This is a genomic window from Anaerovibrio sp. RM50, assembly GCF_000622005.1.
GTDB lineage: Bacteria > Bacillota > Negativicutes > Selenomonadales > Selenomonadaceae > Anaerovibrio.
In genome coordinates this window covers 115344-156731 of the sequence record NZ_JHWV01000007.1, presented here as the reverse complement: position 1 = coordinate 156731, position 41388 = coordinate 115344, and the positions used below count along the sequence as shown (strand labels likewise).

Annotated in this window: 38 protein-coding genes (1 of these 38 cut by a window edge); 36 read left to right on the top strand and 2 right to left on the bottom strand. The window is 45.5% G+C overall.

Translation table 11 applies throughout. From position 1 onward, the window contains the following. The 5 genes from T525_RS15860 to T525_RS0106010 form a co-directional block, all read left to right on the top strand. A partial coding sequence (locus tag T525_RS15860) for an IS3 family transposase (RefSeq protein WP_156945617.1) occupies nucleotides 1–233 on the top strand: 233 nt, incomplete at its 5' end. 599 nt (nucleotides 234–832) lie between these two features. Next, the gene (locus T525_RS14405) at nucleotides 833–1729 is read left to right on the top strand and encodes a DUF1848 domain-containing protein (protein ID WP_037325300.1); all 897 of its coding nucleotides are present in this window, start codon (nucleotides 833–835) and stop codon (nucleotides 1727–1729) included. 65 nt (nucleotides 1730–1794) lie between these two features. Then, nucleotides 1795–1971: a hypothetical protein gene (locus T525_RS16275; protein ID WP_156945615.1), complete on the top strand. Its 177-nt coding sequence runs from the start codon at nucleotides 1795–1797 to the stop codon at nucleotides 1969–1971. Beyond that, nucleotides 1958–2338 carry a PH domain-containing protein gene (locus T525_RS0106015; RefSeq protein ID WP_027406469.1) on the top strand — a complete coding sequence of 127 codons (381 nt, stop codon included), beginning with the start codon at nucleotides 1958–1960 and terminating at the stop codon, nucleotides 2336–2338. The genes T525_RS16275 and T525_RS0106015 overlap by 14 nt, the downstream gene beginning before the upstream one ends. Nucleotides 2339–2349: 11 nt before the next feature. Next, the gene (locus T525_RS0106010) at nucleotides 2350–3582 is read left to right on the top strand and encodes a diaminopropionate ammonia-lyase (protein WP_027406468.1); all 1233 of its coding nucleotides are present in this window, start codon (nucleotides 2350–2352) and stop codon (nucleotides 3580–3582) included. Between the two features lie 105 nt (nucleotides 3583–3687). Here the strand turns inward: T525_RS0106010 and T525_RS0106005 are convergent, their stop codons facing one another. Continuing rightward, nucleotides 3688–5055: an ATP-binding protein gene (locus T525_RS0106005; RefSeq protein WP_027406467.1), complete on the bottom strand. Its 1368-nt coding sequence runs from the start codon at nucleotides 5053–5055 to the stop codon at nucleotides 3688–3690. Nucleotides 5056–5747: 692 nt separating this feature from the next. On the opposite strand from T525_RS0106005, the gene ylqF reads away from it, so the two are divergent. The 26 genes from ylqF to T525_RS0105865 all read left to right on the top strand — a co-directional run bounded on the left by ylqF (nucleotide 5748) and on the right by T525_RS0105865 (nucleotide 36306). Next, nucleotides 5748–6713, top strand: a complete 966-nt coding sequence (ylqF, locus tag T525_RS0105995) for a ribosome biogenesis GTPase YlqF (RefSeq protein ID WP_051533444.1) — start codon at nucleotides 5748–5750, stop codon at nucleotides 6711–6713. Beyond that, complete coding sequence (locus T525_RS0105990; protein ID WP_027406465.1) at nucleotides 6713–7510, top strand: ribonuclease HII; 798 nt, start codon at nucleotides 6713–6715, stop codon at nucleotides 7508–7510. The genes ylqF and T525_RS0105990 overlap by 1 nt, the downstream gene beginning before the upstream one ends. 196 nt (nucleotides 7511–7706) lie before the next feature. Then, nucleotides 7707–9890 (top strand): hypothetical protein, encoded by a 2184-nt coding sequence (locus T525_RS0105985; protein ID WP_156945604.1) that lies wholly within the window; start codon nucleotides 7707–7709, stop codon nucleotides 9888–9890. Then, complete coding sequence (locus tag T525_RS0105980) at nucleotides 9880–10224, top strand: EscU/YscU/HrcU family type III secretion system export apparatus switch protein (protein WP_027406463.1); 345 nt, start codon at nucleotides 9880–9882, stop codon at nucleotides 10222–10224. Before T525_RS0105985 ends, T525_RS0105980 begins: the two co-directional genes overlap by 11 nt. Further along, nucleotides 10224–10586, top strand: a complete 363-nt coding sequence (locus tag T525_RS0105975; protein WP_027406462.1) for a YraN family protein — start codon at nucleotides 10224–10226, stop codon at nucleotides 10584–10586. The genes T525_RS0105980 and T525_RS0105975 overlap by 1 nt, the downstream gene beginning before the upstream one ends. 22 nt (nucleotides 10587–10608) lie before the next feature. Continuing rightward, nucleotides 10609–11169, top strand: a complete 561-nt coding sequence (locus T525_RS0105970; RefSeq protein ID WP_027406461.1) for a UbiX family flavin prenyltransferase — start codon at nucleotides 10609–10611, stop codon at nucleotides 11167–11169. A 120-nt stretch (nucleotides 11170–11289) separates the two neighbouring features. Beyond that, nucleotides 11290–11526, top strand: a complete 237-nt coding sequence (locus T525_RS0105965) for a YdbC family protein (protein ID WP_027406460.1) — start codon at nucleotides 11290–11292, stop codon at nucleotides 11524–11526. 318 nt (nucleotides 11527–11844) lie between these two features. After that, entirely contained in the window at nucleotides 11845–12099 is a 255-nt protein-coding gene (locus tag T525_RS14400; RefSeq protein ID WP_051533443.1) for a PleD family two-component system response regulator, read from the top strand. Next, nucleotides 12096–13220: a diguanylate cyclase domain-containing protein gene (locus T525_RS0105955; protein WP_027406459.1), complete on the top strand. Its 1125-nt coding sequence runs from the start codon at nucleotides 12096–12098 to the stop codon at nucleotides 13218–13220. The genes T525_RS14400 and T525_RS0105955 overlap by 4 nt, the downstream gene beginning before the upstream one ends. A gap of 61 nt (nucleotides 13221–13281) precedes the next feature. Continuing rightward, nucleotides 13282–14085, top strand: a complete 804-nt coding sequence (locus T525_RS15555; protein ID WP_051533442.1) for a response regulator — start codon at nucleotides 13282–13284, stop codon at nucleotides 14083–14085. Nucleotides 14086–14103: 18 nt separating this feature from the next. After that, on the top strand, nucleotides 14104–16638 hold the full coding sequence (locus tag T525_RS14390) for an ATP-binding protein (RefSeq protein ID WP_051533441.1): 2535 nt from the start codon (nucleotides 14104–14106) through the stop codon (nucleotides 16636–16638). 12 nt (nucleotides 16639–16650) lie between these two features. After that, nucleotides 16651–17742 carry a BMP family ABC transporter substrate-binding protein gene (locus T525_RS0105940; RefSeq protein ID WP_027406458.1) on the top strand — a complete coding sequence of 364 codons (1092 nt, stop codon included), beginning with the start codon at nucleotides 16651–16653 and terminating at the stop codon, nucleotides 17740–17742. After that, nucleotides 17735–18832, top strand: a complete 1098-nt coding sequence (locus T525_RS14385; RefSeq protein ID WP_051533440.1) for a BMP family ABC transporter substrate-binding protein — start codon at nucleotides 17735–17737, stop codon at nucleotides 18830–18832. The genes T525_RS0105940 and T525_RS14385 overlap by 8 nt, the downstream gene beginning before the upstream one ends. Continuing rightward, nucleotides 18825–21620, top strand: a complete 2796-nt coding sequence (locus tag T525_RS14380) for an ATP-binding protein (RefSeq protein WP_051533439.1) — start codon at nucleotides 18825–18827, stop codon at nucleotides 21618–21620. The genes T525_RS14385 and T525_RS14380 overlap by 8 nt, the downstream gene beginning before the upstream one ends. Nucleotides 21621–21799: 179 nt before the next feature. Then, nucleotides 21800–22783, top strand: coding sequence for a macro domain-containing protein (locus tag T525_RS0105920; RefSeq protein WP_027406457.1), 984 nt, complete (start codon nucleotides 21800–21802; stop codon nucleotides 22781–22783). A 112-nt stretch (nucleotides 22784–22895) separates the two neighbouring features. Continuing rightward, the gene (locus T525_RS15855; RefSeq protein ID WP_072031629.1) at nucleotides 22896–24227 is read left to right on the top strand and encodes an ADP-ribosylglycohydrolase family protein; all 1332 of its coding nucleotides are present in this window, start codon (nucleotides 22896–22898) and stop codon (nucleotides 24225–24227) included. 260 nt (nucleotides 24228–24487) lie between these two features. Continuing rightward, nucleotides 24488–24682: a type II toxin-antitoxin system MqsR family toxin gene (locus tag T525_RS0105910; RefSeq protein WP_027406456.1), complete on the top strand. Its 195-nt coding sequence runs from the start codon at nucleotides 24488–24490 to the stop codon at nucleotides 24680–24682. An 80-nt stretch (nucleotides 24683–24762) separates the two neighbouring features. Beyond that, on the top strand, nucleotides 24763–24930 hold the full coding sequence (locus T525_RS16790; RefSeq protein WP_084276920.1) for a type II toxin-antitoxin system MqsR family toxin: 168 nt from the start codon (nucleotides 24763–24765) through the stop codon (nucleotides 24928–24930). Between the two features lie 9 nt (nucleotides 24931–24939). Then, on the top strand, nucleotides 24940–25362 hold the full coding sequence (locus tag T525_RS0105905) for a type II toxin-antitoxin system MqsA family antitoxin (RefSeq protein ID WP_027406455.1): 423 nt from the start codon (nucleotides 24940–24942) through the stop codon (nucleotides 25360–25362). 192 nt (nucleotides 25363–25554) lie between these two features. After that, a complete protein-coding gene (locus T525_RS16270; protein WP_156945602.1) occupies nucleotides 25555–25725 on the top strand; it encodes a hypothetical protein in 171 nt (56 codons plus the stop codon). 6 nt (nucleotides 25726–25731) lie between these two features. Further along, on the top strand, nucleotides 25732–26751 hold the full coding sequence (locus tag T525_RS0105895) for a restriction endonuclease subunit S (RefSeq protein WP_027406454.1): 1020 nt from the start codon (nucleotides 25732–25734) through the stop codon (nucleotides 26749–26751). Nucleotides 26752–26934: 183 nt separating this feature from the next. Beyond that, nucleotides 26935–29550 (top strand): alanine--tRNA ligase, encoded by a 2616-nt coding sequence (alaS, locus tag T525_RS0105890; protein WP_198022633.1) that lies wholly within the window; start codon nucleotides 26935–26937, stop codon nucleotides 29548–29550. A 191-nt stretch (nucleotides 29551–29741) separates the two neighbouring features. Further along, nucleotides 29742–31697 (top strand): methyl-accepting chemotaxis protein, encoded by a 1956-nt coding sequence (locus T525_RS0105885; protein ID WP_027406452.1) that lies wholly within the window; start codon nucleotides 29742–29744, stop codon nucleotides 31695–31697. Between the two features lie 143 nt (nucleotides 31698–31840). Then, nucleotides 31841–33205 carry an MFS transporter gene (locus T525_RS0105880; RefSeq protein WP_051533438.1) on the top strand — a complete coding sequence of 455 codons (1365 nt, stop codon included), beginning with the start codon at nucleotides 31841–31843 and terminating at the stop codon, nucleotides 33203–33205. Then, nucleotides 33202–34827, top strand: a complete 1626-nt coding sequence (locus T525_RS0105875; protein WP_027406450.1) for a GGDEF domain-containing phosphodiesterase — start codon at nucleotides 33202–33204, stop codon at nucleotides 34825–34827. Before T525_RS0105880 ends, T525_RS0105875 begins: the two co-directional genes overlap by 4 nt. Before the next feature lie 657 nt (nucleotides 34828–35484). Beyond that, complete coding sequence (locus T525_RS0105865) at nucleotides 35485–36306, top strand: PD-(D/E)XK nuclease family transposase (RefSeq protein ID WP_037325238.1); 822 nt, start codon at nucleotides 35485–35487, stop codon at nucleotides 36304–36306. A 125-nt stretch (nucleotides 36307–36431) separates the two neighbouring features. Here T525_RS0105865 and T525_RS0105860 read toward each other — a convergent pair whose 3' ends face one another. After that, nucleotides 36432–37226, bottom strand: a complete 795-nt coding sequence (locus T525_RS0105860; RefSeq protein WP_027406447.1) for a tRNA 2-thiocytidine biosynthesis TtcA family protein — start codon at nucleotides 37224–37226, stop codon at nucleotides 36432–36434. A gap of 201 nt (nucleotides 37227–37427) precedes the next feature. Here T525_RS0105860 and dapB point away from each other — a divergent pair, with 201 nt between their 5' ends. The 5 genes from dapB to dut all read left to right on the top strand — a co-directional run. After that, nucleotides 37428–38219: a 4-hydroxy-tetrahydrodipicolinate reductase gene (gene dapB / locus T525_RS0105855; protein WP_027406446.1), complete on the top strand. Its 792-nt coding sequence runs from the start codon at nucleotides 37428–37430 to the stop codon at nucleotides 38217–38219. Between the two features lie 94 nt (nucleotides 38220–38313). Beyond that, a complete protein-coding gene (locus T525_RS0105850) occupies nucleotides 38314–39351 on the top strand; it encodes an aspartate-semialdehyde dehydrogenase (RefSeq protein ID WP_027406445.1) in 1038 nt (345 codons plus the stop codon). Between the two features lie 520 nt (nucleotides 39352–39871). Then, nucleotides 39872–40801 (top strand): tRNA (adenosine(37)-N6)-dimethylallyltransferase MiaA, encoded by a 930-nt coding sequence (gene miaA / locus T525_RS0105840; protein WP_027406444.1) that lies wholly within the window; start codon nucleotides 39872–39874, stop codon nucleotides 40799–40801. A 15-nt stretch (nucleotides 40802–40816) separates the two neighbouring features. Further along, nucleotides 40817–41074: an RNA chaperone Hfq gene (gene hfq / locus T525_RS0105835; RefSeq protein ID WP_027406443.1), complete on the top strand. Its 258-nt coding sequence runs from the start codon at nucleotides 40817–40819 to the stop codon at nucleotides 41072–41074. 11 nt (nucleotides 41075–41085) lie between these two features. Next, on the top strand, nucleotides 41086–41388 hold the 5' portion of the coding sequence (gene dut / locus T525_RS0105830) for a dUTP diphosphatase (protein ID WP_027406442.1). 156 nt of this gene lie beyond the right edge of the window; only the first 303 of its 459 coding nucleotides appear in the window; it begins with the start codon at nucleotides 41086–41088; its stop codon lies beyond the right edge, outside the window.

Here is a 41388-nt window from a genome sequence, read left to right as displayed (position 1 = left end):
ATGGCATGATTCAAAGCATGTCTCGTGTCGCCCATTGCATTGATAATGGGCCTATGGAAGGTTTTTGGGGCATATTGAAAAGAGAATGTTATTATGGCAAACGCTTTACAGATAGACTCAGTCTAATACATACAATTAAATCCTATATTGCTTACTACAACAATAAACGTGTTCAGCGCAGCCTTGGCATTTTGACACCAATAGAAAAACACAATATGTATATGGCCGCATAAAAAAGGCCGACAGAACAATGGCTGTCGACCAAAGAAAATTTATATTTTTTTACTGTCCTCTTGACGGGTAGCAGTTCATAATCCAGACTGCTGTTTTTATTAGGATATGAGGTAGACAGATATTTTTTACCAAGCTATAAAGGGTATCGCATATTGCGACACCCTAATTCTACAAAAGCAAAGGAAAGTAGGTATTTCCTTCATAAGGAGGAATATAAAAAAGCAATTGACTAATATAAGGTGTGAGGTAAACCGATATTTTCGGATTAGCTACTTATAAATCAACCATACTACCAGATGAATTAAAATGAAAAAACATTGACAGCATTCTGTTTACATTCGAGGTGGGTCGATATTTTCGACTTGGCTAGTTATAAAGGGTACCGCCTATTGTGATACCCTTTATACGGAATTACGTAATAAAAATTTGAAAGCAGATATTCAAGACAATTTTCTTTAATAAAAATTAAGGTATAAAATTGGTATAAAATGGCAGTATCAAATTTTGCGGACCCCAATATTTATAAGATTAGCGCACTTATCAACATACCTTGTGTGCTATAATAGTAATCAAAGTGGGTATTAAGTGAGGGTGGACTATGATAATTAGTGCCAGCAGGCGGACTGATATACCGGCGTTTTACTTTGACTGGTTTTGTCAGAGATTAAAGGCGGGGTATGTGGATGTGGCAAATCCATTTAATCGAAAGCAGGTTAGCCGTATATCACTAAAGCCGGATTATGTGGAGTGCATTGTGTTTTGGACAAAGGACCCGGCCCCCATGTTAATGGGATTGGACGAGCTTAGGGATTATAAATATTATGTACAGGTGTCCATAACTCCTTACGGCCGCGATGTGGAAGAAAAACTTCGTGATAAAGAAGATATTATCAGCACTGTGCAGGAGCTGTCCAAAAGGCTGGGGCGGCAGAGGATAGTGTGGCGGTATGACCCTATTTTATTGAATGAAAACTATACAATAGAGGGTCATCTGGAGTGGTTCAAAAATACCCTTGGAGCCCTGTCATCCTGTGTGGAGCGGTGTGTTATCAGCTTCATCGATTTATATGCCAAGGCGAAGAAGAACACTCAGGGGCTTAATCTCCATGAGCTTTCTGAGGAGGAAATGAATGAACTTGCGGCGGGGCTTTCAGATATTGCCAAGGGCAGTGGTGTAACCCTTCAGACCTGCTCTGAGGCCATTGAACTGAAAAAGTACGGAATAGGCCATGGGGCCTGTATTGACGGGGACCTGGTGGAGCGCATAGCAGGCAAAACTCTTGATGTTGGCAGGGCCAAAACCCAGCGCCCCCTGTGCAACTGTGTGGAAAGCTTCGATATTGGTCAGTATGATACATGTATCCACGGCTGCCGCTATTGCTACGCCAATGCCAGTCTTAATCGGGCCAGACAGGGATTTGATAATCATAATTCCAACTCCTCGGTAATAACGGGAAATTTGCTGGGGGATGAACATATTACCATGCATGAATAGCGTAAAATACAGAGCAAGATGTATAATATTAGTCAGATAGAATACTGTAAAACTAGGTGATATTGATGAGAGATTTATTCAATGATTTGCAGCAGGGCCTTCAAGAAGCTGTTGATTACGAAAAAGGTACTGGTTCAGCCAAAGAAAAACTATGTGAAATTGATCAGCCAATGTCCCAAAAATTAAAGAAACAAGATAGTATTCACGGTGAAATAGGAGGCGAGAGCTATGGGGATAATTAGCGGCTTGATGGGAAATGCTTCCCAGACCAACATTGAAGATGTAAAAAAGGATTATGCCAAGCTCCTTGGGCAAAATGAAAAGGTGATACAGGCCTATCAGTGGATCAGGGATTTGATGATTTTTACTGATTATCGGCTTATATTGGTGGATATTCAGGGGGCAACGGGCAAGAAGGTGAATTATCACTCCATTCCATACAAGAATATCCGTCATTTTGAGGTGGAATCAGCAGGGCATTTTGATCTTGATGCAGAGCTGAAAATCTGGGTGGCAGACATGGGAACTACGCCACTTGTAAAGACCTTCAGCAAGGATGCTGATGTGTACCGGGTACAGGCTCTTTTAGCGGAGTGTATCGGACGGTAAGGGGAATTACAATGAAAGAATACAGAACAGGCTGTATATCCGTGATACAGAACAACGCCAGAACTGAGGGGAAAGGACCGATGTTTCTTTCCGAGGCGGCTGTTGCCAAAGTTCAAAGGATTCATCGTGGATACCCTGATTATCATGAGACTCCGCTCCGTAGGCTGGATGCTATGGCGGAAAATCTGGGATTAAAGGCGTTCTTTGTAAAAGATGAGTCACAGCGATTTGGACTGAATGCCTTCAAGGGGCTGGGTGGTCTCTACGCCCTTACCATGGTTATTTGTCGGGAGCTTGGCCTTGACGTGGAGAAAATTCGCTTTTCTGATTTGAAGGGGGCGGAGTATAGGGAGACTGTTCAAAAGATGGTGTTTGTAACCGCCACGGACGGAAATCATGGAAAGGGAGTCGCCTGGGCGGCAGGACAGCTTGGCTGCGAGGCCCATGTTTATATGCCCATAGGCTCCAGCGAGCTTCGGGCTCAGGCCATTCGGGATATCAATCCCAAGGCGGAGGTCATTATCACGAAGACCGGGTACGATGATACTGTACGCTATGCTGCGGAGGTAGCGGAAAAACGTGGCTGGATACTGATTCAGGATACCAGCTGGGAGGGATATGAGGATATTCCAGCTTGGATTGTCCAGGGATATACAACCATGGCGGAGGAAGCATGCAGACAGATGGAGGAACAGGGGCTTGTGCCTACCCATGTGTTTTTGCAGGCCGGTGTAGGGGCCATGGCTGGAGGAGTAACGGGATATCTGGCCAATCGCTACGAGGGCGGGAGACCGGCCATCGGCGTGGTGGAACCGGAAAATATGGCCTGTATTTATCAGTCTGCTCTGATGGGGGACGGAGAACCCCACGAAGCAGTGAATCAGGCACCAACTATCATGGCGGGGCTTAACTGCGGTGAACCATGCAAAATCACATGGCCGATTCTCAGAGACTTTGCGGATTGGTATTTCAAATGTCCGGATTATATCTCAGCCTATGGCATGCGTCTGCTGGCGGCACCCCAGGGGGCAGATCCCAAGGTGGTATCCGGAGAAAGCGGCGCCGTGACCACTGGCCTTGTAAATCTTATTGCTGGGAAAGAAGAATATGAGGATATAAAAAAGCTTTTGAAGCTTGGCCCGGATTCCGTGGTCCTATGTATCAGCACGGAGGGAGATACGGATCCAGTGCATTATCGGAAGATTGTATATGAAGGAAAGAATCCAATGCCGCAGCAAGCATAATTATAGGATTATGTGCTGATGTGTGCTGCAGGCCATCCGGGCGGAGTGTGTAAGGTAGTAAGCAATAAAAGGACTAATGCATAAATTTGCATCAGTCCTTTTTGTTTACTCGTATAATTTGTCAGCGCTCAATAATATATACCTATCATCAGAATACTCATATCCTGATAAAGTCACGAATCCTATATTTTTAATCTCTATATTTTCAGGTATAACTTTTAGCTGTTGAAGCTCCTTTGCCATGTCATTCTTGCCTAGTGGATTATCATGGTACTTTACTTCATAAAATGAATACCCTTTCTTATGTTTTATAACGCAGTCGAATTCACCACTTTTATGTTCCTTGGGCATGTTATACCAGAATGTACCAATATCCATAACATCGTCCATAAAACCTTTACGGGTTTGACGCATAAAGTATTCCCGGCAAACCTCCTCGAATCTGTGGGCGATAAAAGTCTTTATTGAAGTAGCGATATATGAGCTATAGAAACTATCTGCACCAATTCTGGAGATTACATCTGCATTTCCATAAACGAAGCTATAATAAAATCTAATAAGATTATCTGATATTTCGTAAAAAGTTTTTTTCTTGTCTCCAGCTTTGTTAATAGGGTAAACCTTTCTGATTATTTCCATTTCAAGGAGGTTTTTAAGCTGTTTGTCTAATGTGCCATTGGTTTTGGCACCGATGGCTCCCTCTATTTCGCTATAACGCTTCTTGCCATTTGCCAATGCCGACAAAATCATATTGGCATTGGCTACCTTAGAGAATTCTGCCAATAACACATTTTCGATATAGATACGTATTGGGCTGCTTGAGGACAAAATCAGTGAACAAATATTGTTTGCCAAATTCTTTTCCACATCTAGCAAGGCATTTGAAAAGGGCATACCTCCAAATACACTATATAACTCTATTTTTTCCCGCACACTCCGCTTAGGGTAAAAAGCAGCACTATCATAATAATCAAAAGGCTTGACGTGCATAATAAGTGAGAAGCGTCCGAACAAAGGATTTTCTTTTTCAAGAAGCTCCTTCATCATTCCAACATAGGAACCCAGCAGTACAAGCTTTATATTTCCCCGCATTTGGTCAATAATATTCTGAAACATTGAATCAACATATCTGCCATCACTTACCTGTTTCAAATATTGGTATTCATCTATGATAACAATAATATCTTCATCTAAAGAACCAAGATATTCAAAAGCCGCCTCGAAGTCAGCAAAGTGCAGGAATTTATTGTTAAATAACTCCTGTATTTTTTGCTCAAAGCGCTTGACATTGCGTTCAAGGGAGGTTAATAAACACTCAATGTAAAGTACCTTACTGGTTGAATCCTTAACAGATTCCAAAATCAGGGTACTTTTGCCAACCCTTCGTGTACCGTAGAGCATTACAGCCTGCTTGCCGTTTTTTATGAATTGCTCTTTCAGTTGATTAAGCTCTTTATTACGACCAATAAACATATTCTCACCACCTATATTATACTGAAAATGATTTCACTGAATTCGTTTTCAGTATAATATAATATCCTCAATACTATTGTCAAGTAAAGAATAGTACCATGTAAAATATTTGGTATGTGCCAAAATGGCTGGGCGTTTTGCTGGCTGTGTAATCCCCGCGCGAGCGGGGGTAATCCTTGATGTATTTGTAATATTGGTGTATGAAGGAAGCAATTTTGTTAATGTGTTTCTAGATGTTAATACGACATCTGGGAAATTTTTTTATGTGAATTGGGAAAGCAATAGTGAAAAAATAATAGAACGAGGATAATGTTTGAAGATATATAAAAAGATTGATTATTTTACATAAAAATATTAAAATGTTACATATAAAAACAAAAAAGAAATAAAGAGATAGCGTTAAAGCTATATACATTATAGAGAATGCAGAAATGTTATGTGGAAAAATAAGAAGAAATGGGGTATTATTTTGGGTAAGAAAGATTCCATTACAAAAGACTACACGGGAAATCCGGACAGATTTGCAGATATGTCCGGATTTTCTATTTCCCCGAAAAGTTGATTTGCCAATAAATACCTTGGGCCGTATAATTAATATGTTATTTTATGCAATTTTGAATAGTCTGTTACAATTTTGAATAGGCTGTCGCATTTTTGAGACAGCTGTTACTATTTTAGATAGGAGTTTACGTATGAACGATTATATAAAAGAACGGGAAGAGAGTGCCAGGAAGCTGGCGGCGGAGCAGGTGCTGCCAAATGTACAGTGGTTCCCGGGCCACATGACCAAGGCCAGAAAGATTATCACCGAAAATCTTAAGCTGGTGGATGTGGTAATTGAGCTGCTGGACGCACGCATTCCATACAGCAGTGCCAATCCAATGCTTCAGGAGATTATTGCGGGGAAGCCAAAGGTGGTGGCCCTTAACAAGTCAGATCTGGCAGATCCTGCCATTACCAAAAAATGGGTTGCATATTTCCGCAGTCAGGGTGTTCAGGCGGTGGCAGTGGATGCCACTCAGGGAAAGGGCACCAAGCAGCTGGTGAAGATGACTGAGGAGCTGGCCCGTTCCAAGACGGAAAAGCTGGTATCCAAGGGAGCCAAGGCACGCTCAGCCAGAGTGATGATTCTTGGTATTCCAAATGTGGGAAAATCCTCTCTTATCAATCGTCTCGCCGGCTCCAATAAGGCCAAGACCGCGGACAAGCCGGGTGTAACCCGTGCCAAGCAGTGGATTCGCCTTGCTGACAGTTTGGAGCTGTTGGATACCCCTGGTATCCTTTGGCCGAAGTTTGAGGATATGAATGCGGGCCTTAAGCTGGCCTTTACAGGTGCTATCAATGATGAGGCGGTGGACCGTGAGCTTATCACCGGGGTGTTCCTTGATACCATGATCAAGCTGTATCCGGAGCGTATTAAAGAACGCTACAAGATTACAGATGAATTGCCGGAAACCTCTGGCGAGCTCTTGGAGATTATCGGCAAGAAGCGTGGCTGCCTTGTAAAGGGCGGTCTGGTGGACCTTGAAAAGGCACAGCGTATTGTTCTTACTGATTTTAGAAGCGGCAAGCTGGGCACCATCAGCCTTGATGTACCACCTGCTATTGATGCACCATCTGCTGCAGATGCAGCGGAGAATTCTCAGGAGAAGGATTAATGAATATTGCAGACTTGTCGATAAAACAAATAGAGGGTTTGTTTGCGTCCGGGGATGTCACAGAGGAGCTTTTGGAGGCTCTTAAGGCGGATCAGCGGGCAGCAGCAGGCAAAATCCTCAAACGCTATGAAAGACAGCAGAAGGAAATATCCCGGGTCAAGGCCATGTATCGCTACGAGGATGAGGCCAGAAATCAGGGGCTCAATGTTATTGCGGGGGTTGATGAGGCAGGCCGTGGTCCTTTGGCGGGACCAGTATCAGTGGCGGCAGTCATTCTTCCGGAGGGGCTTATTATCCCCAAAATCAATGATTCCAAGAAGCTGTCCGAAAAGGTCCGCGATGAGCTTTATGATGAAATAATGGCCAAGGCTGTGTGCGTAAAACAGGTCTTTGTGGATGAACGCACCATAGACAGGGTAAATATTTTACAGGCCACCATGAATGGCATGTACGAAGCTATATTTGCCCTTGAGCCACAGCCGGACAAGGTGCTTTTGGACGCAGTGAAGCTGGAAAATCTTCCCATGGCTTCCCTTTCACTTATCAAGGGTGATGCCAAGTCTGCATCTATTGCGGCTGCTTCTATTATTGCCAAGGTTTCCCGTGACCGTCTCATGGATGAATACGACAAAAAATATCCTGAATATGGCTTCGCGGGGCATAAGGGATATGGCACGGGAAGTCACATTGAGGCCATACGCAAATATGGGCCATGCCCAATTCACAGGCTGTCCTTCGAGCCTATAAAATCCATGGTGGAGGAAGCTGAGGAAGTGGGCAGCTTATTTGATAACTGATAAGCAATAATTTTAATAACGAGCTTTAAGATGTCCCCTTCCTCTTTAGGTGGGGGAAAACAAACTACAACAGCTGGTGAGAATATCTCCCAGCTCGTTGAAACGCTAATTGGAAGATTTTTCTTCTAAAGAAGAAAAATTTGAACAATGGCGTTATAATCAGTAAATAAATTGGTATCCAGGAGGTGGAAAGGCCTTGCCAACTAATGTTACAGGAATGACGCCCTCAGTACAACCTGCGGAGCGAACACAAGAGACTAAAGGTGACAAGCTATCGGTCAAAAGAGACGGAGGCGGCAGTGCCGGTTCTGCCTTTTCACCCCGTACAGATGTCAATATAAAAAATTCCATAGATAATATGGCGGGAGTCCTGTCAAAGATTTCCACCCATCATGCTGAAGCGGAGAATGCCATTCCAAGTGAGCTGAAAAATATTATTCAGAACATTATGCGCAATGCCTTTACTTTGGAGGGCACTGTGGGAGAAGGCGTGGGCAGTTCATTGGCCAGCCAGCGTTTTTCCGTGGAGCAGCTTAATACCCTGGGCAGAATTATGTCACAGCTGGGGCAGATGGCTGATCAGGGGAAGCTGGGAGATTTTTCCGAGGGTCTGCAGACAGTTTTTGATAACTTAAAGGCAGTTCTTGGCAATGACAGCTCCATGGAGCCTGTTAATATCAACAAATTGGCCTTTCAGCTCATGCAGCTTCCGGAGGGTGAGGAAATGCCAAAGCAGCTGGAACAGCTTCTTGCCCAGCTGGCATCTGTAACCAATCCTCAGCCATCGCAGGGGGCCCAGCAGCCTACAGAGGGCCTTAGTATCTTAAATAAATTGGTGGATGCATTTTTCCCTAAGAGTGCATTTACTGGTGATGTAGCCCAGTCACAGCCTCAGCAGGGGAGTGCCCAGGGGACTATGACGGGTAACTCTGCTCAAATGGCTTCCCCAAAAGGACAAATGGCCTTTCAGACTGGCCAAATGGCCCAGCCGGGGACTGCTGGTACTACAGCCAATAATATGCCGGGGGGAAATACCATGGCCGGCAATAATGTTATGGCTGGAAATAATATAATGTCAGAAGGGGAAGCTATGCCTCAGGGGGCTCAGACTGCCCAGAACGTAGCTGGGGGACCACAAGCCGGGCAAGGGGCCAATGCCATGCCACAGGGTGGCCAGAATATTACAAATGGCCAGACTGCACAAAATGGACAAAATATTCAAGGCCAGCCCCAGACGGGCCAAGCCACCGCCAATGCCAATACTGCCACAGCCGCCAATACAATGGCTGAAAATACTGTTATGCCTCAGGGAAATCAGGCCAATACCGCGGCCATGTCCCAGGGGCCACAGGGGACAGCCCAGCCACAGGGGAGTCAGACTGCCCAGCCAAATACAGCTATGCCTAATCAGTCAGCCATGGCTGCAGAGGAGGGCAGTGCCCAGTCTCAGACCAATTTCACCATTCCGGGCCGTGAGACTATTAACGTGCGCCTCAATAATGTAGGAATGGCTTATGAGGGTACCTCTGCAAGAATGAGCGGTCCCGTTGAGCAGAATCCGCTTTTCAGAAGTATTTTCAATCGTTTTGGGCCTCAGCAGCCTATTGAAAATAACAATGCCCCTGCCAACACCACCCAGTATCAGCTGCCACAGATGGACAGCCAACAGGTGGCTTTGGCCTTAAAGGATGCAGGGCAGCTTATTATGAAAAATATGGAGCTGACTCCAAAGGAGGGTCAGCTTCTTAACAATTTTATCAATGAAAATCAGGGGGCACTGTCCGAGCAGGACGCCAAGCAGCTGAATACGTTGCTTCGCACCATTGAGGGCAATATGCCGGCTTCAGTACAGCAGGCGGCACAGAAAATGGGCTTTGACGGACTGCCAAAGCTGTGGGCATTTATGCAGCTGGCGGATATCAGTACCCTGAAGAAAATGAAGGGCTATCAGTACAGAAGTGCCAGTAAGGAGATTGTTAATTTTACCAATGCCATAAAGGGCTCCATGGACAGCGACGGCGCCTTCAAGGCCGACGGCCAGAAGTCAATTTCCTACATGATGCCTTTGTATGTGGGTGATGGCACACTCAGCTATCCTGCGTACCTTCATATTTACGATGAGCCGCCCCATGAGGACGAGTACGGCGTTACCCGCAAGGATACGTGGTTCCGCGTTTGTGTGCTCACTGATGAAATAGGTGCCGTGGACGTGGTCTGCCGTCTTTATGATGGCAATAATCTGAATCTTCGGGTAGTGTTCTCGGACAATGAAGCGGTGGACGAATTCAAGGATTATCTCCCGGATATCCGCAAGGCACTTTACAATACACCGATTAACCTAACTGACTTAAAGATAGGAACTGTAAGCAATGATGAATAGAGGACGAAAACCTCACGAGGAGCCGGAATGGGATCCCCTTGCTGAGAAAAAAGCCGTAGCGCTTAAATACGACCCGGAAAAGAATATGGCGCCAAAGGTTGTGGCCAAGGGCAAAGGACACGTTGCCGAGAATATTCTTGAGGCCGCCAAAAAGGGCAAGGTACCTGTTTATCAGAATAAATCTCTGGTAAATATGCTGATGGCTCTGGAGCTGGACAAGGAAATTCCTACGGAGCTCTATACAACTGTGGCTGAAATTTTGGCTTATGTGTACAGGATTGACCAGCGGCGCAAGGATATGAAAAATCAGATGCCGCCAGTGAAAGGCTTATAATGAACAACAAGATTTTGGGAGCCAAGGGCGAACAGGCGGCGGCACTGTATTTGGAGAATCACGGTTACTTTATCCGTGAGAGAAATTATAGGGCCAAAACCGGGGAAATTGATATTATTGCCAGCAAGGGAGATACCATATCCTTTGTGGAGGTAAAGACCAGGGGCTCCATGAATTACGGCACCCCTGCTGAGGCAGTGAATTATTACAAACAGCAAAAAATAGTCCGCACCGCCCAGGCTTATATCAGATATAAGGGACTTCATGATTACTGTTACCGCTTTGATGTGCTGGAGGTTCTGGCCCCCAAAAGCGGCGCCATGAGCTTCAGGCTTATTGAAAATGCTTTTGAGGCGGGCTGATGAAGGATTTTTTGGAGGAAGTATGAAAATTATAGTTGGAATAACCGGGGCCAGCGGCAGTATTTATGGCCTCCGTCTTATAGAGGTGCTGAAGGAAGCGGGCCATCAGGTCCATGTGGTGCTTACTGACAGCGGCAACAAGGTAGTGAAGTTTGAGTGTCCCGATATTTATGAGAGGATTCTAAAGAGCGCGGACATGCTTCACGATGTTCATAATATTGGGGCGTCCATTGCAAGTGGCTCCTTCAGGGCAGACGCCATGGTGGTGGCTCCCGCCTCCATGAAAACTGTGGCCTGCATTGCTACAGGAGTTACGGATAATCTCCTCACCAGGGCGGCAGATGTTATTCTGAAAGAGGGACGGAGACTGATTTTGGTTCCAAGGGAAACTCCCATGCACGCCGGGCATCTGGAAAATCTCCTGAAGGCATCAAGGCTGGGAGCCATGATTATTCCAGCCAGTCCGGGATTTTATCATAAGCCTGAAACCTTGATGGATTTGGTGGATATGCTGGTGGGAAAAATCTGCGACAGTTTAAACGTTGAGAATAATTTATTTCGTCATTGGGACGGAAATATGTAATTAAATTTGAAGGTTGCAAAATGTAACCTTCTTTTTTATTGCAAAATCTTTACAAACTTAAAAATATTTGATAGAATACAGGTAGATTTTAAAATATTAAACAAAGGAGCGATTCACATTATGGAAAGAAATGAGAAACGGGAAATCACCTGCGAAATCAAGGAGGAATTTGGGGTAATTGCCGAGGACAGACGGGGCTGGCACAAGGAGCTGAATCTGGTGTCCTGGAACCACCTGAATCCAAAGTATGATATTCGGGAGTGGTCACCGGATAAAAGCCGCATGGGCAAAGGGGTTACCTTCACCAAGGACGAGATTGTGGTGCTGAGAAATCTGCTGAATGATCTGGCAATCTAAAAACTGCATAAATAATCTCGCAATATGACAACTGAATAAATGCTGGATTAATTATTGGAAATGGAGGATTCCCTGCGGGGGGTCCTCCATTTAATTTCTGTACATCACTTGAAGTTTTTATTATCTGCTTATTGCCTACTATTTTTGTTATCAAAAGCAGGATATTTTGGGGGGAGAATGGAATAATAACCAAGTAGAATTATTTTTTTGAATAGCTGAAAGAAAGAAAAAATTGATCGCGGGGCAATTATTGGTAGCAGTTACACATTGTGTCCGATGCATATCAAGGGATAATTGCCAAGGGAAAGTGTGATAATAATGAATTGTTGGGTTGTTGTAGTTGATGACGAAATTATGAGCCTGACAAATGCAAAGATAATATTAAAGGATGAGGGAATGAGGGTGGACCGTCTGCGGTCCGGCCGGGACTTATTGAAGTTTATGACCAAGAATAAGCCGGATCTCATTCTTATGGACGTTATGATGCCTGAAATGGATGGCTTTCAGACCTACCATAAGCTGCGCCAGTACGAGGAAGAGACTGGGCGTAAAAGGACCCCTGTGATTTTTTGACTGGCTCCGATGACAGCGAAACAGAACGGCGGGGGCTGGAAGCAGGTGCCTCCGACTTTATCCGCAAGCCCTTCAACAAGGATATTCTTGTACGGCGCATATATAACACTATTATGAATGACAAGGTCATAGAGACCTTGAGGGATGAGGCTTCAGTTGACAAGCTCACGGGCTTTTGGAGCCGTGCCGCCGGCATAAGGCGTTTGTCCGAGCTTTGCAAGTCCTGTGAAGGAATGCTGATGATTCTTGATCTGGACAATTTTAAGCTGGTTAACGACCTTCACGGCCATGATACAGGTGACAGGATACTTGAAACCTTTGCTGGAGTTGTAAGGAATAATACCAGGGCAAATGACGTGGTGGCCCGTATTGGCGGGGACGAATTTGCGGCTTTTTTCTGCAATATGAAAGAGGATGCTCCTTTGGGGGCAATAACAGAGCGGCTGAATAAGCAGTTCGTGGAGGCCTCGGCGAAATATCTGGGAGAGGATTCGGATATCCCTCTGGGAATTTCTGTGGGGGCAGTGGCAGTGCCGGCCCACGGCACAAACTATGAAGAGTTGTTTCCCCTGGCGGACAGTGCCCTTTATCGGGCAAAGCATAACGGGAAGCATGGTCACGTCCTCTACGCTGAGGAGAATGACTTGGAGATTTCCCGTGAGGAAGATCTTCAAACAGAAATGGACAGAATCACAAAAATTGTTGAGGGCCGTGGAGACAAGGGAGGTGCCCTGCTTCTGGGGCTGGATCAGTTTTCTGCCATATACCAGTTCTCACAGCGTCACGCTGCGCGGAAGGGCGGAATGTCCTGTAAGCTTCTCTTTAATCTGTCCCCGGAAAAAGGGACAGACAGGAAAAAGGTGTCGGAGCAGTTCGGGGAATGCCTGCAAAAGGTTCTTCGCCGAAGTGATATTATACTAAACAACAAAATTAACCAATATTTTTTGTATTTGCCGGATTTGGCAGAGGAAAATGTTCCGGTGGTGCTGGAGCGCATTATGAAGGCGTGGGAGACGTATTCCTTCGCCGGCCATGTGGCTATTGAACATGTAGTGGAACCACTGAGTTATGAGGGCCGTGTGGTAAACAGACCAGCAGACAGTAAAGATGAAAGGAAATAATCGGGAAACAGGCCGGTAATTTGAAAAAGCTTTTTAGTAAGAGCTGGGGAGGTACAATTTTATGGGTGAGGAAAATAATACTACTATTGCAGTAAGAGGATTTATACGGATGGACGATAATGTAAAAAATATTGTTATCGTAATGTATAAATACAGCGTTGTGGTGAAGGGCATCGAGCGGAAGCTGGCAGAATGCGGCTATAATGTCACCATTGTGGCCGGTGAATTTGAGAAAATCAAAGAGGTGGCAGCCTATACCAAGCTCTTTATCATTTATATTCCAAGTGGCATTATTGACAATATGGTGGATATAAATCACCTTAACCATATTCATGACATGATATGGGAGCGTGGCAGAAGCATGCTGCTCATTGGCGACAAAAAGGACAAGCCGGAGTTACTGAAAAAACACTCTCATTTTGAAAATTTTATCTGGCTGGACAGACCGGTGAAAATGGACGAGCTGGAATTGGCTGTGGAAAAGGCCGTTGAGATCACTGCCAAGAAAAAAATACTCATAGTGGATGATGACCCATCATACGCCAGAATGGTACGGGAATGGATTAAGGACGATTATCAGGCTTATAGCGTAACCGGGGGAATGAATGCCATTTCCTTTGCCCTGAAAACCCCGGTGGATTTGATACTTTTGGATTATGAAATGCCTGTAGTGGACGGCCCCCAGGTGTTCCAGATGCTTCGCCAGGATCCCGATACCAAGGATATACCAGTGATATTTCTCACAGGTGTAGATACCCGTGAAGGGGTGCAGCGGGTAATGGCCCTGAAGCCAAACGGCTATATTTTAAAGACCACAACAAAAGAAAAATTATTGGAAAGTTTACAGGGGGTTCTTGAAAAATAATTAAAGGGGACAATCACCATGTTCTATTATGCTTTAATTGGATTGATTGCTGCAGCTGATCTTCTTATTGTAAACTATGATATTTTGTTTAACCGTGATGAGAGACAGAGCATTCCTGCCCTAGGGACCTACAAAAAACTGTTATATGGTATTTTGCTGTACTATACCACCGACATAATGTGGGGGATTCTGGACAGCAATCACATGGTCAGCTGGCTCTATTTTGATACGGTAATATATTATATTGCCATGGCCCTGGATGTAATGCTATGGACCCAGTACGTGGTAAAGTATTTGGCTGCGGAAAATATTTTCGGACGTATCATGTCTTATACGGGGCAGATTTTCTTTGTGGTGGTTGTGGCAGTCACCGCAGTGAATTTCTTTAACCCAATTTTGTTCTGGTTTGATGACAGTGGTACGTATCAGGCTGGTTTGGCAAGACATATACAGCTGGCATTCCAGATTGTACTGCTGTTTTTGACTTCGGCCTATGCCTTTAAGGCAATGATGCAGGCGGACAGTGCAGCTAAAATCCGTTATAGGGCCATATTCCTCTTTGGCCTGGTGGTGGGCTTTATGCTGCTTATTCAGCTGCAATATCCGTTGCTGCCGTTGTATTCCATAGGCTTTATGATGGGAACCAAACTGATTCATACATTTGTATTCAAAGGTGAGCTGGAAAGATATCGGCAGGGTATGCTGGAATCCATGCAAAAGGTTGAGGCTCAGGAGAAGGTGTCCCAGGCAAAAAGTGAGTTTTTGTCAAATATGTCCCATGAGATCCGCACCCCAATCAATACTATTCTTGGCATGAATGAGGTGATTTTGCGGGAATGTAATGACGAGAATATCATCAATTATTCGGAAAACGTAAAAATCGCCGGAAATATGCTGCTGGGCCTTGTTAACGACATTTTGGATTTCTCAAAAATTGAATCGGGAAAAATAGAAATTATTTCCGATGAGTATGATCTGTCAGTTGTGCTCAATGATGTGGTAAATATGGTGAAGCAGCGGGCAGATGAAAAGGGATTGGAGATTTCCCTTGATTTTGACCAGGATATACCAAGGGTATTGTGGGGGGATGAAGTCCGTATAAGGCAGATCCTTTCCAATTTACTGACAAATGCAGTGAAGTACACAGAAAAGGGAAGTGTGACTTTTTCAGTGGGCTTTAAGGCGGTTGAAAATGATGAGGACAAGGTATTGCTCTGTGTATCAGTAAAGGATACTGGTATTGGCATTAAGCCTGAGGACATGGACAGGCTATTCCTAAAGTTTGAACGGATGGACAAAAGGCGCAACCGCAATGTGGAAGGCTCCGGTCTGGGGCTGTCCATTACCCAAAAGCTGTTGGAATTAATGGGTACTACTTTACAGGTGGAAAGCATTTATGGCGAAGGCTCAAACTTCTTCTTCCAGCTGGAGCAGAATGTTATTGACTGGGAGCCTTTGGGGGATTGGGAGTCCTATGCCCGTACATTGGCTTTGGAACATCGGAACTACCGTGAGAGATTTACGGCACCGGAGGCAACGATTCTGGTGGTGGATGACAATCCAATGAATCTCATGGTGTTCAAGAGCCTGCTGAAGCAGACAAAGGTACAGATTGATATGGCAAATGATGGCTATGAAGCCTTCTCTCTGGCCAAGGACAAGAAATATGACATGGTTTTCCTGGATCACATGATGCCGGGCATGGATGGTATCGAAACATTGCATGAAATGCGGGCTGAGATGGGGGGACTAAATATTGCCACTCCGATTATCTGCCTTACTGCCAATGCCATTGCAGGGGCCAGGGAGGAGTATCTTGCCGCCGGCTTTACTGATTATCTCTCCAAACCGGTAAATTCTGTGAAGCTGGAGGATATGCTGTTGGCCTATCTCCCAACTGAAAAAATCCATGAGATCAGTGATGAGGAAAATATATGGGATAATACTGCGCCAGCGGAAAATACGGAAATCCCGGAAAAGCTGGCCCCACTTCAGGATCAGGACTGGATAGATATTTCCCTGGGGATTCAAAATAGCGGTGATTTGGAGGCATATATGCCCCTACTGGAAATATTCTATGAATCCATGGATGAGAAAGCCAATGAGATAGAGGAATATTATCAGTCCGGGAATATTAAGGATTACACCATTAAGGTCCATGCATTAAAGAGCTCCGCCCGCCTTATTGGGGCCACGGACTTTGGTGAAGAGGCCCAAAAGCTGGAAAATGCGGGAAAAGCTGAGGATATGGAGTATATCCGTGGCCATCACCGGGATTTTATGGAGAAATACAGAAGCTTTAAGGAGCCTTTGGGGGAGGTTTTTGCCACTCAGGAGGCTGAGGACAAGCCATTGGCTGATGCAGAGCTGCTGGAGGGTGTAATTGAGGAAATACGGGCCGCCGCCGAGGATATGGACGGTGACCGTTTGGAGGATATTTTTGCAGAGATGGAGGAGTACAAAATTCCCGAGGCTCAAGCGGAGCTTTACAACAAACTAAAGGCTGCTACTGCTCAGCTGGATTATGAGGGGATTTTGAAGCTTTTAAGTTAGGGGGACCAGCCTATGAGAAAAATAATCATGGTGGTTTTCGTTGTTTTGGTATCCGCCGTTGCTGGTATCCTGCTTATAAATGATGATCCGAAGAATGATGATATGATGGCCAGAACCACCAGGGTGGGGGTAATGCTTTCTGGTTCTTATGATGATCGAAGCTATAATCAGACCCATTATGAGGCCCTGGAAGCTGTAAAGAAGGAACTGCCCATTGAGCCAGTTTATTTCACCCGCATAGGCAAGGATTGCTACAATGATATTGTGAAGCTCATTGAAAAAGAGGGTTGCGAGATTGTCATTGGTACTTCCAGTGATCATGGGGCATCCATGGAAAAAGCAGCTCAAGCCTACCCAAATGTCTATTTTCTCCAGTGTTCCGGAACGGGATATGGTGGTAATTTTTCATCATTTTTCGGCAGAATGTATCAGGCCCGTTATCTTTCCGGCATTGTGGCGGGCATGAGAACGGAAACCGGCCATGTTGGATTTGTGGCCGCTTTTCCTATTTCACAGGTAAATCGGGGAATTAATGCCTTTGCTTTGGGAGTGCGCAGTGTTCGTCCCGATGCCCAAATCCATGTGAAATTTTGTAAGTCATGGATAGATGATGGCATCGCGGGAAAAGCCTGTGCAGATTTATTGGATCGTTATCCTATTGATGTAGTTGCCAAGCATACGAATTCTCTCCAGGTCAACATGGAAGCAGACAATCGCGGGGTGTGGTCCATTGACTATAATATGGACAATGCCAGTGCCTTACCAGATACATATTTGACAGCCTGTGTGTGGAAATGGGATGCCTATTACCGTCAGGAGCTTACGAAATGCCTTCAGGGCAAGTTTCATGGCAGAAATGTGTGGATGAAAATGGAGGATGGTATAGTTTCCATTTCACCCCTCACGAAAAATGTTAAGCCGGGCACTGAAGCTGAGGTTAGGAAGGCAGAGGACAGACTGGTCAGCCGGGAATTTGATGTTTTTTATGGCCCTATTAGGGATAATCAGGGTCAGCTTCGGGTCTACGAAGGCGAATCCATGTCAGATGAGGAAATGCTTAACAAATTTGATTGGTATGTGGAGGGTGTGACTGTCGATGAATAAGGAATGGTTCATGCGGTTTACTCCAATTATTTTGGCTGCGCTCATTATTGTTGCCATTGTGGTGGTAATAAGGAGCTTTGAATTGCCCAAAAATGAAAAACATACCATAGTGGGGGCAGTCTTGGTAGGGTCAAAAATAGATCTGGGCTGGAATTCGAATCATTATGACGGCCTTGTTGATGCCTGTGACAAAAATGGCTGCAAGCTGCTGATTCGTGATAATGTGCCTGAGCAGGGCCAAGCTGTTATAAGAGCTGTTAAGAGCATGATTGATGAAGGGGCAAATGTTATTTTTCTGTCTTCCTTTGGCTACGGTGATTATGCAGGTATTATAGCCCGTGATAATCCTGATGTGGCCTTCTTTTGTATTTCCGGACAGGGTACAGAGAAAAATCGTGCTACCTATTTGGGACGGATTTATCAGGCCCGCTATTTGGCTGGTATAGTGGCGGGATGTGAGAGCAGAACGGGGATACTTGGCTATGTATCGGCCATGCCAAATTCCCAGACCAGTCAATCCATAAATGCCTTTGCCCTGGGAATGCGGACTGCTAATCCCGATGCACGTCTTCTTGTACGCTTTACCGGCAGCTGGGATGATCAGGTCAAGGAAAGGGAAAGTGTGCGTTTTCTGGCTTCCAAGGGGGCTGATGTAATAACCTACCATGAAGATAAGCCATACGCAGTACGTGAAGCGGAAGCCCTGGGGTTGTACAGTATTGGCTATGACAGCGTTTATGAGCAGTTTTCAGAGCGCTTTCTGACGGCGGCTGTGTACGATTGGAAGATTATTTACGGAAAATTGCTGGGTGACTACCTCAGCGGCAGGGCAAAAATGTCCGACACCTATTGGTTTGATTTTTACTCAGGGGGAGTAAAATTATATCCTTTGTCCCATCTGGTGAGCAAAGATACAAGATTGTTGCTGGAACGTGAACAGGACCGGATAGAAAAAAAACGGGATGTTTTTTCAGGGGTGATTTACGACAATGAGGGAAAACTCCGTTGCGCTGAGGATGAAACCATAAGTGACCGTGAGCTGTTTACCGGTATGGAATGGTATGCAGAGGGAGTTGAAATATATGAGTAATAGCGTATTTTTCAAGGAAAAGAAAACCAATATTTTGGCCTCTCTCTGTTTGGCTGCCATACTGCTGCTGGTGGGCTGGCTGTTCTATCAAAGAATGGGGGAGCTGCTGGTACGTTATACGGAGAACCAGACAAGGCGTCAGGCGGAGACCTTGTCCTATCAGACCTCGGAAAAGTTTAGTGCCGAATTGGAAATCCTTTCATATATTGCCCAAAAAATCGAGGAAAATCCTGATGATATAGAGCACCATATACCAACAACATTGGGCAGCAATGGAGTTAAGCAGGGGTTGTTGTCCATTGATGGTCGTGCTCTGTATGGGGATAGTATGTCTCTGCAGACCTATGATGGAATACAGACCTCCTTCCGGGGAAATAATGCCATAACCTTCGTGTCAGGCGGGGGCATTTTGTTTACCTGTCCGGTATTTCACGGAAAGAATATTAAATATGTTCTTTATCGGTTTTATCCAACCAGGTCCATTGCTGAAAGATTTTCTATCAGCTGTTACGATGATATTGGCAAGATGTGTGTAATAACCCGTGATGGTGAAGTAGTTGTTCCCTTTGCACGGACCAGTCCGGAAGATGTGGACTTTATAAAAAGCTGGGAAGTGGAGAATTATTATCACTCCATGCACAGGGAAATGGAGGTTTCTGTAGCGGTTGCCCACAATTTCTACACCAAACGGGGGGACACTATGCTTTTTGAGGCAGAGGTTCCAAACACGGATTATCTGGTGGTGGGCTTTGTACCCCTGGAAAAGGCTGCTGAGGGCATAGGCAATCTGAAGCTTTTGGTAGTTTGGGTATTTGGCTTGCTGATGCTGCTGGTGGCCCTGGGCTCTGCCTATGTATTCTATGTTTGGGGCAAGATATACGAGGGGGAGGAGCTCAGACATGCCAAGGCATTGGCAGAGGAAGCCTCCAAGGCCAAGAGCGGTTTCCTTGCCAATATGTCCCATGAAATCCGAACCCCTATTAATGCAGTGCTGGGAATGAACGAGATGATATTGCGGGAATGTCAGGACAATAATATTCTCGCCTATGCAAGCAGCATAAAAAGCGCAGGGAATACCCTTCTGGGAATTATTAACGATATTCTGGACTTTTCAAAAATTGAGGCCGGCAAGCTGGAGATTATTCCAGTGGAGTACGATTTGTCATCAGTGCTCAATGATCTGGTAAATATGGTGCAGACCAGGGCAGATGCCAAGGGCCTTACTATTTCTCTGGATTTTGACCCTAACACTCCAAAGAATTTGTACGGTGATGAGGTGCGGATTAAGCAGGTAATTACCAATATCCTGACCAATGGGGTGAAGTATACGGAAAAGGGTTCCGTGACCTTCACATTGGGTTTTGAGAGGATTGCAGACAATCCGGACGGTGTGCGTTTGTATGTGGCAGTAAAGGATACTGGTATTGGCATAAAGCCGGAGGATCTGAAGAAGCTCTTTGAAAAATTTGAGCGCATTGAGGAAAAACGCAATCGTAAGGTGGAGGGCACCGGTCTCGGCATGGCCATTACCCTTAATCTGTTAAATATGATGGGCAGTACAATCCAGGTGGAAAGCGATTATGGCCATGGGACGAAATTCTATTTCTATCTGGAGCAAAGGGTAATTAATTGGGAGCCACTGGGAAATTATGAGGCCGCTTATCAGGCCCTGATTAAAGAGCGCAACTTTTATCAGGAGAAATTCGTTGCCCCTGATGCCCAGGTTCTGGTGGTGGATGACAATCAAATGAATCTGATGGTATTTAAGAGTCTGCTGAAGAAAACCCAGGTGCAGGTGGATACGGCCGATGATGGGGACGAGGCACTTTTGCTTACCCAGGATAAAAAGTATGATATTATTTTCCTTGACCACATGATGCCGGGGAAGGATGGTATAGAAACACTCCATGAGCTGAGGGAGCAAAATGGCAATATCAATCAGAACACCATTGCCGTCTGTCTCACGGCCAATGCTATTTCCGGATCAAGGGAGAGGTACATTGAGGAGGGCTTTAGCGATTATCTTACCAAGCCAATTGATTCAGGCAAGCTGGAGGATATGCTGATAAATTATTTGCCGAAGGAGAAAATTGGGAAAGCCCAGCAAGTGGATACTAAGCCGGAGACTAGGTCAGCAACAGCGACAGTAAAGGAGACAGACAAAGGCAATATGGCGGGGGCGGAGGCAGGAAACACTGCTGAGCTTTCGGAGCTGCTGGCACCACTGCAGGGGCAGGACTGGATTGATCTGAAGCTTGGAATCCAAAACAGTGGCGACATGGAGGCATATCTGCCATTGCTGCGGGTATTCTACGAATCCCTGGATGATAGGGCCGCAGAGATAGAGGGCTACTATGAGGATGGCAATATTAAGGATTACACCACCAAGGTTCATGCTTTAAAGAGCTCAGCCCGGCTAATCGGTGCCATGGAATTTGGGGATGAGGCCCAAAAGCTTGAGGATGCGGGAAAAGCTGATGATCTGAATTATATTCAGGCCCATAACGGGGAATTTATGGCGAAATTCAGGAGCTTCAAGGAACCATTGGCAGAGGTATTTGCCTTCAAGGAGGACGAGGACAAGCCAGAGGCTGATCCGGAGCTGCTGGAGGGAGTAATTGAGGAAATCCGGGCTGCTGCTGATGATATGGATGGTAACCGCCTGGAGGATATTTTCGTCGAAATGGAGGAATACAAAATTCCAGAGGATTATGAGGAGCTTTACTGCAGGCTTAAGGCTGCTGCTGACCAGCTGGATTACGAGGGAATTTTGAAAATTTTGGGTTAAGGGTCCAACGATAATGTTGAACATAGACGCTGTTATTTAAGGTAGGGTCCTGTCGCTTTGTGGTGGCAGGACTTTTCTTATGGCAATTGATTTTTTGCTAATATTGGTATGGCTGGTGAAGGAATATTTGCTGGGGCTGTTGAATGATAAAGTAGTATTTTGACAGGAGTTGATCTGTGATGCCTTTGGAAATTGTCAGAAACGATATAACAAAAATGCAGGTGGATGCTGTTGTTAATTCGGCCAATCCAAGAGCTATAGTGGGGGGCGGCGTGGACAGGGCCATTCACCAAGCGGCGGGTCCGGAGCTGCTGGTTGCCCGGCAAAAGATTGGGGATATTGCCACGGGAAAAGCCTATATCACCCCTGGCTATAATCTTTTGGCAAAATATGTAATACACACCGTTGGCCCGGTCTGGCAGGACGGAAAACAGGGGGAACGGGATATGTTGGCCAGCTGTTATCAAAATTCTCTCCAGCTTGCAGCAGACCATGAATGCAGCTCCATAGCCTTTCCTTTGATTTCTGCCGGTATATTCGGCTGTCCAGCGGAGATTGCCATTGCCACTGCCACCAGGGCAATTCGGGAGTTTATTGATAAGCATGATTTGGATGTTTATATGGTGATGTTCGATCGGGAGTCCTTCAAAATTTCCAGCAGCCTTTTTTATGATGTGCAGAATTACATTGATGAAGTTTATGTGGATGAGCACCTGTCCCAGGAACACCGTGATGGTAATCGACGCAGACGGGAGCGGGAGGCGGCTCTCTATGGTAGAAGCGGCACGGATTCCCGTTCTTTGGAGGAAATGCTGGATAATATGACAGAGACCTTCTCGGAAGCCTTGTTTAAAATTATTGATGCCCAGGGCAAGAAGGATCACCAGGTGTATAAAAGGGCCAATATTAATCGTCAGCATTTCGCAAAAATACGGAAAAATAAGGATTACAAGCCGAAAAAAGCCACTGTTTACGCTTTGGCCATAGCCTTGGAGCTGGATTTGGCTGAAACCAGTAATCTGCTGGCCCGTGCTGGCTATGCCTTTTCCCATAGCAACGTGAGCGACGTAATCATTGAATATTTTATCAGACACGGGAAATACGATATCGATACCATAAATCAGGTCCTGTTTGAAAAAGGGGAATCAACATTGGGCTGCTAGGCTTTGATAGCTCACCAAAATGTCGCCTGACAGGATACCATATAGATAAATTATTTTGATAATATTTGACCATCAAAAGAATTGGAATGGTGATTTTGAAGGAGGAATATATATGTATGGTGCAATTTTAGGCGATATGATTGGTGCTCCTTATGAGTTTGACAGAGGAAATAAGACGAAAGATTTTCCGCTTTTTTGCGATAAGTCAAATTTTACCGATGATACTGTGATGACTGTGGCAGTGGCTGAGGTGCTGCTTGATTATGTTTATGATGAATTTGATTCTGATGAGGAATTAAAACAGGCTCTGATTGCCTCTATGCAAAATTGGGGCAGTGATTATCCAAATGCAGGTTATGGAGCCATGTTTAGCAGATGGCTTGAAGCCGATAATCCTCAGCCCTACAACAGCTTTGGCAACGGTTCTGCAATGCGGGTATTAGCTGCCGGCTGGCTTGCGACCAGTTTGGAAGAAGCCATGAAATTAGCTCGCCTGACAGCAGAAGTAACTCATAATCATCCGGAAGGAATAAAAGGAGCTCAGGCTGTAGCTGGTTCAATTTATTTGGCTCTGGATGGAAAAGATAAGGTTGAAATAAAATCATTTGTTACAGATGTTATAGGGTATGATTTATCCCGTACATGTGATGAAATCAGGCCAAACTATCATCATGATGAAACCTGTCAAAGGTCAGTACCAGAAGCTATAACGGCTTTTTTGGAAGGTGAAGATTTTGAAGATGTAATTAGAACAACCATTTCCCTTGGCGGTGATACAGATACATTGGCATGTATAGCTGGAAGTATTGCTGAAGCCTATTATGGTATTCCGGATGAATTAGTGGCTGAGTGCCGAAATAATTTACCAGAAGAAATGATTACTATAGTAAACCGCTTCTATGAAGTTGTTGATGAAATGTGGATTTTATACAGAGGAAAAGGAAAAAAGCTTTCTGAAGAAGAATTATCTGATGGAGCGCTTTTAAGGGAAGCTATCAGAAAATATAAATATTGGAATACGGATGATAGTTTTTGGAATTTATTGGCAGTTTTGAGAGATAGTAATGTTTGGATACCATGCAATGCGATATCAGGTAGTAAGGATCAGACATCCTTGAATAAAATTATACAAATGGCAGGTGACAATTTGGATTCTTTGGTAGGTATGGAATTTACAAATGAAGAACCTGTTCGCCTGGTTCCAGTAATTATCTCAAATGGAGAAGACGATTTTATCCCTGTTTTTTCCAGTGTAGAAGTTATGGGAGAATATGAAAATCAATATTCCAAGGTGGCAAAGCATTTTTTGGAAATTCTTGAAATTGCACAATTTTATAAAAATAGAATTTTTGGTATTGTGCTTAATCCATTTACTGAACCGGTAATACTGCACTTGGAAATGGCTGAGATAGTTGAAAAGATACGTTCAAGGGTTGGGAGATAAAACACAAATAATTATTAAAGAATAAAGACACTTTACTTAATAATGATTCAATGTTGACATAATAAACTTTTGATAATAAAATATAAGTACCAAACAGGTGTATAAAAGAATAAGCCTAACGGGCCTTTGGTAGCTGTATTCTAATTCATATTGGAATGCGGACTCCAAAGGCTTTTTTGTTTGGAAAAGGTTGATTTTGCGCATTAACATTTATTTACAAAATACACCATTATGGTTTATAATGAAAGCGAGGTTGAACTATGCCTAATGTAATGGACAAATACACTCCAACATATAATTTGGATTCGTTTAAGAAGTCTAAATATGGTATTAAGCAATCAGCTTTGTTTGGTGCTGCAGCTATGGGATTTGAACTCAAGGATATTTTCCAGGCAGTGGATTCCATGCTCCCGGAACATTTCTATAAATCAATGACATCTTATAACGAGCTTTAAGATGTCCCCTTCCTCTTTAGGTGGGGGAAAACAAACTACAACAGCTGGTGAGAATATCTCCCAGCTCGTTGAAACGCTAATTGGAAGATTTTTCTTCTAAAGAAGAAAAATTTGAACAATGGCGTTATAAAAATCATCAAATATGGCAGGATGTTTACCATGTACCATATAAGGACTATTTGATATATATAAAATTTGTTCAAGGGACTATTACTGAGTTTGATTTGCTATCTTTTAAAGAGAAATGAGGTGCCATCATGGAAAAAATCAAATATGATATTGAAACTGGTACTGAATTAAAACGGGATATTCGACCTATTACTATAACTTACCAAGGACAGAGTAGAACCTTTGATATGCCTGGTTGGTATCCTTCAAATAATGAATGTGAGCCCACTTTTACTCAGGACGACCTAAAAATCTATGATAGGGCAATAAAGGAATTAAAGGCTGAAGTTGAGCATCTGCTGTTACCAGCTGAGATACGCTCAATCCGAAAAAGCCTAAAATTATCCCAGATTCAGGCTGGACTTATTTTAGGTGGCGGAAAAAGGGCTTTTCAAAAGTACGAGAGTGGTGATGTGTTGCCTAGCAGGGCCATATCAAATCTGCTTAGAGTATTGTCGGCTAACCCAGCGTTGCTCAAGACTTTGCCTGCAGCTGTGATGGCAGGAGAATAATATATTTAAAGATAACGCCGGAGGTTTTCCGGCGTTTTTAATTATGGTATTAAATGGCTGAGTTATTCTACAAAATCTACAAAATCGCAACTTTATTTGTCAAATCCAGCGTCATATATTATCATTATTATTGGTATGATTTTTTGAAAATATATCAATTTATATAGAGGAATATCCTGGAGGGAAAGAAACGTGGAACTTGAAAATAGCTTAAATACACTTACAGAGCAGGAGACCCTTGAGGCAGAGCTGGAACAGCTGCCGGATCCCCTGGAGGCAGCCAGGGAAGCGGCAGCCCAGCTGGAGGAAGCGGCAAGCCTTTTGCGGGGTGTGGTAAATACCTTGGAATCATTGGAGGCATAAGGGTAAATGGCGAAGAAACAACTGACCTTAGAGGAAAAGATAAATAATGCCCTGGTGCCGGAGGAACAGCTATATAAGGTGCCGGATAATTGGTGCTGGGTAAGGCTGGGCAGTGTCAGTGATATAATATTGGGCCAGTCCCCAAAACGTGATGACATCACAGAGGATGAAGGCTTTACTCCCCTGATAAGCGGCTGGGCAGATCTGGCAAACAATTCCATAAGTGTAAAAAGATATGCCAAGGTTGTGACGAGATTATCCCAGGCGGGGGATGTTATTATATCCACCAAAACCAATATTGGTATGCCTGTCATAGCAGATGGGGAATATTGTCTGGGCCGTGGGGTGTCTGCCATCAGAAGCGGTGTCATGGACAAGGATTATACCAGATTGCTGCTGCTTCATTTTGAGGACTATCTTTATGAAAGTGCCTCAGAGTCCAGCTCTGGCCAGGTTACGGGGAAGACCCTGCAGAATATGCCCATTCCATTTCCTCCCCTTTCGGAGCAGAAACGTATAGTTGCCGCAATCGGGACCATGTGCTCTGATCTTGACAGGGCAGAGGCAAAGGTGCAAGGGGTACTTGATGGAGCAGAGCAGAGAAGGAAGACCCTTATTTATGGGGGAATTACTGGAAAGCTGACCTCCTACTGGCGCAAGGTGAAGGGCATCGGAGACGACAGCTGGTCCCTTAAATCCCTGTCATCAAAGGATGTATATGAGTCATTTTTGAACTGGTTTGATAAGTTGGGCTATGTTCGTTATGATGCTGACACCAAAGAAATGATAGATGTACAGGCCCGGATTCCAAGCCTTTCGGAACAGCAGGAAATCAATTCCGTTTTGCGTAATCTGCTGAACAAGGAGGAGAAAATAACCGCCGCCTGCGAAGAGACCCTTGATTCAATTGGTGATATCAGACAAGCCATTCTGTTAAAGGCCTTTAGCGGGAAGCTGGGCACCAATGACCCAACGGAGGCAAGCTCTTTGGACTTTTTGAAGGAAAAATTCCAGGAGCAGGACTGAAGCATTTAACTTTTTAATTAGTTAATATGATAAAGTAAAGTTACTTAAGGAAATCGGACTGGCCGAAGCAGTCCGATTTTTTTGTGTAAATCTTCATATTGGCCCGCAAATATGGTATAATCTTACAGTTAGTGTGAATACTTACATTTTACATATCCTTGGAGGTAGATTATTTTGAAGAAAATGACAGGTAATGAGCTTAGAGAGGCTTATCTTACTTTCTTTGCTGAAAAGAAAGGTCACTTGCGTCTGCCAAGTGCTTCCCTTATTCCTGAAAATGACCCTACTTTGTTAATGATTGGTGCCGGCATGGCGCCGTTTAAGGCATATTTTACTGGCAAGGTAAAGCCACCTCGCCCTCGTATTACCACCAGCCAGCGTTGCGTTCGTACTGGTGATATTGAAAATGTAGGCCGTACTGCCCGTCATCAGACCTACTTTGAGATGCTGGGCAACTTCTCCTTCGGCGATTATTTCAAGAAGGAAGCTATTCCTTGGGCGTGGGAGTTCCTTACTGAGGTTCTGGAAATGCCAAAGGACAAGCTGTGGGCTACCATTTATCCAAAGGATGATGAGGCCCGCAAGATTTGGGAGGAGCAGCCTGGCTTCGACCCAACCCATATCGTTCCATTGGATGACAACTTCTGGGAGATCGGCCCTGGTCCATGCGGTCCTGATACTGAGATTTATTTCGATCTTGGTGAGGAGCGCGGCTGTGGCAGCCCTGATTGTGCAGTAGGTTGTGACTGCGACCGTTATCTGGAAATCTGGAACAACGTATTTACCCAGTTCGACCGCACTGAGGACGGCAAGTACAACGATCTGGAAAACAAGAATATTGATACTGGTATGGGCCTGGAGCGTATTGCTTCCGTAATTCAGGGTGTTCCAAGCAACTTCGAGACTGATTTGCTGTTCCCTATTATTGAGTACGCTTCCAAGGTATCCGGAGTTGAGTATGGTTCTGACGTTGACAAGGACGTTTCCTTGAAGGTTATTGCTGACCATGCCCGTTCCATGAGCATTATGATTATGGATGGCATTCTGCCTTCCAACGAGGGCCGTGGTTATGTACTGCGCCGCATTCTCCGCCGTGCTATCCGTCATGGCCGAATGCTGGGCATTAAGGACAAGTTCCTTGAGGGTGCAGTAGATGCAGTTTGCAAGATTTATGACGGTGCCAGCGATTTCGAGGCACTGGCCCAGAAGCAGGATTACATCAAGAAGGTTATTTCCCTGGAGGAGGACCGTTTCTCCGCTACCTTGGAGCAGGGTCTGGAGCTCTTGGACGGCTACATGGCTGAGGCCAAGAAGGCCGGGAAGAAGGCTCTTGACAGTGAGCTGAGCTTCAAGCTCTACGACACCTTCGGTTTCCCTTGGGAGCTTACTGAGGAGATTCTTCAGGAAAATGGTTTGGATTTTGACAAGGAAGGCTTTGACAAGGAGATGCAGGAGCAGCGTGACCGTGCCCGTGCAGCCCGTGCTGAGAATCAGCGCTTTGCCGTTCCTGATTTAAAGAATATTGATACTGCTGCTCTGAAGCACGATGAAAAGGCTACAGAGGCAGAGGTTGTGGCTATCTGGAAGGATGGCGTTCTGGTGGATTCCCTCCAGGATGGTGAGGAAGCTGGCATTATTCTGTCTGTTACCCCATTCTACGCAGAGGGGGGCGGCCAGGTGGGTGACACCGGCGTGTTCGTAAGTGAATTGGGCCGCATCAAGGCAACTAATGCCAAGAAGCTGCCAGATGGCACTATTTATCATGAGTCCTATGTGGAAGAGGGACAGCTTAAGGTTGGTGACAAGGTTCAGATCAAGCTGGACAAGGTTGAAAAGCTTTCCTCTGCCCGTAACCATACTGCTACCCATCTCCTGCAGGCTGCATTGAAGAAGGTTGTGGGTGACCAGATTAATCAGGCTGGTTCCTCCGTAAATGGTGACAGACTCCGCTTCGACTTTACCAACTTTGAGCCAGTAAGTGCTCAGCAGCTGGCTGATGTGGAGGAGCTTGTTAATGACGAAATCCTCAAGGGCACCGATGTTGTTATTGAGGAAATGTCCAAGGACGCTGCTGTTGAAAAGGGTGCTATGGCTCTCTTTGGTGAGAAGTACGGTGACGTGGTTCGTGTTGTAAGCGTGCCAAACTTCTCCATGGAGCTTTGTGGCGGTTCCCACGTATCCAACGTTGGCCAGATCGGTCTCTTCAAGATTGTATCTGAGACTGGTGTAGCCGCTGGTGTTCGCCGTATCGAGGCCATCACTGGCCGCAAGGCTCTGGAATATGCCAATGCCAAGGCAAAGCAGGTGGCTGACGCAGCTGCTGCCCTGAAGTGCCGTGAGGATGAGCTGGTATCCCATGTGGAAACTCTGGCTGCCCAGGCCAAGGACCTTCAGAAGCAGCTGGATGCCGTTAACGCCGAAAAGGCCAAGGCTGATGCTGCTGCTCTCACCGATCAGGTGAAGACAGTAGGTGAGGTCAGCGTAATTGCCGCTTCTGTAAATGCTGCTGATATGGAGGATTTGAGAAGCATTGCTGACATGACCTGTGATAAGATTGCCAACGGCGTTGTGGTTCTCGGTACTGTAAACGGTGACAAGGTTAACCTTGTGGTTAAGGCTTCCAAGGAGGCTGTGGCCAAGGGTGCCCATTCCGGAAAGATTATCAAGGAAGCTGCTGCTGTTGTTGGTGGCGGCGGTGGCGGCCGTCCTGATATGGCCCAGGCCGGCGGCAAGAAGCCTGAAAATCTCAGCGCTGCCCTTGAAAAGGCTGTGGAGGTTCTCACCTCCCAGGTGGGCTGATAAAAAGCAATATACAAAAACAAAGGCTGGAATCTTTAAAATTTGGAGGTTCCGGCCTTTTTAAATGTAAAAAATACTTTAAAATTTTAAAGGGATTTATAACGTAATGTCGAATTGTTACAAATGTAAATGAATTTTAGTTGATGGTATTTGACTTTTTAACCAATTAACTATCAGGGAAGGTGAGGTTTATGCGATTAAAGCAAAAATTTGCACTGCTGGCCGTTGGCTGTGGCTTTTTGATGGCCATTATTTCCGTTATTGGCCTGATGTCGGCCAATAGTACCTTGGAGGAAAGCGTTGAGGCGGAGCTGGTGGCTGTGGCCCAGTCAGAGCGCGGCGAAACAGGTGAATGGGTAGAGGGCCGTATGGCCATGTCCAAGGCCTGTGGCCAGGTTATCACCAATGCCGGGGGTACCCATGAGGCTGTTATGACCCGCAGCAATCTGGCCATGGGCGGTGATGACCCTACTATTTTGGGTATGATAGCCGCTCACAAGGATGGTGCATTGAACAGCTTCAAGGACGGGGATATTACCGGTGTAATCGATGCCACCACCAGACCTTGGTACAAGAAGGCCATGGGTGAGAAAACCACCTTCGTTACAGAGGCTTATGAGGATGCCATTACCCATACCCTGGTTATTTCCTGTATTACTCCTTTCTTTGGTGAGGGGGGATTTACGGGAGCTATCTGTGAAGACGTGCAGATTGCCCGGGTAAAGGAAATGATTGATGACTTTAAGTATCGCGGCAGTGGTAACGGATATATTATCGAGCAGGGTGGTGTTATCATTGGTGCCAATGATGACACTGCTCCTATGGAGAACGTGGACAAGAAGCACTGGGGCAAGCATTTTGCTGAAATGCAGAAAAACGGCGAGGGCTTCTTCATGGACGGTGACGATGTAATTGCTTACTCCACTTTGAATACCACTGGCTGGATTGCCGCTATTGTTGTAAGCAAGGATGTTGTTTTCGCTCCTGTAACTTCCATGCGTAACCAGTTTATCGTCGTTTCCATTATTGGTATTCTCCTTATTTTGGGAGCATGCATGATGTTCGGCAATCAGCTCCAGAATGTGGCCCAGTCACTAAAAATTGCCATTGAGGGCATGGCTGCAGGCAATTTGAAGGGCAACCGGGTTCATGTAACTTCCCGTGATGAGTTGCCAGATATGGCTAATTCCTTTAATGGAATGCAGGATCATTTACGGGGAGTTATCAAGAAAATTGCGGACACTGCCGAGAAGGTGGCCAATGCCTCCGAGGAGCTTACCGCCAATGCCAGCCAGTCTGCAGATGCCTCTGTGAATGTGGCTGAGACTGTAGGTGAAGTGGCCAATGGTACTGACAGCCAGCTCATGGATATCGACAGCGCCAAGCATAATGTGGAGGCGGTATATAACGATATTAACAGCATGGCTAAGAAGGCAGAGCAGGTTACTGAGGCTACCAATTCCACTGCCGAGGCGGCAGAAAAGGGCCAGAGCCTTATGGAGGACGCTGTGGGCAAGATGAACAATATTGAGCAGAGTGTTACCCAGTCTGCTGCTGTTGTGGCCCAGCTGGGAGAGAAATCTCAGCAGATTGGCGAGATCGTTGATGCCATTACAGCTATTTCCGAGCAGACAAATCTGCTGGCACTGAATGCGGCCATTGAGGCTGCCCGTGCCGGTGAGGCCGGACGTGGCTTTGCTGTAGTAGCTGAGGAGGTCCGCAAGCTGGCTGAGCAGTCCCAGGAGTCTGCAGAGGAAATCAGAACCCGTATTGGCGGTATTCAGACTGAGACTGAAAAGGCCGTAAAGACCATGGAAACCGGTACCAAGGACGTTAAGGAAGGTATTGATGCCATCCGCAACGTAGGTGAGCAGTTCCGCAACATCATGGATAAGGTGGGCAGCATCAGCGACCAGATGAAGGAAATTGACACTTCTGTGGTCACCGTATCAACTGGCGCCAACAGCATTGTAGATGCAGTTGAGTCCATTGACAAGGTAAGCCGTGATACATCAAGGCAGATTCAGACAATTTCCGCAGCCACTGAGGAGCAGTCAGCCTCCAACGAGGAAATTGCCGCAGCGGCCCATTCCCTGTCAGAGCTGGCAGAGGAGCTTAACAGCGAGGCCCGTAAATTCAAATATTAAAAAAATATAACCTAAAAATGCCAGGCTACAGCTGTAGTCTGGCATTTCACTTTAAAAAAGATAAATTTTCTGAATATTTGCAATAGAATATTCCCCCGATTTATAGTAAAATTATACTAACAGTAAATTTGGGGGATGATAACTTGCAGAAGTATGTTTTATATGCAGTTATGATAACATCTTTCATAGGCTCCATGGTGGGCAGCGGCATTAATGTGGCCCTTCCCTCCATAGGCCGGGAATTCGATGCCATGACGGGGGATCTCAGTTGGGTAGCGGCGGCATATTTGTTTGGCTCCGCCATCTTCAATTTGCCTCTTGGTAAGGCAGCGGATATTTTGGGGAGAAAAAGGCTATACAAAATTGGCATAGTCATGTTCTCCATAACCCTTCTAATTGCTGGATTTGCCACCTCTGTGGATTTTCTAATGGATATAAGATTCCTTCAGGGTGGGCTTATGGCCATGGTTTTTGGCCCTGGTATGGCTGTATTGGCCTCGGTTTTTGATAAAAAGGAACGGGGACGTATTTTGGGATACCAGACAGCCTCTGTGTACGTTGGCCTCACATGCGGGCCGGCTCTGGGGGGCCTTATCTGCCAATACCTCGGCTGGCGGTGGTTCTTCTTTCTCACGGGAACAGTGGCAGCCGCAGGACTCATATTTATGATGAGGGTAAAGGAAGAATGGTACGGGGACAGGGGAGCCCCCTTTGATTACAAGGGCAGTCTCTGCTATATGATAACCATTCCCCTTATTTTATACGGCTTTTCCAAAATAACGGATACCCTTGGGATATATCTCTTTGTGGCCGGTCTGGCCGCTTTGGCCCTCTTTGTTTACGTGGAGCGTCAAAACGCACATCCTATCCTTGATGTAAATCTTTTTATTGGCAATCGGGTGTTTACATGCAGCAATCTGGCGGCCATGCTTCATTATGCGGCCACCTTTGCCATAAGCTTTCTTGTTTCCATGTATTTGCAGGTTATTTGCGGTCTCAGTGCCACAGTGGCCGGCGGAATCATACTTTTGCAGTTCTTTATGATGGCAACCCTGTCACCAAAGGCAGGGGCACTGTCAGATAAAATAGATCCAGGGGTGGTGGCCTCTGTGGGCATGGCCATAAACAGCGTGGGGCTCTTTGCCCTGTCGTGGCTTCATGAGGACAGCTCACTGATAACGGTGGGGCTCGTGCTTATGCTGATTGGCATAGGTTTTGCCCTGTTTTCATCACCTAACAACAACGCTATTTTGGGAGCCTGTCAGCCCAAGTTTTACGGCACAGCATCTTCCTTGCTGGCCACCATGCGGCTTATAGGTCAGGCCTTTTCCATGGCCATTGTTACCATTGTTATGGACGTAAATTCCGTTCAGTCCGTAACGGGTGCTGACAATGATGCCCTGCTGGGGGCTATTCAGATGATATTTAGGATATTTTCCATAATTTGTATGTTCGGAATACTGGCTTCATTGGCCAGAAAGAAAAAGGAGGGGGAGGCTTCCCTATGAAAAGGATTATTCAACAGCGAAGCTCCATAATTGTTTGCTTGGCCCTTGTTACCAGTGTTGCCCTTTTTGCCCTTAGCAATTATATGGAATTCCAGCTTATGTCGGTGCTGCCAAAGGCTGAGTCCCTGGCTATGGCCAATTATCTTAACAAGGGCCTGGTGGCGGTATTTTTGCTGGTGGCAGTAACTGCCGGCTATGCCATATTTTCTGAGAAGAAGCGGCTATATGAGAGCCATGAGCGGGATATAATGGACAATGTTACCCAGCTGCCAAGTATTGTGGGCTATAATGAGGATGTTATGAGCCTCCTGTCCGATGAAAAGAATATTCAGGACTATATTATGGTGGCCCTGGACATTGATAAATTCAAGGCTGTAAATGATGTTTTCGGCTTTGCCTGCGGTACCAAGATTATCCGCATGGTTGGTGATTTGCTTTCCAATAATCTTCGTGACGGTGAGAAGTGCTACCGCATCACCAATGATGTTTTCTACATGCTTTTGAAGAGTCAGGACAGGGATACGGATTACAGGCGTATTCGCAGTATTCTTGATAATGTGGCTATTGATCTTGTTTCCACCGATGATGAGGATATTCAGGGTAACCTGAATGGGGGCATATACAATCACATGATTTCCTTCTCCGCCGGTGGCATGCATATATATGCCAATGAGATAAGGGATACTCTGAAGGATTGTTCTGATAACGCCCTGCGTGAAAGATGCAGGGAGCTGGCTGCCAAGTTTGCAGATAATGCCAATATTGCCCGCAAGCGGGGCAAGACTGAAAATATAAATAGTGTTTATCTCTTTGATGAGAGCATGCGCAAGGAGATTTTTGAGGACAAGAAGATTGAGGATGCCTTCCTTATCGGTATAGAGCGTGGCGAGTTCATGATGTACTACCAGCCTAAGTTCTACATTGGGGGAGATAAGGCTGTCCATGGCGGGGCTGAGGCGCTGATTCGCTGGAACAGTGCTGAAATGGGCTTTATGCCGCCGGGGAAGTTTATTCCTCTCTTTGAGCGGGACGGCAATGCCCTCCGTATGGATATGCACGTTATGGATCTGGTGTGCCAGAATATCTGCGAATGGCGTTCCAAGGGATTGGAGGTTCATCCTGTTTCCGTTAATGTAACCCGCCCAACCATGCAGAACGGGGCCGGTTATTTGCAGTTCGTAAAGGAAAAGCTGTATCTCTTTGATATTCCTCAGGACCTTATTGAGTTTGAGATTTTGGAAAGCGCCACTGGTACTGACGAAGAAGTGGTAATTGATTTCATTAATGAAATACACAAGATGGGCTTCAAGATTGCCATGGACGATTTCGGCACAGGCTGTTCCTCTTTGGGACTGCTGAACCGTATTCCACTGGATATTCTGAAGTTTGATAAGAGCTTCTTTGATTCCATGACCATTAATATGAGCAATCAGGATCTGGCCGTTGTGCGCTATATGCTGATGATGGCCAAGGATCTGGGGATAAAGACAGTGGCCGAGGGCATAGAGGAGAAGTTCCAGGTGGATATCTTAAAGGACCTGGGCTGCGATATGATTCAGGGCTACTACTTCAGCCGTCCTCTGTGCGTGGAGGATTATGAGAAGATGCTGAAGCCGGCTTAAATTAAACGGGTCCTGTCACGGGATAGGACATTCATTTGCTTCGCAGTGCCACATCAATGTGTTTATCGGCTAAAATTAGTATGGACGGGCTTCGCGGCCGTCCGCCACCTCATGTCAGCTCAAATAGATTATGTGCTGATGTGGCATTTTGAGCTCAGCATGCTTCATGTCCTTATCCCGTGCCACCCGATTATACTAAGAAAACTCCCGTTGATTAAACGGGAGTTTTTTGATGCAGATTAAACTTAAACGAGGGAAATTTTTCGCCTGCAAGAACGTAGTCCTTGTGCCGCAGGCTCAGCATGGGCAGTATTTATATATACGCCTCGATGTAAGTGCGACTTTGTCGCCTGTGAAAAAGCCGAAAATATACCTGCTGCATTACATTCAATGTGGCAGGTATTTTATTTCTGGCATATTTAAATAGTAATTGCAGTTATGGGGTCCTTTCACATGGGACAGGCCCTTTTTTATGTCTACATCTAATTTTGAATATTTAACACACACTCATTATAATATTAAGTAATACGATATTATCACATAAATAAATATTGTATTACCATATAATATATGTTATTATTAATATAAAGAATAGGAGAACCATAATAGAAGAAAGATAATATTTATGGTATAATCACAGAAAGCGGTGATAGTTTTATGGAAGAAGAGGAGAGGCAGGAACTGTTGGAAGCAGTCCAGAGGTTTTGTCTTATGGATGATACCTTCTTCAACTGCTTTATGGCAGATAACATTGAGGGTATGACCTATGTTTTAAATGTTATCATGGAGAGGAATGACTTGGTTATCAATAGAATTGAGACCCAACATAGCATTCCAAATCTTTATGCCAGAGGTGTACGCTTTGATGTATTCGCAACTGACAATGAAGGACGGGAGTATGATTTTGAAGTCCAAAACGACAATGATGGAGCTATACCGAGACGAGCCCGTTATAACAGCAGTATGATGGACTATCGATCCTTAAACAAGGGTGCCGATTGGTCAGATCTGCCGGAAACTTATGTTATCTTCATCACTGCAAAGGATGTTTTGGAACAAAACGAACCATTGTATCACATTAACAGAAAGATAGAGGAAACGGAAAAAAGCTTCGAGGATGGAGCACATATTATTTATGTTAATGGGGAATATGACGATATTAACACTGAATTGGGACAGATGTTAAGAGATTTTAAATGCCTTAAAGCCGGTAAAATGAAGTCGTCCATACTGGCTGATAGAATGAGATATTTGAAAGAGACCGATGAGGGGGTGGCCAAAGTGTGTAAAATTTTGGAAGAATTTGCTGAAAAATATGCTGCAAGGAGAGAAGCCCGTGGAGAGAAAAGAGGAAAACTAAAGCTTGCAATTGACCTTCTCAAGGACGGAACAATATCTGAACAAGTAGCTGCGGATAAGGTCGGCATGACCTTAGATGAGTTTAAGAAGGAAATGGAGGCCTGTACATCTGTACAGTGATATTTAGTTATACATTTAGCCGGGGGCTGGAGAATATATTCAGCTCCCGGTATTTTCATGTCTTTATCCCATGCCACCTGTTTATATTTATAAAAAAACTCCCGTTAAACGGGAGTCTTTTATGGCTATTTATCAGCCCCGTACATGTAGCTGTAGTAGGCCTTTTGCATTTCCTTGCGGTTTTTGGCGGCGGGCCACAGCTCCCCTACGGCGTTTTCCCTCATGGCAGAGGCCAGATGAGGATATAGCTGTGGGTTGTCCTTGCTCATGGAGGCTATAAGCTCCTTTACTGTCTGGCGTATGGTGTGACCGTCATAAGGACAGGGGGAGGCCACTGGCTGGAAGCCGTGGTACTGAATGGCATCGATGATTTCCTGCTCCCTGAAGTACACCAGGGGGCGGATTACGGTAACGTCCATCTTATCCAGGTATGTTTTTGGTGTAAAGGTATGAATCTGCCCGGAGTACAGCAGACTCATGAAGAAGGTTTCCACCGCATCGTCGTGGTGATGGGCGTAGGCCACCTTGTTACAACCATGCTCCTTGGCAAAGCGATTTACGGCACCCCTTCTGAAGAAGGCACAGGAGTAACACGGGTCCTTGCCCTTTTGGGCCTCAATGGTTCCTGCAATGTCAACATCAATGGTATCAAAGGGAATGTCAAGCTCCTTCATAAAGGCTCTGATGCGCTCAACTCCTTCGCCGAAGTTATCAGAAAACATGGGGTTTATGGTAACGGCCTTTAAATTGAAGTCCTTTTTTAGTCGCATTTTCATCATGGCCATGGCGTAGGCCAAAAAGATGCTGTCCTTGCCCCCGGATACGCCGATCATTATATTGTCCCCGTTTTCAATGAGCTCAAATTCTGTAATGGCCCGCATTAGCTTGCTGAAATACAGCTGGGGAAGATTAATTTTCAAATTTTGCTCCACCTTTCCATATGGTTAAGTCACAAAATGCACAAAATAGTGTAACTTGAATTGCGTATTTGTAGACATATGTATATTGTGAATGGAAAAAATACAAAAACTTCTTGCCAAACAGTATTATTGTATATAAAATAATATGTGATGTCTATATGCGTCAGCAGTGGACAATCATAATTAACGGAGGGGTTTGCGTTGATAAAGGTATTGGTAAATGGCGCTTACGGCCGCATGGGTCAGGCTGTTGTAAAGGCTGTTCTTGAGGATAAGGACCTGGAGCTGGTAGGTGCCGTTGATATAGTTGGTGAGGGAGACGCGGGGGAGACTGTTGGCCTTCCTAAATGCGGCGTCAGCTTCACCAGGGATTTACAGTCCACAATAGATAGTGTAAAGCCACAGGTTATGGTGGATTTTACTATTCCCGATGTGGTATTTGGCAGTGCCCAGGTGGCACTTAAGAACAAGGTGGCTCCTGTAATTGGAACCACAGGCCTCTCTGATGAGCAGAAGCAGGAGCTGGGTAAATTGGCTGAGGCCAATGACACCCCTGTGTTTATTGCCCCTAATTTTGCCATTGGCGCTGTTTTGATGATGCAGATGGCCAAGCAGGCTGCCAAGTACATGCCGGAGGTGGAGATTATAGAGCTTCACCACGACAAGAAGCTGGATGCCCCATCCGGTACTGCACTTCAGACTGCGGCCCTTATTTCCGAGGTGAGAAAGGCCCATGTTCAGGGCAATCCAAACGAGAAGGAAAAGGTGGCTGGTGCCCGTGGTGCAGATGTGGATGGTATGCACATTCACAGCGTACGTCTGCCGGGTTATGTGGCCCATCAGGAGGTTATTTTCGGCGGTCTTGGCCAGACACTGACCATTCGCCACGATTCACTTAACCGTGAGTCCTTTATGCCGGGGGTATGCCTTGCGGCCAAGAGTATTCTGGGGCACAAGGGCCTTATAATTGGCTTGGACAAGTTTATGGACTAAGCCTTGACGAGTTTATGAATTGAGCTTTGATAGGTTATTGACTATTTATTGATATATTACAATTGGAATATTACATTTAAAGGGGAGACAAAACATGAAGAAGTATAATGTTGCTATTCTTGGTGCTACCGGTGCTGTTGGTCAGGAGTTTCTGAATCTCATTGAGGAGCGCAAGTTCCCGTTTGCCAACCTTAAGCTGCTTGCTTCCAAGCGCTCTGCGGGGAAGAAAATTCAGTTCATGGGCAAGGAGTACACCGTGGAGGAAGCCACTGAGAACTCCTTTAACGACGTGGATATCGCCCTCTTTGCCGGCGGCTCCATCAGCAAGACCCTTGGTCCTGCTGCTGCCAAGGCTGGGGCTGTGGTTATTGATAATTCCAGCACCTTCCGTATGGACCCTGAGGTGCCTCTCATTGTTCCGGAGGTAAATCCAGAGGATATTTCCTGGCATAAGGGCATTATTGCCAACCCTAACTGCTCCACTATTATTATGGTAATGGCTTTAAAGCCTCTTTATGATGTTTCCAAGATTAAGCGCGTGGTTGTTTCCACCTATCAGGCTGTATCCGGCGGCGGCAAGGAAGCCATGGCTGAGCTGGAGCAGCAGGTGAAGGATATTAACGATGGCAAGGAGGTTGTTGCCAATATTCTTCCTGGTGCAGCCCTTAAGAAGCATTATCAGATTGCCTTCAATCTCATTCCTCAGATCGATGTCTTCAAGGAAAATCTCTACACCAAGGAAGAGATGAAGATGATCGACGAGACCAAGAAAATTATGAACGATCAGGATATGCGCATTACTGCAACAACTATCCGCGTTCCTGTATATCGCAGCCATGCCGAGTCCGTAAACGTGGAGTTTGAGGACGAGGTATCCGTGGAGAAGGCCCGTGAGGTTCTGGCCAAGTTCCCTGGTGTTATTTTGCGGGACAATCCAGATGAGCAGGAGTATCCAATGCCTCTGGAGACCTCCGGCAAGGACGATGTGGAGGTGGGACGTATCCGCAAGGATTATTCCATTGAGCATGGCCTTAATTTCTGGGTATGCGGTGACCAGATCCGCAAGGGTGCTGCACTGAATGCTCTCCAGATTGCGGAGTACATGATGGAGCATGATATGATCAAGAAATAAAATTGTATAATTGCGTGGCTGTTGCTTGTGGTGTATCATTATGAGCAGCAGCCATTTTGTTTTAAAAGCGGAGGGAAACATTTTCCCCCGTAAAATTTTATACGGGGCCTGTCATGGGATAGGACATTCATTTGCTTCGCAGTGCCACATCAATATGTTTATCGGCTAAAATAAGTATGGACGGGCTTCGCGGCCGTCCGCTACTTCAAATCGGCTTTAATGGATTAAGTGCTGATGCGGCATATTGAGCTCAGCATGCTTCATGTCCTTATCCCATGCCACCCGCATTTTATTAAAGCGGAGGGAAATGTTTTCGCCTGCAAGAACGGAGTCCATGTGCCGCAGGCTCAGCATGGGCACTTATTTATTATTCGCCTCGATGTATGTGCGACTTTGTCGCCTTCGAAGAAGCACTAACTAATGTACATGCTGATTTGGACGAAGTGATGAAGCCGAAAATGTTTTCCTCCGTGTTATAACTGGTATATATGGCTGATACTCATTGGAGAGTGTGTAGCGTATGAAGAAAGAAAGATTGATTGTGGTGCTGGGGCCTACTGCCTCAGGGAAGACCGGTCTTTCCATAGAGTTGGCCAAGCAATTTAATACAGAAATTATTTCCGGTGATTCCCAGCTGGTATATCGCGGTTTTGATATTGGAGCCGCCAAGCCGGATATGAAGGAGCGTGACGGGGTGGTTCATCACATGATTGATATTCTCCCTCCTGAGGCTTCCTTTAATGTGGCGGATTTCATAGACAGGGTAAAGCCCATTATTACTGATTTGAACAATAGGGGAAGGGTGCCAATTTTGGCGGGGGGCACCGGCCTTTACATAAAGTCCCTGCTGGAGGGCTATCAGTTCAACGACACCGCCGGGGACGATGAGTACAGGCTTAAGCTGGAAAAACTGGCTGAGGAAAAGGGAAAGCAGTACCTTCACGATATGCTGCGGGAAATAAATCCCGAGGCCGCTGAAAGAATTCACGTAAATAATTTCAGACGGGTTATGAGGGCCCTTGAGGTTTATCAGCTGGGGGGAGAGCAGATTTCCACCCAAAAGGAAAACGAGCTGGTTTACGATGTGTATGTGGTGGGCCTGATTTGGCACCGCGGAGAGCTTTATGATAGAATAAACAGGAGAGTTGATATAATGCTGCAGCAGGGGCTGGCTGATGAAGTCCGTCATTTGCTGGACAGCGGCGTATCTCCTGAAAGCCAGTCCATGCGTGGCATTGGCTACAAGGAAATGGTTAATTATGTTCAGGGAACAGGAACCCTGGAGCAGGCTGCGGATGATATAAAAAAGGGTACCAGACACTTTGCCAAACGGCAGCTTACATGGTACAGAAAAATGCCTTATGTGCATTGGTATCACCCGTCACTCTACAGGGGTCGGGGACTTGTTGATAATGTTTCCTGGAATATAGCAAGATATTTTAAAGGATAATGGGGGGTTGTTTTTATGACAGGAAAGGCAATTAATTTACAGGACAGTATTTTAAATCAGGTCCGGAAGGAAAATATTCAGGTCTCCATCCATCTGGTAAACGGCTTTCAGATAAAGGGCTTTGTTAAGGGCTTTGATAATTTTACCGTTATTATCGATTCCCTGGGCAAGCAGCAGATGGTATACAAGCATGCAATTTCCACCATTACAATGGGCCGTCCTGTGGATAATATTACCGGGGAAAAGGATAAGGACGCGGAAAAGAAGGACTGAGCTTTTAAAATATGACAGAGAAAATTCGGTGCTTTCAGATTGTTAGTGCCTATGAAAATAAGGAAATAAATCTGCCAAAGAGGAAAACCGCCTCCAGTGCCGGCTATGACATAGAGGCCGCCGAGGACGTGACTCTGGCCCCCCATAAGGTGGTGCTGGTGCCTACGGGCCTCAAGGCTTATATGCAGAGTGATGAGTATCTGGGGATTCACGTGCGCTCGGGCATTTCCATAAAGAATTGCATCTCCTGCGTAAACAGCCAGGGGATTATTGACGCCGATTATTACAACAATCCCGAAAATGAGGGGCATATT

Excerpts from the sequence above, each read along its gene's own strand:
- T525_RS14405 (WP_037325300.1), top strand. The coding sequence starts at position 833 with ATGATAATTAGTGCCAGCAGGCGGACTGATATACCGGCGTTTTACTTT.
- T525_RS16275 (WP_156945615.1), top strand. The coding sequence starts at position 1,795 with ATGAGAGATTTATTCAATGATTTGCAGCAGGGCCTTCAAGAAGCTGTT.
- T525_RS0106015 (WP_027406469.1), top strand. The coding sequence starts at position 1,958 with ATGGGGATAATTAGCGGCTTGATGGGAAATGCTTCCCAGACCAACATT.
- T525_RS0106010 (WP_027406468.1), top strand. The coding sequence starts at position 2,350 with ATGAAAGAATACAGAACAGGCTGTATATCCGTGATACAGAACAACGCC.
- T525_RS0106005 (WP_027406467.1), bottom strand. The coding sequence starts at position 5,055 with ATGTTTATTGGTCGTAATAAAGAGCTTAATCAACTGAAAGAGCAATTC.
- ylqF (WP_051533444.1), top strand. The coding sequence starts at position 5,748 with ATGAACGATTATATAAAAGAACGGGAAGAGAGTGCCAGGAAGCTGGCG.
- T525_RS0105990 (WP_027406465.1), top strand. The coding sequence starts at position 6,713 with ATGAATATTGCAGACTTGTCGATAAAACAAATAGAGGGTTTGTTTGCG.
- T525_RS0105980 (WP_027406463.1), top strand. The coding sequence starts at position 9,880 with ATGATGAATAGAGGACGAAAACCTCACGAGGAGCCGGAATGGGATCCC.
- T525_RS0105975 (WP_027406462.1), top strand. The coding sequence starts at position 10,224 with ATGAACAACAAGATTTTGGGAGCCAAGGGCGAACAGGCGGCGGCACTG.
- T525_RS0105970 (WP_027406461.1), top strand. The coding sequence starts at position 10,609 with ATGAAAATTATAGTTGGAATAACCGGGGCCAGCGGCAGTATTTATGGC.
- T525_RS0105965 (WP_027406460.1), top strand. The coding sequence starts at position 11,290 with ATGGAAAGAAATGAGAAACGGGAAATCACCTGCGAAATCAAGGAGGAA.
- T525_RS14400 (WP_051533443.1), top strand. The coding sequence starts at position 11,845 with ATGAATTGTTGGGTTGTTGTAGTTGATGACGAAATTATGAGCCTGACA.
- T525_RS15555 (WP_051533442.1), top strand. The coding sequence starts at position 13,282 with ATGGGTGAGGAAAATAATACTACTATTGCAGTAAGAGGATTTATACGG.
- T525_RS14390 (WP_051533441.1), top strand. The coding sequence starts at position 14,104 with ATGTTCTATTATGCTTTAATTGGATTGATTGCTGCAGCTGATCTTCTT.
- T525_RS0105940 (WP_027406458.1), top strand. The coding sequence starts at position 16,651 with ATGAGAAAAATAATCATGGTGGTTTTCGTTGTTTTGGTATCCGCCGTT.
- T525_RS14385 (WP_051533440.1), top strand. The coding sequence starts at position 17,735 with ATGAATAAGGAATGGTTCATGCGGTTTACTCCAATTATTTTGGCTGCG.
- T525_RS14380 (WP_051533439.1), top strand. The coding sequence starts at position 18,825 with ATGAGTAATAGCGTATTTTTCAAGGAAAAGAAAACCAATATTTTGGCC.
- T525_RS0105920 (WP_027406457.1), top strand. The coding sequence starts at position 21,800 with ATGCCTTTGGAAATTGTCAGAAACGATATAACAAAAATGCAGGTGGAT.
- T525_RS15855 (WP_072031629.1), top strand. The coding sequence starts at position 22,896 with ATGTATGGTGCAATTTTAGGCGATATGATTGGTGCTCCTTATGAGTTT.
- T525_RS0105910 (WP_027406456.1), top strand. The coding sequence starts at position 24,488 with ATGCCTAATGTAATGGACAAATACACTCCAACATATAATTTGGATTCG.
- T525_RS0105905 (WP_027406455.1), top strand. The coding sequence starts at position 24,940 with ATGGAAAAAATCAAATATGATATTGAAACTGGTACTGAATTAAAACGG.
- T525_RS0105895 (WP_027406454.1), top strand. The coding sequence starts at position 25,732 with ATGGCGAAGAAACAACTGACCTTAGAGGAAAAGATAAATAATGCCCTG.
- alaS (WP_198022633.1), top strand. The coding sequence starts at position 26,935 with ATGACAGGTAATGAGCTTAGAGAGGCTTATCTTACTTTCTTTGCTGAA.
- T525_RS0105885 (WP_027406452.1), top strand. The coding sequence starts at position 29,742 with ATGCGATTAAAGCAAAAATTTGCACTGCTGGCCGTTGGCTGTGGCTTT.
- T525_RS0105875 (WP_027406450.1), top strand. The coding sequence starts at position 33,202 with ATGAAAAGGATTATTCAACAGCGAAGCTCCATAATTGTTTGCTTGGCC.
- T525_RS0105865 (WP_037325238.1), top strand. The coding sequence starts at position 35,485 with ATGGAAGAAGAGGAGAGGCAGGAACTGTTGGAAGCAGTCCAGAGGTTT.
- T525_RS0105850 (WP_027406445.1), top strand. The coding sequence starts at position 38,314 with ATGAAGAAGTATAATGTTGCTATTCTTGGTGCTACCGGTGCTGTTGGT.
- miaA (WP_027406444.1), top strand. The coding sequence starts at position 39,872 with ATGAAGAAAGAAAGATTGATTGTGGTGCTGGGGCCTACTGCCTCAGGG.
- hfq (WP_027406443.1), top strand. The coding sequence starts at position 40,817 with ATGACAGGAAAGGCAATTAATTTACAGGACAGTATTTTAAATCAGGTC.